The organism is Halobacillus seohaensis (assembly GCF_042663045.1).
Lineage (GTDB): Bacteria > Bacillota > Bacilli > Bacillales > Halobacillaceae > Halobacillus_A > Halobacillus_A seohaensis.
In genome coordinates, this window is the sequence record NZ_JBHSZV010000020.1 from 1 (window position 1) to 57671 (window position 57671).

Here is a 57671-nt window from a genome sequence, read left to right on the forward strand (position 1 = left end):
GTGAAGGGCTCCCGCTTACTCGACTGGGATACGCGGGTTAGATGAGACCCCGGAAGGCGCCAGCGAGGCCACTGAAAAAGTCCTTTTCTATTAATAATGAACTTTTTGGAAAAACACTATCCCAAAATCACGTTGTTTTTCCTGTCAAAGTGGAGTATTAAGTCCGATTTATCCCTAATTTATAAGCTGAAAGTGGGGATGGAATTTTTAGGGATTTGCTTTTATTAAAAATTACCGGACTTTTTCAGTGGCCTCGCGCCAGCCTGAGGAGGCTCAGCGCACGCCCACGGAAAGCGACTCCTTCCCCACCGCCCCTTTCTCCACCCCATCATCTCGGAATCGAATAACCATTGATATATAAGGAGGAAAATAAGAGACCAAATCATATGCGATTTGGTCTGCTAATTCGTATGCTATTTCATATGTTTCTCCACCGAAACAGAACTATTTAGGTCAAAATGTGTATGCTTTTTTACTTATTCCTTTAGTATGAATAAACACAGAGTTAAAAAAGAATGGCACCGTTAGTAAAGACAGAGGAATGGTCTCAGGGGAAACGATTTGCTTTCCGGGTGTTAAGAGGTGAGCCTCCTTCAGAAAAGCGATCGCGAGCGACCTGTGGCGTAGAGAGGAGGCTCCGACGGTGTTCGCGCCCCCGGAAAGCGAGCTACCCCCCACCTTATCCTTTGTTACTCATTCTGGAGCTTTAGAATTATACAGTTGTTTGATTTGCATTTCACAATGTAATTGAATCTCTTTTTTAATAATTTCTCACCATAATGGAGCTTTTCACCTTATAAATACATTAATCAGTGAGAAATTGATAAATTTCATCATATTTATCCGCACACTGAAGATCTAATTCAGTTAATCCTTTAGCATTCCAAGACGTCAGCTTCATCGTCACGATTTTATAATCAATACTTATAAAAGGATGATGCTGAATTTCTTCAGAATAAGCAGCCACCTCATCTACGAATTTAATTCCTTTTAGAAAATCACGAAAACGATATCTTTTTACAATGAATTTTTCGTCTTCCAGTTTCCAGCCATCCAGTGAATTAACTCTTTCTTGTTTTAACTCTACAGGAATTCTTTCCTCCATGACTCTCATCCCTTCTTTCTTAATTTTGCACTCAGTTCCAAAAATTCTTCTACATCGGCCACACATAGTTTTAAAGCATCTTCCCAAAAATCCGCTTCCTCTAAGTTTACTTCTAAATGTTTTTTGGCCAAGTCTTCTACATTCATAACCCCTGTATCTTGTAATAAAGCTATATATTTCTCCTCAAATTCAGGTCCTTCTTCTACTGCTTTTGCATATATTCCAAGACTGAATAAATAGCCAAAAGTATAAGGGAAGTTATAAAAAGGGACATCTGTGATATGAAAATGAAGTTTTGAAGCCCAAAATGTAGGATCATATTCGTCCAATGCATCTTGGTACGCTTCTTCCTGTGCTTCAATCATTAACTCATTCAAACGTTCTGTAGATACAGTACCCGATTTCCTTTCATTATAAAATCGTATCTCAAATAAATAGCGAGAATGAATATTCATGAAAAAAGCTACACTTCTTTGAATTTTATCTTCTAAGAGTGCCAGCTTTTCATGTGGATCTTTAGCATTCTTTACTGCGGCATCAGCAACAATCATCTCGGCAAATGTAGATGCTGTTTCAGCAACATTCATAGCATACCCTTGATTCAATATAGGAAGATCATTCATTACATGCTGATGATACGCATGCCCTAACTCATGAGCCAGAGTGGCTACGTTTGAAAGGGTCCCAGAATACGTCATGAATATACGTGTCTCCTTACTATGAGGAAAACTCGTACAAAACCCTCCCGGACGCTTGCCTGGACGGTCTTCTGCCTCAATCCAACGATTTTCAAATGCTTTTTTAGTAAACTGTGCCATAAGGGGACTAAATTTTTCAAAATGCTTTATAATAAAATGAGCACCTTCACTAAAATTCATTTTTTGTTCACTATTCCCTAAAGGTGCGTTTACATCGTATATACTTAGCTTTTCTAAACCGAGCCATCCAGCCTTTTCATTTAAAAAACTTTTATAGTACTTTTTATACTTTGTAATAGTATCCCACATCATATTCAGAGTTTTTTCGCTCATTCTATTATAAGCGAGCGGTTCTTTTAGAGAATTATCCCACCCTCTATGGTTATACGTTTGCAGCCGGAATCCTGATAAATGATTTAATGTTTCTGTAAATAAATCAGCATCCTTTTCCCATGCTTTTTGCCACTTTTCAAAAACACCTTTTCTTACCTTGCGATTTGAGTCACTTAATTTGTTAGAAGCTTGACCCACTGACAATTCCTGACCTTCAAAAGGAATTTTGATTTTGCCTACGATTGTATCGTACATTTGTCCCCAGGCATGATATCCGTCAACAGCTAAATTATTAATAATCGCCTCTTGATCCAACACTAATTTGTCTTTAGCCTTTTCACGGCGTTCATCTAGATTGAAGGCTACCTTTGATAGTTCAGCTTCCTTAAGTAATGGCTTCCAAATATTCACGTCAATTTTTATAAGTTTTTGTTCAAACTCTATTTGGATATTGGAATATTTTGCAGCTATTTCAGTTCTTTTCGCAACCCATTTTTGAGCCTGTTTATCCTCAACGTCTTGAGCAGAAAGACAACTTATAAAAGCTCCAAACTCATGCATTCTTTTCACCACATCTTGCATGTGTATAACCAGTTCTGACAATTCTTCTGTTTGCTCCGGATTCTTTGGATGAGTAAATCGTTGAACTAACCAATGTAAATTTGCCATCTTCTCTTCTAGATCATCTACATAATTATGAAGTTCCTTCGACTGACTTCCCCCATCAAAAATACGATCCAAATCCCATTTTTGCTCATAAGTTTCCATTGATTCTCTCTCCTTATCTTCATGATATATTTTTGATATACTATGTAAGCTCTGTTCTTCTATAACGCACACTATTATTAAACTAACTGATTGAATTTTTATTAGTTAAAATTATAACAAAAAGTAGCAGTCACCATGTTCAAACAATCAGCTCTTCATCTGACTATTATAGCATCTAATTTTTCCGGGTTCTTCTGAATTAACAAACACCACAACCTTTTACTGGACTCGACTTTCCTTTATTATGGAAATAGGAAAACTAAAATAACGTTGTTTTTATTTTGGAAAGGATGATAAGCTTATGCGATATAATCGGCAAGAGAGCCTTCGATACACCTTTCAAGATCCTCCATCTACATTGTTTAAAATTATTCAAATCGATGAGCAACCTGTAAAGACTTCGAATGGGAGTGGCTTTATTCTCAATTTGAGTCCGAGTGGAATGTTACTATCTACCGGTTTGAAACTCCCCTTCCAAAAGAATATTCAGTTATTATTAAATACAACCTTGTCTAATAAACCTGTTGAATGGAAAGCGGAAGTTGTATGGGGGAAGGAAATAGGGACAACGTATCAATATGGATTAACCTTACTTGATGATCACCAAGAGGAAATCATACATACCTTGAAACAATATAACGCCAATCAGGACTTTAAGTAACAGCATTTGCTGTTACTTTTTTTGTGTGGTAACAATTGTGTGGTACCAGGTACCGCTCAATTTTCAAACAATTCAAAATAAACACTTTCCTCAATATTTCAATTATGTTAAACTAAGTTTGTAACATAATTGAAATGTAAATGTCATAAAACTTAAGTTTTTGTAATATTTTGTCGTCTATTATGTAGTAGAAAATGAACAAAGGAATTCTTTAGTACTAACGTCACTTGCTTTAGTAGAATATCTTCCATAGAAAGGAGCTTTTTTAAATGAGACACAAAGCTGAGTATGATTCTACAGATTTCATCTATGGTTTAGGTGGTTCCGCTGTTCTCACTAGCATTCTTTACGTACTAATCTATATAGTCTAATATAAACAAATTCTATTGTGTAAACCCATCTCTTTTCGCAAAGATATGGGTTTTTTAGTGTAATGATTTCAATGACTTTTGTTTTACATATGCCTCCTCTATACTTAAGAGCATGAGGTGATCAAATGCTTATTAAACATGAAGGCTATCAAAAAGTCTTTCAAGAAAAAAAGTTAACTTTTGGATTAACTATTCCTTTAGAAAACCATCATAAACAGGTTCCGACTATGGAATATCAAATAGAGCGAGCTCAGTTAGCTGAGCAATTAAACTTTAAAACTTTATGGTTGCAGGATGTTCTCTTAGAAGATCCGACTTTCGAAGACCCAGCCACTGGACAAATTTTCGATAGTTTTATATACGCAACCTATTTAGCATCACATACGTCGTCAATAACAATCGGAACGGCCGCAACTGTACTCCCCTTGCGTCATCCCCTTCGTACAGCTAAAGAAGTGGCGAGTATTGATCGACTTTTTCCAGGACGATTCTTACTAGGTGTGTCTTCTGGGGACCGCCGAAAAGATTTTGAAGGTTTAGGCATTCCTATTATGGAACGTAGTGAATGGTTCAGAGATGCCTTTGATCATTTTACACGTGCTCTTTATAATGAATTTCCAACACACCAATCTCGCTATGGAAAAATGCACAAATCCAATTTGGTCCCTAAACCTAATCAACAAATTCCTGTATTGATGACAGGATACTGTCAACAAACATTAGATTGGGTGGCCGAACACGGCGATGGATGGATGTACTATCCACAGCGCCCTGAGCAACAACATGAGATTATTCAGCAATATCGTGAGAAAGTTCGTACTTTTCACGGGCAATCCTTTCGACCTTTTATTATGCCTCTACCTCTGGATTTAATGAAAGATCCCTATCATCCAGTCGAAAAGATTCCAGCTGGATACAGAACAGGTCGATTAGGGTTAATTAAAATTCTTGAAAAGTATCGTCTTGTCGGAGTGAATCATATTATGCTTGGATTATCGCAAAGCACAAGGGGAGTGGATGAAGTAATTGAAGAACTTGGAAAGGAAGTACTTCCTCATTTCCAATAGAAAGGAGTCATGAACCATGAGTAATGAAGAACCTGAAATTCTCCTAATGGGCACGATGCATTTTGCTATGGATGCGGATATTGTCGATCATCAAAAGGATCAAATTCAAAAAGTGGTAGATAACTTAAAAGAATTTGAGCCAACTAAGATTGCTGTAGAAAAGTCCTTTTTAATTGAAGAAGAGCTTGATCGCAAGTACAAGGAATATAAAAATCACCAACTTATTCCAAGTTATGATGAAGTGGAACAATTAGCTTTTCCTCTCGCTCATCATTTCGAACACTCCCAAGTATACCCGGTAGATGAAGTAGTCGATATGTCTAACCCTACCCTAAATCAAACTTTTGAATGGGCAAAAGAGTATCAACCTACGCTTTTTAAAGAGATTATGGAAGTTCAAGCAAATTTAAAAAAATTCGAAAATAACTCGACATTTATCGAACGTTTAAAGACTATCAACCATCCTGACTACATTGCAGAACTTCAGAGAGTTTATATGAAGCTAACGCGTGTAGGTGATCGCCAACATCAAGTAGGAGTTAAATGGTTAAAACAGTGGCATGAGCGTGACTTAGCGATCGCTGCTAATATAGGAAGAATAACGACTCCCGAAGACCGAGTTCTCGTTCTCATTGGTGGGGATCACCTTCATTTACTTCGCCAATTTTTATTAGATAGTGGAGACTTTCGAGTGTCGTCTTTCTTAGATTATCAATCAAAGTAAAAAACGGGAGCCCTTAAAATAAATAGTTCGGTTTTGGAGTACCAAAACATATGTAGATGGAAAAATAGCAACAGAATTATCGAACCAATTGGTAAAGAAAAACGCTTGGACATTTTAATATCCAAGCGTTTTTCTTTATATTTTCTTCTTCAAATTGTAGGCTATTCATAGAAGACAGTTTGCAACTGCACACTTGTTCCATATGGTGTAGCGAACACAGAAGATGACTTTTGGCAGTAGGGCCGTTCATTAAAAGCAAAGGATGGGTGGCTAGGAAACGGGGAGATTCCCAAGCCCCCATTCAATGAACCTCTCTATATCAAGGATTTTAATAGCACCGCCCGCTATCAAGATTTGCATGCAAACTTAGGAATGGCTGCCTTTTCCTGAAGTGGTATCGAGAAAATCATATGGTAAAGGGACGGAGGGAAACGGTGAGACTCCGATGGGATCTGCGGGACAGCTGAGACCCCACAGGACGAAGTCCGAGGAGGCACAGCGCCCGCCCCATGGAAAGCGAGCCGTTTCCCGCAGCCCCTACATTCACACAAACATCTCGAATTCAAGCACAATCTCTGATTTTGTATGCTAATTTATATGTTAAATACCGATAATCGTTGATAGAACAAACAAGGAATAATAAGAGACCAAATCATATGCGATTTGGTCTCTTCATTCGTATGTTATTTCATGTTTTGTACTCGAAAACTGAACCCGTTACCCTTAAAAAAGAGGGTTTTCCGTTTTCACCGTAATCGCCTAGAAAATTAATCATCTTCATCTTTACGGTCCTCTAAGACTTCTAAAGCTGAACGTCGCTTCTTCTTATCTTTACGTTTCCAGCGTTTAATATGGATCGTCGGAGCTTCGTAATCATCTGAAGCTCGAATATCTGTATTCGATGCCTTCATAAAGGACCATGCTAACAGAAACATAATGAAGATAAGCGGAAACCCGCCAACAATACTTGCCGTTTGTAAAGCCCCGAGGCCTCCTAAGAACATTAGGGTTAACGGCATAATAGATAGAGCAAAGGCCCAGAATAGTCGGTTCCAACGAAGAGGTTCTCCTTCCACTTCCTTCTGAACCACAGCTGCCAAAATATAAGAAGAAGAATCAAAGGTTGTCGCCAAGAAAATAATTGCTAATATCGTAAAGATTAATACAATAAATTTAGCTAATGGCAACTGATTGATAATTTCTATAATGGTCGCAGGTGCTCCATATTCGTTTAGGAATCCCACCGCATCGAACTGCCCAGTAAGTTGCATATACAAGCCAAAGTTTCCCATGATACCGAAAAATAAAATACATCCTATCGTTCCGTAAATCATAGTACCAAGAATCATTTGACGTATGGTACGCCCCCGCGAAATACGTGCTACAAACAAACCAACAAACGGTGCATACACTAACCACCAAGCCCAGTAAAACACTGTCCATGATTCAGGAAAAAGTGTCTCTTCAAATCCACTTAAGTTTCCAAATGGCTCCACCCAAGTAGCCATCTTAAAGAAATTATCCAGTATAATACCTATTGAATTAAATGTTGTTTCACTTATAAAACGAGTTGGACCAACGAAAAAGACATATCCTAAAATAAAGATGGCCAGCCACAAGTTAATATCACTTAACACTTTAATTCCTCTTCTTAAGCCAGAATAAGCACTAAAAGCGAAGATTGTCGTACATAATAGCATAATAGCAGCTTGCATCCCCAAAGTAACTTCCATACCAGTTAAACTACTAATCCCTTCCGCAATCATCGGAGTACCAAGCCCTAATGTAGTTCCTGCACCACCTAATAAACCAAATATGAATAAAACATCTATGATCGTTCCTATAGGACCATCCACGGTTTTACCTAGGACAGGCCGAACGGCTTCACTAACTTTAAGTACTGGTTTCTTTCGTACATAATAGAAATAAGCAATCGGTAACGCTGGTAATGTATAAATAGCCCATGCTATCGGTCCCCAATGGAATATTCCATAAGCGGTGGACCATTGAATCGCTTCGATACTACTTCCTTCTACACCAAAAGGCGGCCCTTCATAGTAATAAGCCCATTCGATTACAGACCAATATAAAATACTCGATCCAATACCAGCAGCAAACAACATGGCAGCCCATGATATAGTGTTGAACTCGGGTTCTTCTCCTTCATCTCCTAATTTAATCTGGCCATTTTTACTAAAAGCTACATAAATAAGGAATGCGAAAATTAATAAACCCATGATCATATACATTACGCCGAAGTTTCCAGTCATAAATGTATTTGCTTGATTGACAACTTCTTTACCTGCTTCAGGAAAGAAAATCAGAGGTATAGTAACCCCAAATAGTAGAATAAGAGCACCTATAAACGTACTCCAATCGATTAATTTTATATTCAAAAAAATCGTCCCTTTCTCTGTTTATTTTTTGGCTATGCTAAACGTTAGTGTTGATACTTGCACGAGTTGAAATTTATTCAATCATCGAACAGTATTTTGAATAAAGAGTTGTAAAAAAGAATGGTTCCGTTAGTAAAGACAAAGGAATCAAATTCTTTATACCAAAGTCAACAACATGATTTAATACAGCCCTTTTTAAAAAGTTACAAAGAATAACAAAAGGTTATCTCAAAGATACGTATAACCCTTTCTAGACACAAAGTAATGTTTAATCGACACCGCGAAAGTAATTTGACATATTCAACTAATTAACTGACGATGATAGTTAATTGCTTTTGAGAAAGAGGGATCTTCTTGCATCTTAATCATGATAAAATAAGAGCATTTCTCTATACATGTTTTGTATCAGTGTACATATTTTCTTTATTTTCCAATCATTCGACTATAGAAAAGGTGCTAGGAATTCTTGCGATTATCGCTATCTTTGTTTCATTTAAAGGAGCCACACGTACCTTTCAGATCATTTCAATTGTCTTTTTAATTGCAGGGTTCATCCTATTTTTCACAAACCCTTATCCCTTATATAGTTTGCCAAATTATTTTACTTCGACAGCACTTTTATTAAGTCTTTTATATTTTTTACCTTATATTAATAACATGATCCAAATTGGCCGCTATGATACAGACTTAAAAAATTTATTAAAACTACGTGCAAACCATCTAGGAAAAATATATTATCGAAGTTCTTTGATTGCCTACGTACTTTGTTTATTTGTGTTTTTTTCATCCATTACGATTGTACATGGAGTCGTCAAAGATGTTACAAAGCAAGCAAACCAGCAAATCATCGATAAGTTATCTAGCCAGTCCATCCTTCGTTCTTTTGCTTTAGCAAATGTCTGGAGTCCTATCGAAATTTTTATTGCACTAACTGTCACTATTACAGGAGTCAGCTATTTTGAACTTTTTCCTTGGGCTTTACTTTTCTCCATACTGTTATTACTGATAGATTGGGTTTATGGATGGTTTAAATACTGAAATGTGTCTATAACAATAGATTTACAGGATCAAGTTCCTAAACAAATGCTTTTTCGAAAAATCGGACTGCTTTTTTCAATGTTATTCATATTAATTTTAATTGCCTTTTTCGTTGAAAAATGGCTCGCTCTCTCGTATTTTAATGCGGTAATTATAACGATTCCTTTCTTCACGCTCATTTGGTCGGTTGCTATTAAACAATTTAAATCATTTATTAGCTATAATGCGAAAGTTTGGGTTACACAAGTCAACGGGTTGCAGAACTTAATGTTATTATTCTTATCTCTCGGCTTCTTTAGTATGATGTTCGAAAATACATCGATTATACAGACATTACAAGAACCGCTTCTCCTCTTAACGTCTGTACCCTTAGTCATTTTTATTGCGATCCAAGTGATATCCTTAACCTTCTCACTTATAGGGATTCACCCATTAGTCACCATTAGTCTAATGGGAACACTGATTCAACCCTTACTGACGGAACTGAATCCTCTGAGTTTAGCTATCGTTTTATTAACGTCGACCCTTGCAAGTGATGCAGCAGGTACCTTTAACACAACGATTTCTATCATGAGCCAAATAACAAAGCGTAACCCTTATAGAGTTACGCTTTGGAACTTACTATTTGCAATTTGGTTTGGTTTGGCTGGAAGCTTATTAGGATGGCTTTTACTATAAAATAAACTGTTAAATCATGTTGATAATTTTTGTTACAGGAAATATTGATAGTTGAATAAAATAAGTTGCTTATTTTATTCAACTATCAACATGAACATTTAACATATCCATAAAAGGAGCAAATTCACATGTTCAAAAAAATTCAAGATATTTGGGCTAACGTCAATCCCTTATATATTCCGCTGTTCACAGCTATTCCTGTTGGCACCTGGTTACTTATTGGAAATACATATTGGGGAAGTACGTACTTAACCCTATATATATTAATCATATTATTCCTCGCGTTTGCAGGTGCGGTAGAAATAAGTAGCGAAGAAGCAAAATATCAAGTATTTGGGTACATCTATATGACTTTTAGTCTCTTCCTAGGCATTGCAGGGCTAATACGCTGGCTGACTTAAATAAAAAAGAGGAAGGGTAAAATCATCGGAATCATAAGAATAATTGTGAAAATAAGCCAAGCATTTTGATTCTCGCTTGTTATTTGCTTCCTGTAAGACATAGCCCATGCCATTAGTAGAATGATTGTCATAATAATACTTCGTAAATGCAAATCACCATCTTTATTATTTGTAAAAATATAAACTCCTCCTTCTACGAGAAGCAGAAGTCCTACTGCCGTGTTAAACACATGCGTAAAAAATTTATTCATGTAATCACCTCATCTAAGAAGTATAGCAGACCACATGAATAATAGGGAATGAAAAAATCACTTGGGACATTTTAATCTGTATTCCATTAAATGCGATCAATGAATTGTTTGAGGGAGTCGGTTAATTCAAAGGTTGGAGTATTTCTTTTTAATATTTCCCAATGATCAGGATAGAATAACACTTCTAACAATGTACGATCATCAGCCGTCAAAGTTAGTCCACCGTTGACTTCACCTGCCCCAAACTCAGTTTCTGATGCTGACGGACTCTCTTTCAAATCTTCTAAAAGTCCTCTGATTTCTTGTTCCTGTTTAATTGTTTCAGTTTCCTCTCCCTGTTCAAATGAATAGATCGTTAGTTCTAGAGGTCGTTTATAATCGTTCCAATTATGTGGTGTTACAAAGTCTTGATCAAACGATACTGGATTAAAAAAATATTGGTTGTTTATATAATAAACTCCTGAAGTAAGAATAACGATCAGTGATATAATTATTGCGATTTTCTTTCTCATAAACTCACCTCTATCACGTTGTTATGTATTTATATTACCTATGTATTATACGAATATCTCCTAGAAATTGTTTCACTTTATTTCCAATTTTTTAGATAAATTTCTAATATTCCGTTAATATAGCTAAATAAATAAGCCCCAAGGTCTAGCACAAGTGCCTAGACCTTGGGGCTTTACTTATATATCTTTATAAAATCCAGTTGCTTTCCCTTCAAAACCCAATTTCTCGTAAACTGAATGGGCTCCTTTCCTTTCTTTTCGATTACCACTATTTAAGATAAGACGATTAGCTTTTTTCATTCTAGCCCAATCTTCCGCCTTCTCCATCAATAAACGACCGATACCCTTACCTTGAGAAGATTCTTCTACAACAAATGAGATCACCCTTACATGTGTACCTGTTGTATGATAGGCAAGGCTATATGACATACCAATCATTCCTAGTAAACGCTTCTCTTCTTGATACACATAAGTTTGATAAGAGTCATCAGCCAGAATCGTCTGAAGACGAACCTTCATATCTCTTCGATTAGTAGGGTAACCTAATTCCCCCATAAGAAAAGATAACGGTTCCGCATCGTGAACATCCACCTCACGAATCATAAATTCTTCACACTAATCTTTGTTCCTGTTTCCTAAGATCTACTCTACGAATTTTTCCAGATGTAGTCTTTGGAAGTTCCTGAACAAATTCGATTTTTCTCGGATATTTATAAGGTGCGGTTAAACTCTTAACATGGTCCTGTAGATTTTTAGTTAGTCCTTCTTCTTCATTATATCCATTTTGTAATACGATAAAAGCTTTAACCACATTTCCACGAACATCATCTGGACTGGCTACAACTGCACATTCCTTGACAGCTGAATGCTTAATCAAAGCATCCTCTACTTCAAAAGGTCCAATTGTATATCCTGAACTAATGATAATATCATCACTACGACCTTCGAACCAATAATATCCATCTTTGTCTTTAGTCGCCTGATCTCCGGTAATATAATAATGTCCTCTTTGAGTCATTTTTGTTCGTTCAGGATCTTTATAGTATTCTTTAAATAATGCTGGAGTATCGATATGAACCGCAATATCACCAACCTCACCAGGATAGACTGGATCTCCTAGCTCATCAATAATCTCCACAGAATTTCCAGGAGTAGGACGTCCCATTGAGCCAGGACGTACTTCCATGTCTTTCATTATTCCAACTAGTAATGTATTTTCCGTTTGTCCGTATCCGTCCCTGACAGTCAAATTGAAATGATTTTTGAATGTAGAGATCACTTCCCGATTAAGAGGCTCACCTGCAGAAACTGCACTATGCAGGGAACTAAGCTGATAATCATCTAGATTATCTACTTTTGCCATCAGACGATATTCTGTTGGTGTACAACAAAGAACATTAACTTCATATTCGTCCAATAAACCCAAGTATGTTTTCGGATCAAATTTACCTTGATAAATAAGACCAGTAGCACCTTTACCTAGTACAGATAAAAACGGACTCCATACCCATTTCTGCCACCCAGGACCAGCCGTAGCCCATACCGTATCTCCATCTTCAATTGCCAACCAATTATCTGCTGCGGTTTTTAGGTGGGCAAACCCCCATCCATGGGTATGAACCACTCCTTTTGGATTACCTGTTGTCCCAGAAGTATAAGAAAGGAAAGCCATATCATCTCGTTGAGTGGAAGCTACTTCTAATTGATCAGACTCTTCCTCCTTTAAATCATCTAAACTGAGCCAGTCATCCTTAGGACCGCCCACGGAAAACGAGATAAGATTTTCCATCTCGTTCACTCCATTAAATTGCTCAGTGAATGCTTCATGACAAACCACAGCTTTAGCCTCACCATGAGATAAACGGTAGGATAGATCCTTTGCACGCAGCATTTCTGAACTTGGGATCACAACTAGCCCCGCTTTTAAAGCTGCAATATAGACTTTATAAGCAGAAATAAGCCTGGGGATCATCACAAGAATTTTATCACCTTCTTTTAATCCCGATTTCAGAAAAGCATTCCCCATTTTGTTAGCATTTTTCATTAATGTTTCGTATGTAATATCCTCTTTATTGCCATCTTGATCCAGCCATTGAAGCGCTTTTCTTTCAGGTTTGTTTATATACTTTTCAATTTCCTCTACCACATTATATTGCTCTGGTGCGATTAACTCTTCACGATTCATATGATTTCCCCCTCACAAAGTATCCATCGATCGAACTCATTATATCAAATTTTCCGAATTATTAATATTATCAACTAGCAGATAGTAATATGGTATTTAAAAAAGCCATTAGAATAATTTTCTAATGGCTTTCTCTTATGCTATACGTTTAAAATTCTCACCTAAAATCTCATTCATTGAATGAACGGTAATAAATGCTTTCTCATCAACTGCTATTATATATTTTTTTAGTTTTGAGTAGTCTTTACGTGTCATAATTGTTGTAATCACTTCTTTGTCTTCCTGGTTAAAAGCACCTTTAGCATAATGAATTGTAGCTCCTCGTCCAAGATTATTCACTATAAATTCGCGTACTTCATCACTTTTACGACTAATAATTACAACTTCTTTATTATTGTCGAATTGCTGCAAAGCATAATCAATAACAAGTCCATTTAATAAAACACCAAAAAAGGCATACATACCAACAGTAGGACCAAAAATGAAAATGGAAGAAAAAGCGATTGCTATATCTGAAACCAATACACCTTTACCTACCTCAAAGGAAAAATATTTATTTAAAATCATTGCAATAATGTCAGTTCCACCTGTAGAGGCTCCCTGATGAAAAACTAAAGCCATCCCAGTAGCTGCAATGATTTGACCAATAATTAATTGAATAAGCAGATCATCACTTAAAGATTGTTGCATTGGGAAAAATGTTTCCAATCCCCACACCATGAATGAAAGGGCAAAACTAGCATAAATCGTCTTAGCACCAAATTGAAACCCTAAAAATATAAAACCAATAATAAATAATATAATATTTAGCAAGATCATAATAGTTCCAAGAGTTAAACTAGGCATAACATGATTTAAAACAATAGAGAGACCACTAACTCCTCCAGTCGCCAAATCATTTGGTGAAAGGAAGAAATGCACATTAACAGCTACGGCAAATGCACCTATATTCATAATGAAAAATGATAGCAATTTTTTAGTCATCAGTAAGCCTCCTTCTAAAAGTAGTCTGTTATATATATATCGATTTGTCGAACAGTACATACGGGATTATAGAAGGCTTTCAGAGACTTGTAAACAGTTATGATGAAAATAATTAAAATAACTCTATGTAAGCGATTATAGAATAATTATTGTGATAATTTCACTCTAAGATATTATAATTATCAAACAAATATCACACAGGAAATCTAACAAACTACACATGCTTAAATCTTGTTGTTGATTTTTTACCAATAATGTTGATTGAGTTATTAAGTAAGTGGCAAAGCACCCAGATGGTGAGAGTATGGAAATCTCCCACCATGGTTCTGTTCCTCACTGCCCCCTCCTCCACATAAACAACTCGGACAACTATCAACATCAACGTTTAACATAGCAAAATAAAAAACCAGCAGTCCCTACTACTGGTTAAGCTCAAGTTCTATATGGAAGTCGTACTGTAACAGAGGTTCCCTCATTCTTACGACTTTGATAATTGATTTTCCCATCCAAATCATCAATCATTTTCTTAGTCACCATAATCCCCAAGCCTGTTCCCTTTTCTTTCGTAGTATAAAAAGGTTCACCTAGTTTTAAGAGCTCTTGTTCTGTTAAACCATGTCCATTATCTGTCACCGAGATTACTAATTCTTCCTTCTCGAGAATAGCTTCTATTTGAACCTCTCCTTCTTCATCTAATGCATCAATAGCATTACCAACTAAATTAATTAAAATTTGTTTTAATCGTTTAGGTTCACAATAAAAACCATTGAGTTTTGGATCACAAGTATAATGGACAATCAATTCATTACTTTCAGTATCCGGATCTAACAAACGACTCACATATGAAATAATGACTTCTAAATTAACATACTCAAGCTGAACAGAAGACTTAGGCTTAGAAAGCATCATGAAATCTTGTACAATAGACTCTATACGGTTTACTTCGTCTAAAATAATATCTTGATAGCTATCCCTAAGGTCTGGATTCGCTGCTCCTATTTGTAGAAATCCTTTAATAGCCGTCAATGGATTTTTAATCTCATGGGCAACACCCGCTGCCATTTGGGTGATGGTTGAAAGCTGTCTTGATTTTTCTTCTAATAAAGTCATCTCTTTCATTTTTGTAATTTCTTCATCTATTCCAATAACAAACTGTTTTCCTTGATTTTCCACAGGAAAACCCTTCATTTTTATCCATTTACTTTCTCCCGCAGGGGTAGTAATTTTAAATTCCACTTGGTGCTCTTTTTGCGTCATAATTAAAGCCGCTTCTTTTACTACATCAAGATATTGGTCGTCTATCAAATCAAAATATAAAGAAGGGTTTTTAATTATGTCATGTCTATCCATACCATAAAGCTCGTCAAAAGCCGGACTAAGATAGAAAAGTTCTCCCCACTCCGGTGCACAAATCCAACAGGCTTCGTTTATATTATTAGATAAAAGAGAGAAACGTTCTTCCGACTTCTTCATATCATCTAAATGCTTTTTATAATTTGTTATGTCTTTAGCTATTATTGTAATACCCTGTTCACTAGGAACAACAGTTACATCCATGCAAACTTTATTTTTTTGCACTTCGCCTTGGAATTCTAAAGTTTCTTGTGTTTCCATAGCTCTTAAGAAATTTTGGAAAAATATACTGTGGTTATCAACTGGAAACAAGTCCCATAGCTTTTTACGATAATATCGAGATAAAGTTAGTTCAACCATATCTTCCATTTTAGGGTTGGCAAAAATAACTTCCCAATTGCTATTAAGCATAGCTATTCCATATGGGAAAGAATCCGCCGCGTGAACTAGTCGATCTTTAACCTGGGAAGTTTTTGTAGTTTTAGCCCGCGCTGTAAACGCCTCCCTAAGGTTTAACACAGTAGATGAAGGCAGGGGTTCTCGTATTATGTTATGGTAAGTTTGTTGAGAATACTCACTGGATAAAGTCGGTTGTTTTTGTGGCGAAAATATCGCTATAATATTCCCGTTAGAAAGATGAAGCATTTTGCAAGAAACATTCTTTCTCTGCTTAGCTAATTTAATAGACACACTTAGCTCAGTCTCATTCCATTGTTCGGATTGATGTATGACTCGGTAAATTTCACCGCGGTCATGTATTTGAAATAAAGACAACCAGTTCGAAAGATGAAGCTCTGTTTCATTTATGTTAAATTCTGTCGATAACCTCCGATTAAGTGTAACAGTCTGGTGATGAACATCTAGAAGGCATGCTGGAGTATCACTTATCTCCAGAATGGCAAGCATTTCTCCGCTATACAGATGATCGGAATACCTTTCTTTTATCACCAAGATTATGACCTCATTTCATTACTGATTCAATATTTTCCAATGGGTTTAAGTATAACCTAAAAAAGGTAACTTTTGAATATTTTATTATTAAAAATATTCAAAAAAGCAAAAAAGCTTTTTTTATAGAACATATTTCCACGATTTAAATGCTATTAAGTTGGGCATCCTTCTAAACTTCGTGACAAATTTTAGAAAGGTACGAAATAGCATTCTAATTAGACTCGATTCCCATGAGAGAAGGGGGAACATGCTGAATACGAATGCATCCCAAATTATAAGATCAAACTAGTATAGGAAATCCCTCAAAATTGGAGAACAAATACACGATTAGATAATCAATCCTTCTTCATTATAAGGTTTTTCCATTGGACTAAGAAATTCGGCAACCTGATCGATTCAACTTAATGGTTATAGAGTGGCTACCTCCGCATGAACGATAACACTAGATGGGGTGACAGTTCACTTTTCAATAATTGCCAAGAGGGGAAGGAAACGATGAGCATCTCTCTGTTTCTAACGATGGAACCTGATATTTATTACAGATAACTGCTTCAATTGTAGAATAAACTTGTTCCCTCAACTCAAGAATTATCAACAGTAACGTTTAAACCTTACAATAAAAAGAGACCTGACTATTGGTACAATAGCCTGATCTCTTTTATCTTAAACCTTTTAAAGTCCAACTAGTGGAAAAGGCAAAAGTTTTTTCACCATTAAATCATTCAAGCTTCCAAATTGGTAGCCTCTTTTTCTTAATTCAACAATAAGGTTTTCAAGGGCATCTGCATTATCTTCAGATACGGTGTGCAATAATATTACTGCTCCAGGGTGTATTTGCCCCATAATATGATCAAAAGCATATTCCCACCCTTTTTGATGATTGGTTTCCCAGTCTACAAAAGCTATTGACCAAAATGCGTGAATATATCCCAGTTCTCTGGCCAACCGTAGTGTAGAATTATTAAAAGTCCCTCTAGGAGGACGAAGATAAGGCATTGTATGTTGACCTGTTAAATTTTGCACAGCGTAGTTTACTTGATCAAGTTCCTTTTTCATTTCACTTTTAGAAATTTTTGTGAAATCAGGGTGTGACCAAGAATGGTTTCCTATCAAATGTCCTTCAGCGTTCATCCGTTTAACTAATTCTGGTGCGCTATTGATATAATGACCAGTAACAAAAAAAGTAGCCGGAACTTCTTGCTCTTTTAGAATGTCTAGGACTTGATTTGTATATCCTCCCTCGTAGCCATTATCAAATGTAAAATAAACGACTTTATCTCCCGTATGATCAGCATAGAAACCATCATGTTTTTCAAGCATTGAACTATAACTTCCTACATCAGGTACTTTTCCTTCCTTATTCTTTTTAAACCCCCATCCTTCAGCGCCTACTGCGGTTGGAGAAAAGATCATAAATAAACAGATCAAAACAAGAAGTTTCTTCATAGAACCCACCTACTTTTTTCTTAGTATGCGTGGACGAAGGGAAAATATTATAACATTACGATCTTAGTCGAATTCTAAAAAAAAAGCATTCGTTTTGTAGTGTTTTTTCAAAAATTGTAACTTCATATTCCGATCCATTCACAGATAAAAGCAGTGATATAGAGTTTTCGTATGGACTGGACTGAGCTGTCGGAGATAAAGGAAACACGAAGAACCGTGATTCGATGTTGACTTATCGTACAGAAGCGAGGGAAGTCTCACTAGCCGCTAGGCGCTGGAGCTGGATAACGCCCGATAGGATTGATGAACTAGATGTAGCCTTCGTCCTTATAAGGCGTAAGAGCTGGGATGAACATGATCGGTGAGATCCCGCAAGGCGTAGCCTGAGGAAGCTCACTACATGCCCACGGAAAGCGAGTGATTTCCCGGACCTTCAAACGCCATCCTTTGTAACGGAAACCACCGGATTGTCTCGAAGCTGTCTTCCACATAAGGGTAGAAGTGGATTATTTCAAGGGCAATATTCACACAGCACCCCGATTTTTATAAAAAGGGTTCCGTTCAACTCCCTCATGCTCCGATAAAAAGCAACGGAACCGCCACTCTTTTATTAAACAATCTGGGGCTGTTAGTTTAATGAGAAAACACAAAACAGAACGCTTGGATAAGTTTAATATCCAAGCGTTTGTCTTTACTAATTGTAATGTTATCTAGTGTGTTAATCGGTTCAATAATTCTGTGCTATTTTACCTTCTAAATACGTGGTACCCCAAAACCAAACTACTTAGTTATACACTCGTCTTCATCAAAGGATTATGGATGCTACCCAACCAAAAATAAATAATGGAATGTTAAAGTGAATAAACGTCGGTACACATGTATCCCAAATGTGATGATGCCTTCCATCAGCATTCAAACCTGAGGTTGGACCGAGTGTACTGTCAGAAGCTGGAGACCCAGCATCACCTAAAGCACCTGCTGTACCAATTAATGCAGCAGTAGCCATAGGAGAGAAACCCGCTCCTATACAAATCGGAACGAATAATGCAGCCAAAATAGGAACCGTAGCAAAAGACGAACCTATACCTATCGTTACAACGAGCCCCACTAACAATAAAATAAAGGCAATAAAGACTTGGTTATCCCCCATATATTCTGAACTTACTTCAACTAAAGCAGAAACAGATTCCGTTTCGGTTAAGACATTAGCGTAACCACCTGCAATCAGCATGATGAAAGCAATCGTCCCCATCATAGCAATCCCATCTGTAATAACGCTATCTCCTGACTTAAAGGGAATAATTTTAAATATAAAAATGAGTACAAGCCCTGCTAAAGCAGCTAATACTAAATTCCCGAAGTAAGCTTGGATAAATAAAGTCACCGCAATAGCTACAAGTGTAAGCCCATGTAAAAGGTTAAAACGAACAGATTTAAGTTCTTCCAAGTAATCACTAAAGTTTACTTCATGCGCTGCATCACTTTCATTGGGTTCCCTTTTTTTACGATACGTAACAAAAATTGCAATAAACAATCCGACAATCATTCCTGATCCAGGAATAATTAAAGATTGAGCAATTTCTCCAATACTTAAAGAAACACCATTGGAACCCATAGACTCTTGAATTGTTTCGTGGAATATTAGTCCAAAGCCGATCGGAAGCATTACATATGGAGCCTTTAATCCAAATGTTAATGCCGTTGCTACAGCTCGGCGGTCAATCTTCATACGATCAAATAATTGCAATAACGGCGGTATTAAAATAGGAATAAAAGCAATATGCACCGGAATGACGTTTTGAGAAAGACTGGCAACTGCTGCTATGACAAGGGCTGTGAATGTCCTTTTATCTTTAAGAACACGTAACAAATACCCTACAAGAATACTTGTAATGCCCGAATGATTAATAGCAACTGCAAAAGCACCTAATAAAATATAACTTAAAGCTACACTAGCCTGGTTTCCCATACCGTTCACTAGAATTTCTAGGGAATCGATAAGAGATTCTCCATTCATCACACCAGCCGTGAGTCCAGCTGCTAAAATAGAAATAATAACATTCACTCGTAATAAACTTAACAGTGTCAGTACGAGAACTGACACAATGACAGCTAGTGCCATACAAGATCCCCTTTCATAATAAGCATCACCTTTTATACATTAGCGATTTACCATGATAAAGGATGCGAACAAAAAAATCAACCCTCATTGTTCAATGAGAGTTATTGGTATAACTAGATCTTATTTTCCAATTCTTCTAGCATTCGAATCAGTTCATCAATATCTTCAATAGACGTTTCTTCTGGTTCCATATCATCCAAACGTTCCATAAATGCTGAAAGTTTTAGCTTTAAATCGGTTAGTTTTTCTTTTTGGACCACACAATTGTCCTCCTTTTTGTTTGTTCTTTTTAAATCCACCTTGCCTATCTTAGTATAAAAGGAACTTAAGTGTCTATAACTGAGATATGCTTTATAATAGCTCATACGGTTTATTCAATGAGAAACACAATGAGAACATGTATAATACGTCTGGTTAGGGGGTATGCACCTTGGATATTATTAAAGACATGAATTTTATATCAATTGAAGTTGTTATAAGAATTATACTTATAGCTATCACGATCATTGTGCTTGCTGTTGTTTCAAGAAAATTACTTCGAACTTTTTTTGCAAGAGCTTCGTTTATAGAGGCTCGTAAAGTCCATACATTAGAGGCTATGTTAAATTCGTTCATAAGTTATGCTGCAGTAACAAGTTTCATCTTCCTAGTCTTATCAGAGTGGATTGAGATAGTACGGATACTCGCAGGTGCAGGAATCATTGGTATTATAATTGGTTTTGGAGCCCAAAGTTTAATTAAGGATCTCTTCTCTGGACTGTTTTTTCTTTATGAAGAACAGCTACACAAAGGTGATTTCATTACGATAAACGACAATTACCACGGTACCGTTGAAGATATTGGACTTCGTTTTTTAAAGATTCGCGAATGGAGTGGCAAACTGCTTACTATTGGAAATGGCGAGATCCATTCCATAAAAAACTATAATTTCGAACACATGCGAGTAATCGAACATATAACTACAAACTTTAGTGAGGACCCTAGAAAAATCCAGCGAATTTTAGAGGAGACCTGCATCAGTTTGAATGAAGAGCTTGGTCACTTTTTAAAGAAAGATTTAAAAAATGATCCTATTGAACCTTTTCAAGTATATGGCATGTCTTCCCTAAACAATGACCACCGAGGATATAAATATACTGTCATAGGTGTAGTTAACGATCTTGCTTACTGGACTGCATTAAAAGAAACGCGCTACATTCTAGCTAAAGCAATGTATGATCACAATATCGCTATGGCTGAGCAACGCGTTCGAGTGGAGTCTTATTCTTCTGAAGAGGAATAAGACTTATTTTAATTCAAAGGAAAAACTAACATGATCTTGTATTGGAATCCAGGCTCCTATTCCTTGTCTCGTTACATTTTTTATATCTATACTCATTTTCGAACCTTTTAATTGAATATATACGTCGCCAAATGCAACTTCACCTTTTTCATTTATAGCTGGAGCATACGCTCTCAGTAGACCTATTTTATTTACAGGTACGGAATAGCTATTGGTTTGTTTGGTACCTTGACCAATCGTACTTTGAAAGGACAACGGCAGCTTTGTTTTATTTTGTGCTTCGAGGAGAATAAGCTTCATCATTTGATCACTGTGAGTGGCTTTAGTTGTTAAACCACCTGTAATACGTTTTTCTTCTTTCTGTTCATAACTCATTTCCCCTACACTTTGACCACCCTGATTATTTAATTCATTCAGGTTAACCTCTTGATATTCCCAATTCGTATTTCTTTCTTTTGACTCATAGGATAAAGGCCACCTTCCTAGAAAAATTTCACCACGATAACCTATTGCGAATGGAGAAGGCTTAATGGACGTTTCATTCAACATTTCAATAAGCTCGGGATTTGAAATGCGTACGTCGGTTTCATTAATTAACTCATCTGTTAATTCCTCTGCTTCTAGTATCTCCTGATCATCAGTAGAATTTGGATATGTGTTATCTTTCGAAATATTTAATACATGACTAGGGATTTCAGACTCTGCTTTATTTTCTTTTTCTTTAGTAAACGCTTCTGGCGGATACACAAGAGAAAGTAAACCAATGAGTACAATAAATCCTAAACATTTAAATTTCATGGTTGGGCCACCTTTCTTTTTCTTTATCTTGTGAAAAATGTCCCCACCCTATTCGTTATGAAGCAAGCAAACGATTCATTACTTTTTCCGCTTTAGGGTTTAAAAATTGAATAAACGGTCCGATACACACTAGAATAATTATTGTTCCTATTCCAATAGGTCCACCTAGAAAAAGTGCTAACACTAATGCAAATGCTTCAGTTAGAGTCTTCGCAAATGTTAAGCTAAAGCCAAAACGCTTCTGTAATGCCACCATAAAGTTATCTATTGGATTAATTGAAAATTTAGGCTGTAAATACAAAGCTACTCCGATTGCAATTATGAAAATCCCTGCCACTAAAGCTAATACTTGGTTAAACATAACAGAAAATTCCATGTTTTCAAAAGCTGTAATCAACCAAAAATCGATCATTTTTCCAATTATTACTATAGTGATTATCGCTAGTAAATCTGGACGTTCTCGTGCAATCAGTGCATTCGTTATTATTAAAATTCCTCCAATAATGATAACCCAATTACCTACTGTTAAACCAAATGTCTCCATCAATCCTACATTCATTGCATCCCATGCGCCCGCTCCTAGATCTGCGTTAATGGTTAGGGAAATCCCCAATGAAATAACAATTAACCCGAATAAATAAAAGGATCCTTTAATAATAAGAGTCTTCACCGATACACCCCATCTTGATCAAATTTAAGCTATGTAAATTTCAATTATAAAAAAGGAGCTTATCCAAATTTCGGATAAGACCCCTTTCATTTTACTTGCTAAGCTCTAAACACTCAAGCGTTTCTTCCACTTTTATACTGTCTTTTACAGATTGTACCATTGAGCAATTTTTACTGGAAATTTCCAGGTTTTTCAGAAGTTTATCCTGATTAAGACGGTATCCTTTAACAACAAAATGTAAATGAATGCTTTCAATACGATTAGCTTCCTCATAGTTACGTTTCACATCTGCCGTAACTATAATGTCTTCATAACTAATCTTTTGTTTATTAAGAATTTTTCGATAGACACCAATACTACAACCAGCTATGGATGCAACCATTAATTGATAGGGCCGAAACCCAATCGATTCGTCTCCTGAAATATCCAATTGTCCATATTCAAATGAAGTACGAACACCATCTTCTTTAATATAGAAATCCATTACTTAACCCCTCCTTTAGTAGTCTTAATACTATCCCCTTATTTCTACAGTAACCGTTTTCCCCTATGAACTAACCTATAATCACCATAAAGTGTTGCCCACAAGCAACGTTTTCGTTTAGGATAAAATAGATGTGAAACAATTCATACGGAGGTTACATTTATGGTAGCAAAAAAAACACGGTTCTGGATACTGATTAGTCTCGTTACAATATCCGGTTTTTCACAAGGGATGCTTCTTCCTTTGTTAGCCGTCATTCTTGAACAGAACGGCGTATCGTCTTCCATAAATGGTATTCATGCTACAGCTTTATACATAGGAATTCTGATATCCTCACCATTTATGGAAAAACCGCTTCAAAAGTTCGGCTATAAACCTGTTATTATGGTTGGTGGAGCTCTTGTCTTCATTTCTTTAGCCTTCTTTCCAGTTTGGCAAGCGCTTTGGTTTTGGTTTATTCTCCGCATGATGATCGGAATCGGAGACCAAATCCTCCACTTTGGGACTCAAACATGGATTACAGCTACGGCTGAAGAGAAATCCAGAGGGAAAAGCATTGCTTATTACGGTTTATTTTTCAGTGTTGGTTTCACATTAGGGCCTTTAATGACAAATCTTTTGTCTATAAATATGGTCTTGCCATTTGTGCTCTCCTCCTTATTAAGTCTTCTAGTATGGACTTCGATGTGGTTTGTTAGAAATGAAATGCCACCTAGCGAACATACTACGGCCTACGGTAGTAGTTCCTTCAAACGATTTGGATTAGCAATCAAGTTAGGATGGGTTGCATTTTTGCCCCCACTCACTTATGGATTTTTAGAAGCAACCTTACACGGAATATTTCCTGTATACGGGATGAGGATTGGCCATGACGTAAATATGTTATCTTTCATCATCCCTTCTTTTGCTGCTGCCAGTTTATTTTCCCAAATTCCTCTAGGTGCTTTGAGTGATCGTCTAGGTCGTAAGAAAGTTATTCTATTTGTCATCACAGGGGGAACAATAGCCTTTACGATGGCTGCTATTTATGAAAACTCAACAATCGGACTTTTTGCCACCTTTGCTATTGGCGGATTATTTGTAGGATCATTGTTTTCATTAGGAATCTCCTTTATGACAGACTTATTGCCAAAAGAATTGCTGCCAGCTGGAAATATCTTATGTGGAATGTCGTTTAGTCTTGGCAGCATCGGTGGTCCTTTTATATCTGGAGTATTTATTGATATTTTCCCTAGTGTATCTTTTTTCTATACAATTGTTGGAGTACTTGTTATCGTATTTATCGCTACCGCTTTGAAACCAAGCCCTCGTCTTAGTCAGGCGTAATCAATTGCACAGTATTTGTAGTAGGATTTTAATTTTAATTGCTTATTAAACTAAAGCCCGAGATTGTGGACTCAACTTCGAGGCATTCCGGTGGTTTCCGTTACAAAGGGTGGCGTTTGAAGGTCCAGGAAATCACTCGCTTTCCGTGGGGAAGACGGCAAGCCTACTCGAGCTAAAGCTGAGGCCACTGAAAAAGTCCTTTTCTATTAATAATGAACTTTTGAAAAACACGATCCCAAAATCTAACGGGTTCAGTTTTCGAGTACAAAACATGAAATAACATACGAATGAAGAGACCAAATTGCATATGATTTGGTCTCTCATTATTCCTTGTTATATCAACGATTATCGGTATTTAACATATAAATTAGCATACAAAATCAGAGATTGTGCTTGAATTCGAGATGTTTGTGTGAATTTATGGGCTGCGGGAAACTGCTCGCTTTCCATGGGGCGGGCGCTGAGCCTCCTCGGACTTCGTCCTGTGGGGTCTCATCTGTCCCGCACATCCCATAGGAGTCTCACCGTTTCCCTCCGCCCCTTTACCATATAAGTGTCTCGATACCACTTCAAGAAAAGGTAGCCATTCCTAAGTTTGCATGCAAACTTCGATAGCGGGCGGTCCTATTAAAACCCTTGATATAGAGAGGTTCATTGCAATAGAACACGGATAGTGGAAGATAGTCCTTCTGGGAAAGGGGTTCGTTTCTCACACATCGAATGGGGGGCTTGGAAATCTCCCCGTTACCTAGCCAGCCATCCAGCCATCCTTTGCTTTTAATGAACGGTCCTACTGCCATGAGTCGTCTTCTGTGTTCGCTACACCATATGGAACAAGTGTGCAGTTGCAAACTCCCATCTATGAATAGCCTATAACTTGAAGAACCAATTGTAATGTTATTTAGTATGTTAATTGGTTCGATAATTCTGTTGCTATTTTTCCCTCTAAGTATGTTTTTGTACTCCAAAACCGAACTATTCACCCAAAACCACATTATTTTCCTGTCAAAGTGGAGGATTAAGTCTAATTTACCCCTAATTTATAAACTGAAAATGGGGATAGAATTATTAGGGTTTTGCTTTTCTTAAAATTTACCGGACTTTTTCAGTGGCCTCGCGTCAGCCTGAGGAGGCTCAGCGCACGCCCACGGAAAGCGACTCCTTCCCCACCGCCCCTTTCTCCACACCAACGTAGACATACACTGGCTTTTTTTTCATCTAACAAATAAAGGTACAAATCCTACAATTTTTTAACGTATATTATAAATAAAATACTGTTACAACAACAAAAAACGACCAACAAATTAGCATACAATTTGTTGGTCGTTTTATATTACATTTTTAATGTTCACGATAGGTACGTTACAATCAGGAGCGTAGCTTTTTTGTTTATTCAGTTTAAAGCTTTATTCAAAACTTCTAAATTACGTTCCATTAAACTAAAGTAATCTTCCTCTGCTTCCAAATCATCTTCAGTTAACACAGACAAATTGTGTATCCGCAAAGGTTGTGCCCCAATTTCCTTTTGAACAACTTCAGAAATCTTAGGGGTGATATTTTGCTCGAAGAATACATATTTCAAGTTATGCTTCTCCGCTATTTCAATAATTTCTTCTAATTGCTTTTGAGATGGCTCATTCGAAGGACTAAGACCAGAAACCGCAACTTGTTCAATGTTATATGCTTGTTCCCAATAACCATAAGCAGCATGGGAAACGATAATTTTATTTTTGTCTTGATCTTCTACTTGTTCATGGAAATCATGATCAAGAGTCTCTAAATCAGCTTTTAATTTTTTGAAATTTTCATTAAATTGGTCCTCTGAGTCTGGTTGTAGCTCTACCAACATATCCTTAATGTTTTCTGCTAGTTGAATGGAACGAACAGGATCCAACCAAAGATGAGGATCATTTTCTCCGTGATTATGACCATCGTCACTCTCATCTTCGGCATGTTCACTTTCATCATGCTCTTCTTCCCCATTTTCAGTATGTTCGCTCTCATCATGCTCTTCTTCCTCATGATCGTGATTACTCTTATCTAAATTCATTCCATGAGCTGCTTCAAGGATTTTGACATCTTCTGAATCAATAGAATCTGATATCTTCTCTGCATATGTTTCTAATCCGGCGCCATTATATATAAAAGCATCTGCGTCAGCTAATTTAATCATTTCTTTAGTCGTGGGTTCATAAGTATGGGCGTCAGATCCTGGTGGTAAAATTGAGTTTACTTCTGCAGCATCACCAGCTATTCTTTTGGTGAAAAATTGTAATGGATAAACCGTTGTATTGATCTTTAATTTTTCATCCTCACCTTCACTGGAAGATTCTTCTATAGAATTGTCTCCACAGCCTGCCAATAAAAGAGTAATAGTAAGTATTAGTAAGCCAAACAATTTATTATTCATTTTTCTCCTCCTTGCTTTTCGTTTTAAATTATATCGTAATGATTACTTTTAGTAAATAGTAATCATTACTTTTTATATTTTTTAAAAATATGGAAGGTCCCCGACCCCTGTCAAAGACCTTCCTTTTAGATTTAATGACAAACAGGACATTTACCATAAATTTCAAACTTATGATTTTCTATATCATACCCTTGCAAATTTTCATTTATGCTCCCCATAGGGCAGAAATCAATTGGCTTCGTACTTCCACAATCTGTGCAAATAAAATGGTGATGGTGACCGTCAGTATCACAACCCAATCGAAAGTGCTTTTCCCCGCCTAGTTCTGTAGATTCAAGGATCTCTTCATCTGTCAACAAATACAAATTCCGATAAATCGTGTCATAACTAACATTCGGAAAATCCTCCTGGATGTCTTTTAGTATAGACTTCGCTGCAATGTATTGATCTTGTTCCACAAAAATCTCAAGAATACGTTCCCGCTGACGAGTTCGTTTATATCCTTTTTCTTTCAATCTCTGTAAGGCTATTTCTAGGTTCATACGATCTCACCCTTTACATTAAGCTCACTGCTTACTTTTTTATAAATGATAGTCATGATTAAAACGAGTATTGCAATCACGACAATCGTCCCCCCTGGAGGCACACTTAAATGATAGGAGGATATTAAGCCAAATATTACTGAAAATTCACCAAAGGCTATTGATAAACCAATCGTTTGTTTAAAGCTAGAAGCAAGTCTGAGCGCCGCAGCTACAGGCAGTGTCATTAGTGCCGATACAAGTAATATCCCTACCACTTGCATGGATGAAGCGATGACTAACGCTACCATAACGATAAATAATAAATGAATCCATCGCCCATTCACCCCTGAAACAGAAGCATGTTCTTCATCAAATGATAGCACAAACAATTCTTTATAAAACAATATGACAATGAGAAGAACAACTAAAGTGATTAGTAATACAGTCCACATGCTCGATCGACTAACGGCTGTTACACTCCCAAATAAATAGCTAAACAAATCCGTATTAAACCCATCTGCTAGCGAAATCAAAATGACTCCAACGCCTATACCACCTGATAGTATAATTGGGATCGCTAGTTCTTCATAATGCTTATAAAGCTTACGTAGCTTTTCGATTAAGATAGCTCCCCCGACAGAGAACACCATGCCCATATAAACGGGGTTAAGATCATTGATACTTGATACTCTTTTTTCAATTAATAGGCTGGCTGCTATCCCTGTCAAAGTTATATGGGAGAGGGCATCAGCAATTAATGAAAGCCGTCTCACCACAATAAAAACACCTAACAACGGAGCAACTAACCCTATTAAAATTCCTGTGATTACTGCATTTTGTAAAAATTGATACTCTAAAAAACTTTCGATCATGAGTTACTCACCTCATGGTCGTGGTTGTGAGATAGTTGATGAACGGAATGTCCATAAAGACGATTGAGATCTTGATCATCAAAATTTTTATATTCCTCTGAAGCACCGTGAAAATGTACGGTTTTGTTCATGCAAACGACGTGTGTCGCATGTTCTGTAATCGTACCGATGTCATGAGTAACCATAAGTAATGAAATTTCCTTTTCCTTATTTAATCTTCCTAATAAATCGTAGAAATCAGTTACGTGCTGTGCATCCACACCCACAGTTGGTTCATCTAAGATGAGCAAAGAAGGATCACTTACTAACGCTCGAGCAATAAACACACGTTGCTGTTGACCTCCTGATAGTTCACCAATGTTATAGTTTGCATATTCTTCCATCTCAACGGTTCGTAAAGACTCTAGAGCTTTTTCCTTATGCTTTCGGTTGAAAAACCGAAAAGCACCAATTCTCGAAACAAGCCCTGTTTTCACCACTTCTAGAACAGTAGCTGGAAAACCAGAGTTAAAACTATTGGCTTTTTGGGATACAAATCCTATTTCCTGCCACTTATTAAACTGCTTTAAAGATTGATCAAATAGGTTAATAGAACCCTTATCAGGTTTAACGAGGCCAAGCATGAGTTTGATCAACGTAGATTTACCCGATCCATTCGGTCCAACTAAGCCAAGAAACTGCCCGCGTTCGATTACTAAATCTACGTTCTTAACGACCCATTCTTTTTCATATTTAAAGGATACTTGATCCATTTCCAAAATTTTATTTGATTTCATAAAAAATCCCTCTCGAAATAAGAATGATTACGAATTAAATTATAATACGTTCATATATTGAAGTAAATGAAAGTTTTTGTGTATTTGATAAAACTATTTCCTACATAATAATAGATTAAGATTCATATAGTAAACAGTAATAATTACGAATTAATCTTTTGTATATCTATCATAAAGGAGGAAAACTATTGTTTCAAGAGAAAGAAACTAATAATAAATGGGGATACATACTACTGGCTTTGTTTTTCATACTCTTTATTTATGGGGACTTAGTTCCAACTACATTAATTACAAATCTTTCGCCATCGTTATTAGATATGAATACTATTTTTCTAAGTATTGTATTAGAAGCCATTCCCTTTGTACTTTTAGGTGTTTTCGTATCAGCTATCATTCAAACTTTCGTTAAAGAGGAATCATTAAAACGTTTTATTCCTTCTAATCCTATTCTAGCCCTCTTTCCCGCCGTAACCATTGGTGCTATCTTTCCTGTTTGTGAGTGTGCCATAGTCCCTATCGTAAGACGTCTTATTCAAAAAGGCATGCCCCTTCATGTTGGGATTGTGATCTTAGTATCAGCACCTATACTTAACCCTATCGTTTTCTTATCGACATTCTATGCATTTCAGACTGATTTAACTATAGCTTGGGCAAGAATGGGCCTTGCCTTAATTGTATCAATCATAATTGGTGGAGCTATTTACTCTCGCTTTGGGAACAGTTGGCAGCTAATCGAACCCAAATCTTCAATCCAGCACGAACACCATCACGGAAATCGCCTGTTTGAAACGCTCCATCATGCAAGTGACGAATTCTTCAACATGGGGAAGTTCTTACTTATAGGAGCAATGTTAGCCAGTATTATTCAAACCTTTATGGCACGAGAAACGTTACTCGATATTGGTAGTGGGTTTTTAGCGGGACCAGCCGTTATGATGGGACTAGCTTACTTTTTATCCTTATGTTCAGAAGCTGATGCATTTGTCGCTTCGTCGTTTAGCGGTTTATTTTCTAGCAGTTCAATATTGGCCTTTCTCGTATATGGTCCAATGACAGATTTGAAAAATACCATTTTAATGGCTGCCTATTTCCGTAAACGTTTTGTTTTGATGTTCATCATCACCGTTACTGTTGTCGTTTATACGATTACACTTCTCTTTGACCTCATTTATTTGTAAGGAGGAATTTACATGACCAAAGACTCCCATTCTTTTATTCGCAGTGTCATTTTACTTGGATTTGGATTGTTTATCATTAAACTTCTTATATCGGGTGACATTCAGAAATTTATCGCTCCACGAATGATGCCTTATATGTACTTTGCTCTTTGTGTCATTGCTATTTTAGCAATGATACAATTTTTTAAAAGCGACCCTTCAGACGGCGAGCACTCATGTGATTGTGGGCACAACAGCGAATACTCTTCTTCAAAGGGACGCTCACTATTGATCTACTTACTATTTATTGTGCCTATATTTTCTGGAATGTTATTTTCAGATCATGTTCTTGGCAGTTCTCAAGCAGCAAAAAAAGGTTTCAAATACGAACTTCGCTCAACATCAACAGATGACGAATTTAACAAAGCTAATGCAGAAGATACTGATGAATTACTTAATGATCCCGCCATCATAACAACAAAAGAAAGGTACCCTCAGCTTCACAGTACATTAAAGAAATCGAACACCCTATTATTGAATGAAGACAACTATATAGGCGCTATATCTCTTATGGAAGACCAAATCAATGATTATGTAGGAAAAGAAATTAAAGTGAAAGGATTTGTATTTCGCGAAGGGAGCTTTCCAGAAGACAGAATCGTTGTAGGACGTTTCGGAATAAGTTGTTGCGTGGCAGATGGTGGAATTTATGGTCTTCTCATTCAAGCAAACGGGCAGGATTTTACTAATTACAAAGATGATACTTGGGTTGAGGTGACCGGTGAGGTTAAAAAAATCCAGCATAATAACTGGGAACTTCCCATGATCGAACCTACGAAAATTAAAAAGATAGACGTTCCCGATGAGCCTTATGTATATGAAGAATTCGAGTTTGCAGGCTAATTACATTAAAAAGAATTGGCTCCTTTCTGCACCACTTGTTTCAATATTTACTTAATACAAAAAAACGCTCCCTATTAGCGGGGTCGTTTTTGAAGTACAAGAAGTCAATTGGTATCAAAAATCACAATAAATAGTATTAAAATGCTCAGAGCTTTAATACTCTGAGCATTTTTATATTGGCTTGTTAAATCAAAAAATCAGAAGTCCAATTTATATGCTCATTGGACTTCTGAAAAGATTGTTATTTAATGTTTTATACTCTAAAACCAAACCCGTTGCTAGCCTAGGAGCAATATTTCATTACAAATATCTATTATATCTTCGCTCTAAATATTCTTGAAGAGCTGAAAAGATCATCGTCAACGGCCAATATATTAAAGCAGCTGTAATATACATCGTCATCGAATCACTCGTACGACCAGCTACAATTTGCGCTTTATTCAATATTTCCGGAACAGATATCATCGCCGCAAGTGAAGTCGCTTTTAATAAATCAAGAAACACATTCGAAAGCGGCGGAATAGCTATTCTAGTTGCTTGAGGAACAATAATACGTCGCATTCCTTGCCAGTATGTGAATCCAAGGGCACGAGCAGATTCCCACTGTCCATAAGCTACACTAGCTAGTGAAGCTCGATTAATCTCAGCAATATAAGCTGCACTGTTCGTACCAAAACCAATAATTGCAGCCATTGGTCCTGAGAGCGTTATCCCTAATACAGGTAAACCAAAATACAAAACAAACAAGTATACGAGAATGGGGGTACCCCGCATAAATGAAATATAAGCACGGGCTGGCCACCTTAATAAAGGATAACTAGATCGTCGAGCAAGTGCTAGAAAGAATCCAATAATAAGACCAAGCACCATCCCAATCATCGCAACTAGTATAGTGTAAGGAATCCCTTCCAGAATAAAAGGAAGGTTCTCCCAAGCACGTTCAGGTACAAATAGCTTTTCTAAATTTATATCCCTAACGTCAATTGAAAACATGAATGTCCATCCTTATAGATCAAGTCCTTCAATCTCTTCTACCTCTTTTTCAGGTTCCTTAGACGCGTCCTGACCACCAAAGAACTCTTTAGATAACTCTGTCAGTGTACCATCTTCTCTCATCTCATTAAGCACTTCATCTACCTTTTCTTTTAATTCATCTGCATCTCCAGGCATGACAATCCCTGAATTAGTAGGATGGAATTGTAAATCTGGATGAAGTTGAACTTCAATTTCAGGTAAAGCCTTCAGAGCAAGAGACTGTAGATAGTAGTCATTAATAACTAAATCAGTACGTCCATTTGCCACATCACGAAGGTAAATATCATTGGCTACATTTCCATAAGATTTAATTTCAGCACCGAAGTGCTCAGCAATTTGAGCAAATACAGTTGTAGCTCCACCACCATGTTTCTTCCCTTCAATATCCTCTAATGACTCAATTCCGGACAGATCGTCTTCCCGCACGATCATCGTAGAATAAGAATATTTATAAGGTTCACTAAATGTGTAATTTTCTTGACGGCTATTTGTTATTTCCATATCGTTGATTACCATATCTACTCGTCCACTCTCAATAGAAGAAAACAAACCATCTACTCCATATTCTTCAAAAGATAATTCTAAATCTAACCGTTTAGCTACTTCTCTCATGATCTCCACATCATAGCCTGTTAACTCATCTGAACCTTCAGGGTAATAGGAAGTTGGGAACAAGGTTCCTGAAGTACCTACTACAAGTTCTCCTTCTTCTTGGAGTTCACCCCACTTAGAATCACCTTCCGACCCACATGCTATTAGTACAACCGATAGAAAAAGAATAAGTATCGTTAAGAGTCCTTTGCGCATTGTTCATATTCCACCTTTCCATTAAATTTCATACCTAAACAATATAGCAACAGATTACATATAATATCAACCTCAAAGCCTATAGTCTTCAAAATATTTTTTAAATGATCCTGAAAATTTAATTGACGAACTTCCAAATTGTGATATTATAATAATAAATACCAAATTATAATTATTACAAAAAAATAATTAATTTAATTTAGGAGTTGAAAATTGTGACTACAGATTCCTCTTCGATTCATTCAAGCAAACCTTACCTTTCAAATGAAAGTGCAAACTTATACCTAAGATTTCGGGAGCACATTGAGTTATTCGCTGCTTTATTCAGTGGTGTCATTCTCCTATTCACCTGGATTTTCTCGAATTCTATTACTTCATACCTATTTATTATTTTACACATCATTGCTTTCATAATTGGAGGTTATGCCAAGGCTAAAGAAGGAATAACCGAAACCATCCAAGCAAAAGAATTGAACGTTGAATTGCTTATGATATTCGCTGCTATCGGAAGTGCATCCATTGGTTATTGGACCGAAGGCGCTATATTAATTTTCATTTTTGCATTAAGCGGTGCTCTTGAAACTTACACTATGAACAAAAGTGATAAAGAAATCTCTTCTCTTATCAATTTACAGCCAAATAAAGCCTGGAAATTAACAAATAGTGGATACGTGAGTGTTGATACAAATTCTTTGACTATTGGTGATCAAATACTGGTAAAGCCAGGAGAACACGTCCCCTCTGACGGGCTGATTACTAAGGGAACGACCTCTATTAATGAAAGTGCAATAACAGGAGAATCCCTTCCCGTTACTAAGGAAGAAGGAAAAGATGTATTTGCAGGTACAGTTAACATAAACGGAAGCATTACAGTGAAGCTTACGAAATTAACAGAAGATACATTGTTCCAAAAAATTATTCATATGGTAAAACAAGCTCAAAGTGAAAAATCACCTTCTCAATTATTTATTGAGCGTTTTGAGAGTTCATATGTAAAAGTCGTCCTGTTAGTTGTGGCAATTATGCTCTTTTTACCCCACTTTCTGTTCGGTTGGTCATGGATGGACACCATTTATCGAGCAATGATCTTACTCGTCGTTGCTTCACCTTGTGCACTAGTTGCTTCCATTATGCCAGCTACACTTTCAGCAATTTCAAACAGCGCAAGATCCGGTGTACTCTTTAAAGGTGGCATGCACTTGGAAAATCTTTCCCATATCCAAGCAATCGCGTTTGACAAAACAGGTACATTAACAACCGGAAAACCAGAAGTGACCGATGCAATATTTAATCATCAAGTTGATTACCATCGAGTTCTTTCAATTGCGAGTTCGATTGAAGAAGAATCAAACCATCCACTAGCCAATGCCATTGTTCAATATTCTAATGATAAAGACCGATCGCTAATCACTATTGAAAAAATGGAAGACATCAGTGGAAAAGGTGTTAAAGCCATAATTGAAGGGGAAACTTGGAGGATTGGAAATGCTGATTTCGTCGGAAAAGAGCAAGCCTACTCTTTTGAAAATGAAGTTGCCGAAAAGCTAGCTTCTCAAGGGAAAACGGTAGTATTTGTTGCCAACCATGAACAAGTGGTAGCCTTATTTGCATTAAAGGATACAGTCAGACCTGAATCAAAAAAAGCCATACATTCTTTAAAAAAGAAAGGCATCTATACGATTATGTTGACAGGAGATAATCCCACTACAGCACAAGCAATTGCAGAAGAAGCAGGAATCGATCATTATGTCGCTGAATGCATGCCTGAAGATAAAGTCAAAGAGTTAAAATTACTGAAACAGTACTTCAGCCATATAGCAATGGTCGGTGATGGAGTCAACGATGCTCCCGCTTTAGCTACAGCCAACTTGGGTATTGCAATGGGAGAAGGAACGGATGTTGCCCTTGAAACCGCAGATCTCGTATTAATGAAAAACGATTTATCCAAGCTTTCTAAAGCCATCAACCTTTCAAGACGCATGAACAAAGTAGTGAAGCAAAATATCGTCTTCTCCATCACTGTAATTATGCTGTTAATTATCAGTAACTTCCTTCAACTACTTGATCTTCCGTTAGGGGTTATTGGGCATGAAGGGAGTACCATACTTGTCATTCTAAATGGGTTACGCCTATTAAAATAAGAGAAAGTCTACACCGCAAATTAGTTCAGTTTTGCGCAAACATTAAGAATATATATGTAAATGGAGCATTTTATTGCAAAGCAATTTGATGCTCCATTTTTATTGTCATAATTAAGGTTTCTTGGTTCTCTGTCAAATGTGGTAGTGGAGAATTGATCTCCATCACCCTATAGAGCCGGTTTAAAGTTTTTTACATAGGACCTTTCGATTGCAAATCCATACAAAAAGTAGTTCAGTGAAGGAGTATAAATTGCGTTTTTCTACTCCTTCACTGAACTACTGTGACCGCTTGAAAGAGTTGACACAGTTTTTTCTTATTAAAATACAACACTTTTTTCCAGTTAAGGACTGCCCTTATATTTGTAAGAGTGTGTATGATCGTCTTAACAATCATACAACCATTGTTACTCTTATCAATATCGATGCTCACGAAAAGTGTATACATACTACTAGTTATGCACATTGACGAAGTTGTGCTTGTTGCGCTGACTTAGCAGGATTGTTGAAGACTCGATTCCGAGATGATTGTGTGGAGAAAGGGGCGGTGGGGAAGGAGTCGCTTGCCGTATGTTGCTATCGAAATCGTGCCGTTCTACCGTCCCTGTTAAAGCATGAGATATCTGATATAACGCCAAATCCGAAGCTTTAAGCGATATGCAAGAAGGCAGCTTCCAGCACAATTCTCACACGTAAGGAATGCTTTTCACTTGAAGCACCACATCTGATGCTTCCGTTCTCCTCACGAAAGCAAGAAGGTCCGGGAAATTGCGAGACTCCAGTGAGATGAACATGATTGGTGAGATCCCGCAAGGCGTAGCCTGAGGAAGCTCACCTCATGCCCACGGAAAGCGAGTGATTTCCCGGACCTTCTTACGCCATCCTTTGTAACGGAAACCACCGTATAAATCAGGACAATGATTAACAAATGTTTTGTTATTAGAGGCTGCAACTACTTACTACAACTTGGCTGTCCCTTATTTTTTATGTGAATAGATTCTATTATCATTCTTCTTATGGATTAGAGCATTAATTTCCCCACCAATCAAAATAACTACACCTGATAAGTAAAACCAAATCATTAAGACAATTACACCACCAAGACTACCATATGTTGCTGAATAATTACCTACATTCTCAACGTAAAAAGAAAACAGCCAGGAAACCAGTTGCCAACCTAGCGTCCCAAATAAAGCACCCCAAATTACTTCTTTAACTTTCAACCGTTGAGATGGTGCCATTAAGTACAAAAAGGATAGAACAAGAAAGAAAATAATAGAGGAAATTATCCATCTTAAAGTTTCCCAAATCTCCAGGAAGCCTTCTGATAAACCAAAAATAGAGAAGACATACTGACCAATGGCACTTCCTAGGACAGGAAGTAAAAAAGCCACACCAATTACTAGAATCATGGAAACCGTTAATAATATTGATATCATCCTTGAAACAAGAAAAGAACGTCTTTCCCTTTCATGGTGCGCACGATTAAAAGCTTTCATAAGCGTGTTCACCCCATTGGATGCCGCCCATAGTGTGCCAAGGATACTCACAGAAAGAAGACCACTATTTCTATCACCCAATATAGCTGTAAGGTTTTCTGAGATCATTTCATACGTACTAGATGGAGCATACGTACTTATAAACTGCAAAACCCTTCCCTCATCAATGTTCATATACCCTAATAATGTAATTAAGAAAATCATAAACGGAAAAAGAGACAGCAGAAAAAAATATGCCAGTTGAGCTGCCGATCCTGGTACATCGTTAGTACTAATTTGTTTGAACAACTTTTTACCAAATCGTATCAACTATGCCGTCCCCCTCCGTATGTTCGTTATGAGGCTTCTTTAGAATTGTCTACCGATTCTAATTTATTATTCACCTTCTCGTCCACTTCTCCTATCTTATTTAATGCATCCTCTGTCTTTTTTAGAATCACTAATATTTCATCAATCCCTTTATTTAACCATTGAGAGAATATTTCATAGTTGACTCTAAATGCATGGATTGCTTCAGATGGTTGATTAACAAAATCCCTACAAGTAGTGCGCACGCTCTTAGAATTGGTTACTACATACTGACGAGTACTCTTATCAAAAAGCATAATCATACCACCTATAACAGCCCCGGTTATAACACCTTTTAATAATTTTTTTTCAGCCATCACAATTCCTCCTTGAAATGTTTTTGTTTAATTTGCTCTAACAAATTTGTGGATCCAGTATCGATTAACTTATAAACATAATCAAAGTTCCCTGTGAAGTATGGATCAGGGACCCCCTTAAGATCCGCTTCTTCTACATAATTCATAAATAGATCGACCTCTACACCATTCTTTTCACGGATCGCCTGTAAGTCACTCATATTTTGTTCGTCCATCGCAATAATATAATCAAAATGATCCCAATCAGCCGGTTCAACTTGACGAGCTTTCATGTCTTTATAAGAAATTTTATTTTGATCCAATAGAGTCCTCGTTCCCTTATGAGGTTCTTTTCCTATGTGCCAATGTCCAATACCAGCAGAATCAACTGTCATTTTATCAGACAGCCCTTCCCTTTCAATACGCTTTCTAAAAATAGCCTCCGCCATAGGAGATCTGCATATATTCCCCAAACAAACAAATAAAACTCTAATCATCCCTATTCTCCCCCATCATAAACAAATCATTTAATAAATTATAACACGAAAAGTGGAGATGCCTCGATAGACACGACAAGCTTAAGCAAGACGTCGAAGTGAAGAGCCTCTTTTCACGTAGACGGATTGCTTATGACTCGAGTGTCTAGGCGTCGGAACTAGACATCACGAAAAGTGGAGATGCCTCGATAGACACGACAAGCTCAAGCAAGACGTCGAAGTGAAGAGCCTCTTTTCACGTAGGCGGATTGCTTATGACTCGAGTGTCTAGGCGTCGGAACTAGACATCACGAAAAGTGGAGACGCCTCGATAGACATGACAAGCTTAAGCAATCCGCCGAAGTGAAGCGCTCTTTGATAATGTCTTTTTATCCTAAACTTCGCCATATTAAACCAATTTTTGTAATCTTTTTTTTAATATAACTTGACATTTCGTAATAATTTTCGGAATATTTAATATATAAAAATGATTTCATTAAAAATTTAGGGGGATGTGGATGTGGGAGAATTAGGAGCTATTCACAGTTTTTTAGAATCAGCAAGTGGAATTGTATGGGGACCCGTACTACTTATCCTATTAGTAGGTACAGGTATTTACTTAACATTACGTCTTGGATTTTTACAATTTAAAACCCTACCTTACGCATTAAAGCTCGCGTTTAAGCCAGGAAAAAAACAAGAGAAAGAGAAAGGTGATATTTCTCACTACCAAGCGTTAACCACAGCTTTAGCAGCCACGATTGGTACAGGTAACATTGCTGGGGTTGCGACCGCAGTAGTATTAGGTGGTCCTGGAGCTGTGTTTTGGATGTGGATTACAGCCGTTTTTGGTATGGCGACGAAATACGCAGAAGCTATTCTTGCTGTAAAGTATCGTGTAGAGGGAAAAGACGGAAAAATGTCGGGCGGCCCGATGTATTACTTAGAACGTGGACTTAAACAAAAATGGTTAGGTGTCTTATTCGCCATTTTTGGTGCTCTTGCAGCATTTGGAATAGGAAATATGGTGCAATCAAACACTGTATCAGACGTTATGGATTCAACATTTAATGTTAACCCGTGGATTACTGGTATCTTATTAACGATATTTTCCGCTTTAGTTATAGTTGGTGGAATTAAAAGTATCGGGAGAGTGACAGCTTTCTTCGTTCCTATTATGGCAATATTTTATGTTCTCGGTGCACTCATTATTATTTTCTTGAACGCCGATTTAGTCCCAGCTGCTTTTGGCCTTATTTTTTCTGATGCTTTCTCTGCAAATGCAGTGGGTGGAGGTATTCTTGGTACCGTAATTCGATATGGTGTAGCCCGAGGCGTTTTCTCAAACGAAGCTGGTTTAGGTTCTGCGCCAATTGCCGCTGCCGCAGCTCGTACGGATTATCCTGGACGTCAGGCTTTAGTATCAATGACTCAAGTATTTATCGATACAATTCTAGTTTGTACAATGACAGGCTTAACAATTGTCATGGCTTACGGACAAGAATATGCCGGTCTAGATGGAGCTGATCTCACTACTAATGCTTTCCAAGTTTTCTTGGGTGATACTGGAATGTACATCGTAACTTTAGGTGTTATATTCTTTGCATTCTCCACCATTGTTGGTTGGTCTTATTATGGTGAGAAATGTTTTGGTTACTTAACTGGAAATCGCGCCATGACTGCTTACAGAGTTATATTCGTTGCCTTCGTACTTATAGGAGCTATCGCCCAGCTTGATACCGTTTGGTTATTTGCTGATGTAATGAATGGACTCATGGCCTTTCCGAACTTAATAGGGCTCCTGCTCCTCTCTGGAGTAGTAGCTGCTGAAACGAAGAAATTCTTGAAAGTCGCCAAAGAAGAAAAAGAAGAAGAAAAACGCGCACGATACAACAACAGTTAATTACTTTAAAAACTCCATCGTTCTGAGAACGATGGAGTTTTTATTATGGTCGATATTCCATCTTTTTTGTCATCAGTTTTTCAATATTTTCAGGTGGTAAAGGTTTGCTGAAATAGAACCCTTGATACGATTGGCAATGTAGTTCTTTTAAAAAGTTTAGTACCTTCTCACATTCTACGCCTTCCGCTACCACACCAAGTTTAAAAGCATCTGCTAATTGAATTATCGCTTTAACAATTTCAGCATCACTCGGATCCGTACGTACATTTCTTATAAAAGTCTGATCAATCTTTAAATAATGAATAGGAAACTGCCTCAAGTAACTTAAGGATGAATAACCTGTTCCAAAGTCATCGATAGAAAGTGTGACCCCCATGGACTTCAAATTTTGCATAGTGCGAATACACTCTTCCGTATTTTTCATGACGCTATTTTCGGTCACTTCTATTTCTAAGTATTTTGCAGGTAATCCCGTTTTTATTAGAACAGCTTTTACTTTCTCAGCAAAATTATCGTGTTGAATTTCATTAGCCGATACGTTAACAGCAACCCTTTCCGGCGCATATCCACGATCAATCCATTCTTTATTCTGTCGACAAGCTTCATAGAGCACCCATTCATCAATTTGCGAAATAACTCCTGCCTCTTCTGCTAAAGGAATAAACTCCCCAGGGGAAATCCAGCCTTTTTCTGAATCCTTCCAACGCACAAGGGCTTCCATTCCGCTTAAATAACCTGTTTCCACATCAACCTTAGGCTGATAGTAGAGAGTGAGTTCTTGGTTGAGGATAGCTTTGCGAAGTGAGCTTTCTAAAGTGAGGTGTTGATTGTAGGATCTATTCATATCGGCCGTATAATAAAGAACACTGTCTCTCCCACGGACTTTACAATAATGTTTAGCTATATCTGCATGGGCGATTAACTTTTGTGAAGTCTCTCCTGCTGAAGAACAAGCCACACCAATACTTGCTGTGACAATAATCTCTTGTCCTTTTAAAAGAATCGGCTGTTTTACACAATCGAGAACTTTTCTTCCCATTTGAAGTACCTTTTGTTTAGTAGCACTTCCCTTCATAACAACCATAAATTCATCACCCGTTAAACGATACAAATACATATCTCTTTCTAAACAGGAATTAATACGTGTTCCCACGACCTGAATAACTTGATCGCCAGACACATGTCCAAGTGCATCATTCACATACTTAAATCGATCTAAATCACAAAATAACACTGTGACCGCTGGATTAAGAATAGATTTGTCGAGCAAACGATTTAAGTCCGCATATAATTTACGACGATTCGGCAAGTCGGTTAATGGATCATGATAAGTCATATGCCTGATTTTTGATTCAGCTTCTTCATACATCGTTACTTCTACCGTACTTCCAATAATTTCAGAAATGGTCCCCTCTTCTTCAATCGGCGATAAAGTAGTATGAAAATGACGATGATTATAGCTGTGCTTGTAGGAAAAGGAATGGCCTCTAAAGGCTTTTTCGTATTGTTGTTTGTAAAAGAGGGATTGATCGGGGCCGAATAATTCAAGAAGAGTCTTTCCCGTAACATAGTTAGTTGTTAAGCCTATATCACGTGCTAATTTTCCTTCAAACATCACATAGTAAAATTCATCATCATCTTTATCAAACCAAACTTTAAAAACGAGATTGACAAGTGCATCGACCGTTCTCAAATAATCGGCTTTAACTTTGTTCAATTTATTTAATTCTTCATGCTTATATGCAGTAATATCTATTGCATAACAAATCACTGAATCTGCTTTTTCCTTTAAAGGTATCACGATCATTTTTAACCAAAATTGATCAGTTGTCTCGAAACAAATTTCTCCTATCCACATTCCATGTTCACCTAGATTATTTAATCCATCCTTAAACAACGTACGGTGGGTTTTATCCTTCATCCAATCGCTTATGAATTCCCCTAAGATTGAATCCTTGCTCAACTTGCTTAATGCGCAAAATTTTTCATCAACTTCTAAAATTCGACCATCTTTATCATAAATTAGAGTAGCCGACCCATCCTTCAGCCCTTCTTTTAATTGATGATGAAGCAGGAGTTGATTTTGTACGTTATTATGATATTCACCTAATGCTTCTTGATAAGACGGATCTGTTGAATATTGAAATAAATCTTCGTACAAGCTTATGAATTTTGCTTGATCTAGTACAGGATTAAACTCCAGTATATCCACACCCTTCGCTATGTTTCGATTTTGTTTAATTATACATGATAAAAAAACAGACCGCTACACAGAGTAGCAGTCTAATAGTTAGATGGAGAATGAGTTTTGTTCTTTGATTTTTTGGTTGTTATTAGATAAATTCCGCTTCCAATTAGTACAATAGAGACGATTGTGATTTGGAAATAACGCTGATAGTAATTCCATAGATCCACATTAAAAACCCTCCGCATTTCGTCAGCAAACAGTGGAAACAAAACAGAGTCAATTACATAGTACAATCCTAGTAAAATGAGTACACTTCCAATTAACCTTTTCTGTTCAGGTAAATTCTTAATAATAGGGCGATCCTCTGCTACTCCCTCCTCCTGAAATTTACTCGATTCTTGTAGTGCATCAAAGAAACTAAAAAACCAAATCACTGGAATAAGGAATAGGAACACAGAAAGCCTTAAAACATCCAAGACGTAGATTGCAGTTAAAAATCCAAGCATGAGTTGCAGTCCTCTTTTCTGAAGCCCTAAATATAAGTGTCCAGCTCCAGGGAATACTGCTAGAACCGTCGTTAACACACGATTCTTTTCACCTTTTAACCTAAGTTCTCTTAGATCATCCATAAGTGGACGGTCTTCCACATGTTCCCCTGCTTGCTTTTTATTAAGCAAATGAATGGCGTCAAATAAAGCGTAAATCCAAATTACTAGCAAAGCTGGAAGAAAGACAAGAAATCCTGATTGATTAGTTAAAACAGCAACGAAAAAAATCATTGTACCTGCCCCTAAGTAAACCGTTAGAAAAGTGAGACCTCTCTGCTTCAAACCCATCTGAAAATGTCCAACCCCAGGGATAAACGATACAAGAATAGTAAAAAACCTTTCATTTTGTTCCTCACTTCTTGACTGAACAGCTGCTGTCAATGAAGCAGAATTTTGTTCACTGCCTGATTGCTTACTTCTTAAACTTAAAGTAATCATAATGTCGATCATGTTCACAATCCATATAAAGGCAGCACCTGCCAGAAATATAATAACTAATCCATTGCCAGTTACGTGAAATAACACCAATAAGAAGCAAAGGCCTAATAACCCGAAAAAACTAAGGGGGTAAAGTACACCGCGAACCGCTCGACCTAAATACATATGTCCAAAACCAGGGATAAAAGCTAAAAAGAAGGCTAATATCGGGGATTTATTCATTAATTACTCACCTCTCTCTTTCTCGTTCAGCCAAAAATTCCTTTTATCTAATACTTGTTCTGTAATCGAAGGCTGGTCTTGAAACTTTTCATCATCAAAAGCAGAAAATACATACTGGAATACTCCGCTTCCCATTAGCAAAATGGTTAACCCTGCAGCCAATGCATAATGAACAAGGGTTTGCTTAGATTGAGACTTATATTTTTTTGAAGCAGCTGGAGATTTTTCTTGTAAAACATCAAGCGTGTTATCTGTAAAAGAGGGGGAAAGTTCAGATTCAGTATTCCATCGTGTAACAGATTCTATATAACTTAAGAAACATATTTCACATTCATCTAAATGATCCTCTATTTGGCTTCGATTAGAGTCATTTAACTCGTTCCTCATATAGGCAACAAAATCTTCATTCGTTATATGCTTCACGAAAAATCCTCCTCCTTCCAATGATTTTTCATCCATTTCCTTGCCCGATATAATTTCATTTCGATCGTCTTTTCAGCAAGTTGAAATTCCTTAGCCATTTCGCGGTAACTTTTCTCCTCTATGTAATAGGCTCGCACAACATCTTTATAATTCTCGGGCAATTGCTCCATCCCCTGGCGAACACGTTGAATTTTTTCTCGATATAAGAGTCTGTCCTCCACTCGATCATCCTCGAGGAATGTACGTTCAAAACCGTTATCGAGTGGATTTTCCAATCTTCTTTTCTGTTTCCTTTGTTCATCAATTGCTTTTCGAAAAGCAATTCTTCCGAGCCATGTTTTAAAACCAGGTCCTTTATAGGAAGGAAGGGCATCTAACATTTTTATAAACGTTTCTTGAGCAACATCTTCAGCATGGTTCTCGTCTCTTAGTACACTTAAAGCTACTTTAAATACATGATTTTTGTAACGCTCAATTAACATTCTAGTAGCTTGTTGATTCCCAGCTAATACTTTCTTAATCAGACGTTCATCTTGAATAGTTCGCCCCTCCCTTCCTACACCTGCTATACTACTGACGTATGGCCTTGACACTTCCCCTACATTTTTTCAAAAAAATTGAACGAAGCCCACCCGCTTCATTCAAGAAAGAGATTGTACACATTCTAGTCCTTCGTTTTTAGCAGAATTAACATAAGTGCTGACCTGATAAGCTTTGAGTCCCTCCATTTCCACTTGATTTATAAATTCGTGTGCGCCTTGAGAATCCCAAGTCACCGGTTCAATCCATTGATCCTGCTGGCTTTCAGGCAAAATAACCGGCATACGATTATGAATATCTCCCATAAACTCATTCGCTTCTTTCGTTAATATAGTACAAGTGAACCGCTCTTCCCCCTCGGTTTTCCATTGATCCCAAAGACCAGCAAAGGCGAAAAGCTGTCTATTTTCTGGTTGAATTCGGTACGGCTGCTTATAGTCCTTTTCTTTTTTCCATTCATAAAAGCTATCAGCAATAATTAAACAACGTTTCTTAGCCATTAACTTCTTAAAACTCGGTTTTTCATGAGCAGACTCGCTACGGGCGTTGATCATTTTATATCCTATTTTTGGATCCTTGGCCCATGAAGGGACGAGTCCCCAGTACATATATCCTGCTCGCTTTTTGGAACCATCATGAATAATAGCTAATACTTTTTGTCCTGGCGCTATATTATATCTAGGTTCAAAGTCAGGTATAGACGACCTTATTCCATACTCTCGTCTTATATCCTCTTCCTCTGCAGTAAGAGTAAATCGACCACACATAAGGAAAGCCCCCTCCTTTTAAAAATCAATCTCTTCATTACCAGCCAAACTTACTGTTGATTTTTCCACCATATTGCTGAAAAGCTTCGGAACTTTTCAACTTACGCTTTTCCATTAACATATTGAACCGCAACTTCTTTTCTGTTAATTGAGTGTTCCACTTATGGCCTTGATCACTTTCATAATTTTGGGCTAGCAATTCTTCCAGTTGCACTATTTCCTTTTTGAGTTGCATTTCTTCAGGAAGCATATTGGCATTTTTCAGGATGCGATAACTGTTTCTCATTTCGTCAGGGACATAGGATAATTCATCTTTTGGGAGTGGCTTCCCTTTCCCTGGTAAATTTTCAAAGTCCCCTTGCTTGATTGATTGCTTAATTTTCTCTTCAATCAAACCACCGAAATCCATAGCTAACTCTCCCTTCTAGGATAAACGTTTTATTAAGGAAGCACGATCTTCTTCAGGAAAAGCTTCAACCTCAATGATTCTTCTGATTTTCTCTTGATTATGAGGGTCATGGTATTTCACATCATTTACATCAGCAACCTTTACTCCATGAGGATTACTTGCTTTTAGAAGCAATTCGTCACCTGCTTGAACATACCCTTCCTTTAGAACACGAAGGTAGAATCCTGTATACCCCGTGGTTTGTACACGTTTAGGGAAATCGTCAATTCCATGAGTACGGGCAATGATATAACAAGGTTTGCGGGGCTTTGTCACTTGAAGCTCTGCCTCCCCCATCATAAAGATATCTCCAATGTTTACTGTCCGTTCATCTATGCCATCCACAGTAATATTCTCTCCAAATGAAGGAAAAGGAAACAACTGATTATATTCTTTTTCAAAATGTTTATAGTGTTGAGCAGGATAGAGACACACCGCTTGATCGATCCCTCCGTGGTTCTTCTTATCCGCTTGTTCATCACCTACAAAATTCAAAAAACTTAAAAACGTCGGTTCCTTTACAGGTGTTTTACGGTAAGCACTCTCTAATTCCCCTTTATCAGTTTGGTAACACTCTGGTCCCCCTACATTTAAAGAAACTAATTTATACTTCATTCCAGTTCCCCTCTCTCCACTTTTCAATCCAGGCAGGTAAATAGTCATAGCTCCATACATCACTTGGATAATCAATAAACAAATCCTCACCATTTTCGTACAAGGCTTGAACAATCTCATTGATGGCTCCAAAGTAAAAGTCGTATAAGAATTCATAGCTGAATGGTTCTTTTGGAAGATGATTCTCAGCACAAACTTGAGGATCAGAATAATTTAAATATGTTCGACACGGAATCGGTCGTACTTCGTAAGCCATACACGCTTGTGTTTCAGGGTTAAGCATAGGACACGGTAGATTAAGCTTTTTATATTCTAATTTTGTGGAGTCAGCTGTGTGATCCATCGCAAATGCTTGTTCTAGTTTGTCTTTGTGGTTTTCGTAATATTGTTCCCAGTGCTTGTATATTTCCTGTTTACGCTCTTCCGAAAAATTTTCAATCGATCGAATCATCATTTTGGCTTCCATCTTACTTATAATGATTGGAAAGTAACAACAAAAGGCACAACCTTTAAAGCAGCTCGCAGTCATGTCCGCAAATTGCTCTATACGTCCTATTTCATGGTCTACTTCTGATAATAATCGATTAAAACCATTTAATATAACATCCTCTGTTTCCAACTCGCTATTTAATAAATCATCTACTACATCATCAAAAAATTGAGTATCTAGTTCATAGGATTGATTAATTTTAGTTGATCTGTCGATGATTTCCTGATGTTTCAAATACCTTTCCATCCGGTAAAACCCCTTTAATTCTCTTTCTATCTATTATACACAGGATAAGGCCTTATCGACTACCTATAGTAGGTCCCATTAACTTCCTATTGATATAACCCCCATAAAATAAGTAAGATAGGAGAAGGACTATTATAGAAATCTGTCATCCTTGGAGGTACGCTACATGTTGTCAACTGCAGAAATAGGAATTGATTTAGGTACAGCTAATATTTTAATATATTCAAAGTCTAAAGGTATTTTATTAAATGAACCGTCCGTTGTGGCTTATAATACAGAAACACAAAGTGTCGTTGCTGTAGGTAAAGAAGCGAAAGAAATGGTTGGTAAAACTCCACGCAACATTATTCCAGTCCGTCCACTTCGTGATGGAGTAATTGCTGATTACGATATGACCACACAAATGCTAAAAGAGTTTATGAAAAAGGTTAGCCGTAAGTCAGGCGTATCTATGCGTAAACCAACTGTAGTTATTTGCACACCTTCAGGTTCCACTTCGGTAGAACGTCGAGCCATCCATAATGCTGTGAAAAGTTACGGAGCTAAACAAGTTCACTTAATTGAAGAACCTATTGCGGCAGCCATCGGATCTGATCTTCCTGTCGATGAACCTGTCGCAAACGTTATCGTTGATATTGGTGGCGGAACAAGCGAAGTAGCTATTATCTCATTTGGTGGTGTAGTATCCTGTCGTTCCATTCGCACCGGCGGAGATGTCATGGACGAAGAAATCATCCAATACGTTCGTAAAGCTTATAACATCCTTATCGGAGAGCGTACAGCCGAAAACATTAAAATGGAAATTGGCTACTCTCTAATTGATCATCAAGAAGAAAAAATGGACGTTCGTGGTAGGGATATGGTTACTGGATTACCTAAAACTATTGAAATTTCTTCCCCAGAAATTCAATCAGCAATAAAAGAGTCGCTAGAACAGCTTCTTGAGACCATTCGCGCAACGTTAGAAGATTGCCCACCTGAACTTAGCGGGGACATCGTGGACTTTGGTGTTACGCTAACAGGTGGGGGGTCTCTATTAAAGGGCATGCAAGAATGGCTCGCTAATGAAATTTCCGTCCCTGTCCATATGGCATCCAATCCATTAGAGTCTGTTGCTATCGGTACAGGTCGCTCTCTTAAAATGATACAAAAAATACAAAAGGCCGCCAAATAAGCCTTAAGAGTAGACATCCCCCCACAACTTTAATACATTTAAAATAGGCTAACCATTACAGGTTAGCCTATTTTATTTAAACTGATGAAATAAGAGGAATTCACGAAAACATCGGCGAATAGAACTATCAAGGGTAAACTTATTAGCAAAGGAGTTTTGAAAATAAATGAATCGAACTACAATTTTAAAATGGGTCACTGGAATTAGTGAAGGATTGCTCGCAATTCCCTTTGCAGGCGGCACATTCATACTTAGCATGTCTTGGACTCCCCTATTATTTATGTTTGCTCTCCATACCATCACATTAATCTTTTCCATTAAAGATAAACAGTTCAGTTCAGGAAGTATTCTTGGTATGATCACAAGCTTCATTGGAGCCATTCCGATTGTCGGCTGGATTATGCATACAATTACCGCCCTCGTTTTACTGATTGATGCATCCGTTGAGACAAAAAATTAACATCTACACAAAATGAGGTGATGATCATATTTATCTCGCTATTTATTTTCCGATTACACCAAAATAATGCCCAGCAGTTCGTGAACCTTGCTGAAAAGTTCAAACCTATCGTAACTTCATACAATGGAGAACCCTATTTATATGAAGAGGATGCTCTAACTGGTAAACACGGAGCTATGGGGCTCCTTAATCTATTCGAATTAAATGATGAGGAAGTCCTTTATTTAGGGCAGGTTGAGTTTCAATCCAAAGACGAGTACGAGCAAGCTATTCATAGTATGTACAATGATGAGATCATCAAAGAACTTTACGAACAAATTTGTGAAGTTGTAGATGTCACTTCAATGATCACTTCGACGTTTCAAGATATCAAGTCAGAAGTGTAGTACAACTGTATAAAGGGAAAGTCTCTAATCATAAGGAGTGAGGTTCAATTTATACAGTGATCTGCTTTTTTAGAGTTAACAAGCAAAAAATACAACCATTTATCAAAATGGCAAATAAAACTGGTGATCTCCTAATCTCACATGGTGCCTTGAAACATAACATTTACTATGCAAACGAATTGACTGGTTATCAAGGAACGATGGGATTGCTGAACTTATTTGAAGTAGAAGAAGACGAAGAAGTTATGTTAGGTCAATCCATCTTTAAAGATCAAGATCATTATCATCTAGTCATGAAAAATACAGGTTCAAACGATATGGTCCACTACCTAAATCATCACATTAAAGATATTATTGAAATAGATAAAATCATTAGTTCTAAATTTAAAATGGTTTAATTAACTAATAGGGGTGATTTGTAATGAAAATCGTAGTATTAGGGGCAGGAGCCCTCGGAGCTTATTACGGAGCACGATGGCAAGAAGCAGGCCATGATGTCATTTATTTAGTGCGTGAACGACGAGCCGAGCAATTGCGTAAAAACGGATTACATTTACATAGTGAAAAGGGTAATTATAAAGTACCTAACGTTCAAATTGTAGAAAGCCCTGAACAAATTGAAAATGCTGACCTAGTCTTCCTTTCCGTGAAAGGGTATCACCTGCATGGAACAATCAGCTGGTTAAAGCCTCTTGTTCAAAGAGGTGCAAAGGTCTTACCTGTATTAAATGGGATGGAACACCTGCCTATTTTACAAGAAGAACTTGGGGAAGAAGCAGTGATTGGTGGCTTAGCCTATATTATTGCTACTCTAGATGAAAACGGCCATGTCGTACATACAAGCCCTTTTCACGATCTTGTCTTTGGCCCTCTTCACACTTCTCAGCAACCAATATGTGAAGAACTTGGAATTGCATGTAATCAAGCCAATATGGGTGGGAAACAGAGCCCAAATATTCTCGAGGATATATGGAATAAATATATGTTTATCACCGCTTTTTCAGGTATTACAACCGCCACAAATTTGCCTATAGGAGACATTAGAAAGTCACCCCAAACGTTTATCATTACTAAACGCATCCTTGAGGAAATGCGAAAATTAGCAAACGTCCACAACATTCAAATAACAGAAGAACATGTTGAGGTTGCTTTCGAGAGATTAAAGGGTCTTGATGATGAAATGACATCATCCATGCATCAAGACCGTAGAAAAGGCCTCCCCCTTGAAGTAGAACATTTACACGGAGGAGCTCTCCGACTTGGAGATGAACACAACTTAGACATGCCTTATACTCAAACGATTCATGCAATGATTAAACCTTATGAAGCTTTTCAAAAGTAAATAAATCCCACTAGTTTTTATAGCTAGTGGGATTTTATTCGTTATCTAAAGATCCAGCGCGGGGTCGCTTTCCATTTTGCAATTCACGTGTGCTTAGTCCAAAGTCCATCTGTAAATGAGGATAATCTTCAAATGATTCCCAATCACCTCCCCATTCAAACCCTAAACCCTTAGCAATTTCCACTACTTCCATCCAATCTGCTTCTCCATTACCGTTCAAATCACGTTCAGTATCCCATATCACATTTCCCTCAGCAGTTGCCAATGCAAAGTCAATCGCTAAACCATAATTATGGTAGGACTCTCCACCTTCTGCGTAGCTAACAATCTCTCCCTCTTTTGATCGACCACGTTCATAAATTTCTTCTTGCTCTTCAATCGATCGAACTCCGTCAGTGATCACCACGTTAATTCCTATACCTTTCGCTTTCTCGATAAGCTCATCCTTTTTCTTATCTACTGTAGGATGGAGTTCAGTGGGAAGTTCCCCTTCTTCTACATAATATACTTGGCGTTCTTGAATATCTATCAATGAATAAACAATCGTACCACCTGCAGAAACAATGAATAGAAACCAAACCGTTCGAATAAAAATTGCTCTCAATACGTAAGTCCCTTCCTTCTAATCTTTTATGCCAATTTTATCATACGCACAATTCCCGCTTCATGATTCGACATTTGGCTATAAATGATATAATAGTCTTATATTTTAGCAGGAGGTAGAGACATGGCTCTAAAAAAAGCAACGAAGACAGTTTATGAGCTCCTAATGATCGCCTTAGCCACTTTAGCTGTCGCTACCATATGGAAAGAAACTCAATATGATAGTTATATCGTTTGGATTACATGGAGTATTTTCTTTATTGACTTCCTTTATCGATTATTCAATAGTTCAAATAAATGGACATTTATTAAAAGAAATCCCTTTATTGTTATTGCCGCCGTTCCTCTAGACGCTGTTTTTCAATTTGCTAGATTTGCTCGAATTCTTCATTTATTAAGACTTAAATCCATCACAAAATATTATACGAAACCATTCATTCACTTTTTGCAAAAACAACAATTATCTTACGTGGCAGGAGTAACAATGGTTCTCATTTTTATACTCATTATTCCGTTAAAAAATGTCGAGGCTAACTTAGAAAATTATTATCAAGCATTCTTAAGTTTGCTGACAACTCTGATCTTTTTCGGAAAGACAGCTTTTGAACCTGAAACAGGAATTGGGCAAATAATTGTCGTTGTGTTTACCATTACAGGAGTGATTTTACACGGTCTTATTATAAGTACAGTTTTGGATTATTTAATCAAAACAACGTTTATACAAAAAATCATCAACAAATGGAAAAGACAAAAAAACGGAGAAAATAAAGAATGGCAAAAAAAAGAATCTCAATAAGCCGTTGCCCTAATTGCATAAAGGGTTCACTTGTGAGATGAAAAATGCTAAATCACAGAGGAAATTACAGAACTATTCACAAGACTGTCGCAATACAATCCACATTCTAAAATCACAGTGAAAAAGGCTTAGAGAAGTTTTATCTCTAAGCCTTTTTCACTGTGATTTTTTGTTGAACTAACCCCCATATTATGAAGGACTCTCCGACAGCTCAGTCCAGTCCATACGACGCTGACCAAGGCGCATCCGTTTTCCCGGACCTTCTTGCTTTCGTGAGGAGAACGGAAACATCGGATAAGCTACTTCACGTGAACAGAATGCCTCATGCGTGAGAATCGTGTTGGGTGAGGCTTTATTCTATAGCATAGGTAAGACGCATTCTCCTATGCTGGGGTTCGTTCATTTCCATGTCGAATGGGGTGGCTTTGAAATGACGAGACTCCCGCGGGAGAAGGAGTTAGGCAAGACCCCACAGGGAGTGACAACGACCGAGGAGGCTTGCCAGTCCCCCGCAGGAAAGCGAGTTGTTTCAAAGCCACCCCTATCCCTTATACGGTAACGAACCCCCATCATCTCGGAATCGAGTCTTCAACAATCCTGTTCTGCTAGTTTAAGTACATCATTTCACAAACCTAGTAAATCAACATAAACCGCAGCAAAATCACAGGGTGTAAATATTTACTTCCACCCTTGTGAATTGCTTGTTTACACCCCTGAAGTGAACCCGTTACCAATGGCAACAGCCTTTCTTTTTCACACCTAATAACAAGTAGTTTTTCTAATACCTGTTTAAACATTACCGGAAAAAGGAATAGATATAACAACTACGGAGGTGAAGCTATGACTAATAACGATAAAAACAAATCTAGTTATAGTTCGAAGGAAATAGAAGAAAAGCTAAAAGAAGAAAAAAAACGCCCAGAAGATCCTGTGCCAGATCAAGATATGAAAAAAGAGGAACGCGAGATAGAACAAGGTCATCAATCAAAAAACGATTCCTCAACCGAAGAGAAATACAGCGAAGACTTTAAAAATAAAAATTCTAAGAAGTAAACCGAGGTGACAACAATGAAACCATTTCATGCTTATCAAATCAGGAAAACAGATGAAGGAGAAATAAACGCACAAATCGAACAGTTAACACAAGATAAGTTACCAGATAGCGATGTACTTATTAAAGTACATTATTCAAGTGTTAATTATAAGGATGGCATAGTTTCTACACCGAATAATGGTTTAGTCAAAAACTATCCAATCATCCCAGGAATTGACTTATCAGGTAAAGTAGTTGAATCAAACGATCCCCGTTTTCAAAAAGGGGACGCTGTCATAGCAACAAGTTATGAAATCGGAGTAAACCATCATGGAGGTTACAGTGAATACGCAAACGTACCTGCCGACTGGATAGTCCCTCTTCCTGATGGAATATCTCTAGAGGAATCTATGATATACGGTACAGCCGGTTTTACTGCTGCCCTATCAATACACCGCATAGAAAAGAGCGGCATTACGCCTGAAGATGGACCTGTTTTAGTCACTGGTGCTACAGGGGGAGTCGGCAGTATGGCTGTGGCTATGTTAGCAAAACGAGGTTTTAACGTCGAAGCTAGCACCGGAAGTTTAGAGCATACTGATTATTTAAAAGACCTGGGAGCCAGTAAAGTCTTATCACGTGAGGATGTCTATGACGGCAATCTCAAACCCATAACTAGCGAGCGCTGGGCTGGAGCCATTGACCCTGTAGGCGGTGAACAATTAGCCTCAATTTTAGGCAAGCTTAAATACAATGGGGCTGCAGCCGTTAGTGGACTAACAGGCGGAACTAATATTCCCGCACAAGTTTATCCATTCATTTTAAGAGGGATTAGTTTAATTGGAATCGATTCTGTTAATTGCCCAATGGATACTAGAAAAAAAGTTTGGCATCGGTTAGCCAATGATTTAAAAACAACTAATTCTTTTGAACAGATCAAATTTGAAATCACCCTTGAAGATGTACCAGCTACATTAAAGGATATATTAAATGGACAAACACGAGGTCGAGCAATAGTGAAACTTTAAATCTTGAATTTTATGGTAGTTTTATTAAAACAAAGCAGAATAAACAAAAAAACATTGACAATAACTCCAAACTATATTATATTGTTATATTAGTGCCTTCGCTATAAAGGTAAATCGGAAAAATGAGAGAGTGATGTGTATGAAACTGGCATTCTGCTATGTTTTATCACTACTTAATCACACTGGATCAGCTTCGGAGCTGTAAGGATGCAATAGAGGTAGGGATTGTGTCGTTTAAGTTGATAAAAACTACCATGTAGAAGGACCGCGGCATTATGGGTTCATAACGTATTTGCGCTAACACGTAAGTAATCAACTAAAAGAATTTACAATTTCATTATTCCGAATATAATAAGCGAGTCAGACGACGGTCTGACTCGCTTTTCTAATTTACAGCATGGTACGATTAGAAGAAACAAAGATGTTAAAGGAGGATCCCCATTGTCTTGCTATTTAAAGCAATTAGAACCTGAGGACGTACGCTTTTTACTCGATTTCTCTGAACTAAAAAAAATAGTTAAAGATATGCTTGGCGATTTTTCAAATGACCTTCGTGTAGATATTGATTTTGAAATAGCACAGGATCCTTATTACACTTCAACCGTGCGACCTATGATTGATCTTCAAAAAGAAAATGTTCTTTCCCATGATCAACAAATGAGATTAACTGAGATTGGTTTCTCCTTAGCAGATGAACCTTTTCAAAATGCAGACCATGTTATGTTCACTATCTTCGGCAGCACCTGCACAATCATCGCTGCTACTAGAGACGAAGATGGAGATTTCTTCACCATCGAAATGCCTTATCATGACTACGCAGGCCTAATAAATGACTAAAAGCACTAATCCTAGAAAGATAACGGGTTCGGTTTTGAATTACAAATTTTTTAAATTAAAATAAAGTCGTATTATGATTATAAACATAATTAACAGGATAAGTAACACCATTATTGCTACATAAAAAAGTGAAAAGCTCGGACATTTTCATGGTTTTCTTATCCTCGATTGTTGCTGTGACCGTCATTTAAAATGAAACAGTTTCTGCTAAAATAACTGACACACTTCACTGGAAATTATCATCCCCACTGTGATGGCCATATCCTCTGCTTCAATTGGCGTTATATCAGACATCTCATGCTTTAACAGGGACGGTAGAACGGCACGATTTCGATAGAAACATACGGCAAGGGGCGGTGGGGAAAGCGACTCCTTCCACACCGCCCCTTTCTCCACACAATTATCTCGGAATCGAGTCTTCAACAATTCTGCTAAGTTAGCGCAACAAGCACAACTTCGTCAATGTGCATAACTATTCGTACGTGCCCTTTCTCTGTTTCAAACGTCGGAATATTCTACTTTTCTTCTATTTTATAAACCTTACTACATCAACCAAAAAAGCAGTCCAATTCACATAAGTTGGACTGCTAGAAACTTGATAATTTAATATTTTTCACTCTTTAACCGAACCCTTACTAAAAAGATACGCCTTTTTTTATTGATGAATTTGCTTAACTCTACCTACTTGACCATCCTCTAGCCGTACCTTAATACCATGGGGATGATTAGGTGATTTAGTTAATAAATCTTTGACAACTCCACGTGTCAACTTGCCACTTCTTTGATCCTGCTTTAGAACAATATCTACTTCTATCCCTTGTTTAATATCATTTCGTTTTTGTCCGTTCATAATAACCCTCCATATTAAATTACTTCAGTAATCATACCATGGGAAAAGAATTTTATACACAAAACCTTTATCACCAAAGAAAAGACAAAAACGTTTGATTGAAAAATTCTGTTAAACGAATAAAATAGTCATTACAATAAAAAAGACACCAAATATGAGGGTGTCTTACGTAGTTTCATATTTCGCTTATCTCCAAGTCTTACTTGCTTATTTATCATATGACGTATGATTTTGGATACTTCCATCTTTTTTATGAATAATCATTTTCGTGCCTTTGTTTTTCGCAATTTCTTCAGCTCGTTGAACAGCTTCTTCTTTATTTTCAAATACATTCGATGCGCGCATAGCATCCTCCGATTTAACAGCCCACCCCTTTTCATGGGCAACAACATGCTCACCCTTTTCCATAAGTTCCGGACCACTTGATTCAGCTTTATTATCGCTGCTACGTAAACTGTTATCAGACATGTTCCTTATTTGGTCAATTTCACTTTTACTAGCTTTTTCATGCCACTCTTTAGCTTGCTCCGTAGCAATAGGAATAGCACGTCCTTCATCATACCCTTCATCAATCATTGCATTGGCAATCTCTATGGCTTTTTTTCGAACAGTTGTATCAAGGTTCTTCAATGAACTAGGATAATCATCCATATCCCACGGCATATTCTCACACTCCTTTTCTTCACAGTTTATTAATGTTTACCTTTCCTAGACATTTATTAAACAATTTTCGTTCGTCAAAATCAGACAAAATCAACCAATATGAAGTTTTCTAAAAAAAATCATGAAAATATTAAATTTTTATTAGAAATGAACTACGTATTGTGTTAGAATTCCTAACATAGGATAATTCAGAGATTTCACACTATTCATTTAGCACACAAATCTCAAAAATTAAAGTAAAGGTGAGGGAAAAGAAATATGACTTATACGAAGGAATCGATTAAGCAGATTGTGAATGAAGAAAATGTAGAATTTGTTCGTTTAGAATTCACTGACATGCTAGGAGATACTAAAAACGTAGAACTTCCAATTGAAGAAATTGACACAGCATTGAATAACGAAGCCATGTTCGATAGTTCTTCTATTTCCGGTTTCTCTGACATTCAAGAAAGCGATATGTATCTTTATCCAGATTTAGATACATTTTTAATCTTACCACAAGCTGTAGACAATGACCGTATCGCTCGTTTTATTTGCGACATTTATACTCCAGAAGGTGAACCTTTTGAAGGAGATCCAAGGTATATTCTAAAAAGGGCTATGCAACAAGCTTCTGATTCAGGCTACACTGTCAACGTTGGTCCGGAGCCAGAATTTTTCCTTTTCAAACTAAATGATGAAGGTTACCCTATTCGTAAAATGAATGACCGTGCTGGCTACTTCGATGCTTCACCGAAGGATAAAGGCGATAATGTACGTCGAGACATTGTTCGTACACTTAAGAAAATTGGTTTCGAAATGGAAGCTTCTCACCATGAAGTAGCTGAAGGTCAGCACGAGATTAACTTCCGTTATGATCAAATGTTAAAAACAGCGGATAATATCCAAACCTTTAAAAATATTGTAAAAGAAGTAGCCACAAATCACCAATATCACGCAACCTTCATGCCAAAACCTGTTACTGGTGGTAATGGATCAGGTATGCACTGTAACCTTTCTTTATTTAAAGGTGGAAATAGTGCCTTTTACGACAACGGGTCCTCTGATGAATTATCAGAAACGATGAAGCACTTTATGGCTGGAATTCTTCACCGTGCAAGTGGTATCGCTGCGATTACCAATCCAAATGTAAACTCTTATAAACGTTTGGTTCCAGGGTATGAAGCCCCTGTAAGTGTCGCATGGTCTCACTCTAACCGCAGCTGTATGATTCGCGTACCAACAACACGTGGAATGGGAACACGCTTTGAAGTACGTAATCCAGATCCTACAGCTAACCCATACTTGACGTTAGCCGTACTCACTCAAGCTGGTCTTGAAGGTATTCGTCACAAAATGGATCCAGGTGAAGCAGAATCTCGTAACCTATACGAAGTAACAGATGATAGTGTTCCAACTTTACCAACCAACTTAAAAGAGGCTCTACAGTCTCTAAAACAAGACGAAGTACTAATGGACGCTCTAGGAGAACATACTTCCAGAGTATATATCGAAGAAAAAGAAGAAGAATGGACAAACTATTCTCTACAAGTAAGTCAATGGGAACTTGACCATTATATGAGTAAATAAAACAAACTAGTATATTCTAAATCCCTCGTGATTCCAACTATCTCCAAATTGAATCACGGGGGATTTTTAAAATTCTATATAATTACTCATCATCATTTGAAATTTTAAGATCACCTTTACTTCGATCTTCTTCTTCTAAATCATTCATTCCATTTGTAAGTTCATCTAATTTATTTTCTAAAGCACTCATGAAATTCATCTTTGAGTCTAAACTTTCTTCATACTCAAAGGATTGACCTATCAAACCTTTCAATTGC

58 protein-coding genes (1 of these 58 running past the window's edge) are annotated in these 57671 nt (G+C 37.2%); 22 read left to right on the forward strand and 36 right to left on the reverse strand.

What is annotated here, in order from left to right:
• Positions 1 to 805 precede the first annotated feature (805 nt).
• Positions 806 to 1114, reverse strand: a complete 309-nt coding sequence (locus ACFQIC_RS08395; protein WP_204709959.1) for a 4a-hydroxytetrahydrobiopterin dehydratase — start codon at positions 1112 to 1114, stop codon at positions 806 to 808.
• Positions 1111 to 2904, reverse strand: coding sequence for a M3 family oligoendopeptidase (locus ACFQIC_RS08400; RefSeq protein ID WP_204709957.1), 1794 nt, complete (start codon positions 2902 to 2904; stop codon positions 1111 to 1113). Before ACFQIC_RS08400 ends, ACFQIC_RS08395 begins: the two co-directional genes overlap by 4 nt.
• 301 nt (positions 2905 to 3205) lie before the next feature.
• Here ACFQIC_RS08400 and ACFQIC_RS08405 point away from each other — a divergent pair, with 301 nt between their 5' ends.
• From ACFQIC_RS08405 to ACFQIC_RS08415, 3 genes are all read left to right on the forward strand, one after another.
• Positions 3206 to 3565: a PilZ domain-containing protein gene (locus ACFQIC_RS08405; protein ID WP_204709955.1), complete on the forward strand. Its 360-nt coding sequence runs from the start codon at positions 3206 to 3208 to the stop codon at positions 3563 to 3565.
• Between the two features lie 496 nt (positions 3566 to 4061).
• Complete coding sequence (locus ACFQIC_RS08410; protein ID WP_204709953.1) at positions 4062 to 5003, forward strand: TIGR03571 family LLM class oxidoreductase; 942 nt, start codon at positions 4062 to 4064, stop codon at positions 5001 to 5003.
• Between the two features lie 16 nt (positions 5004 to 5019).
• Positions 5020 to 5727, forward strand: coding sequence for a DUF5694 domain-containing protein (locus ACFQIC_RS08415; RefSeq protein WP_204709951.1), 708 nt, complete (start codon positions 5020 to 5022; stop codon positions 5725 to 5727).
• A gap of 767 nt (positions 5728 to 6494) precedes the next feature.
• On the opposite strand, the gene ACFQIC_RS08420 is transcribed toward ACFQIC_RS08415, so the two are convergent.
• On the reverse strand, positions 6495 to 8123 hold the full coding sequence (locus ACFQIC_RS08420) for a BCCT family transporter (RefSeq protein ID WP_204709949.1): 1629 nt from the start codon (positions 8121 to 8123) through the stop codon (positions 6495 to 6497).
• Positions 8124 to 8531: 408 nt separating this feature from the next.
• Here ACFQIC_RS08420 and ACFQIC_RS08425 point away from each other — a divergent pair, with 408 nt between their 5' ends.
• From ACFQIC_RS08425 to ACFQIC_RS08435, 3 genes are all read left to right on the forward strand, one after another.
• Complete coding sequence (locus tag ACFQIC_RS08425) at positions 8532 to 9161, forward strand: hypothetical protein (RefSeq protein ID WP_390217033.1); 630 nt, start codon at positions 8532 to 8534, stop codon at positions 9159 to 9161.
• Positions 9162 to 9164: 3 nt separating this feature from the next.
• Entirely contained in the window at positions 9165 to 9839 is a 675-nt protein-coding gene (locus ACFQIC_RS08430; RefSeq protein ID WP_204709947.1) for a hypothetical protein, read from the forward strand.
• Positions 9840 to 9967: 128 nt separating this feature from the next.
• On the forward strand, positions 9968 to 10240 hold the full coding sequence (locus ACFQIC_RS08435; RefSeq protein ID WP_204709946.1) for a hypothetical protein: 273 nt from the start codon (positions 9968 to 9970) through the stop codon (positions 10238 to 10240).
• Here the strand turns inward: ACFQIC_RS08435 and ACFQIC_RS08440 are convergent.
• The 9 genes from ACFQIC_RS08440 to ACFQIC_RS08480 all read right to left on the reverse strand — a co-directional run bounded on the left by ACFQIC_RS08440 (position 10237) and on the right by ACFQIC_RS08480 (position 20304).
• A complete protein-coding gene (locus ACFQIC_RS08440) occupies positions 10237 to 10491 on the reverse strand; it encodes a hypothetical protein (protein WP_204709945.1) in 255 nt (84 codons plus the stop codon). The two genes, ACFQIC_RS08435 and ACFQIC_RS08440, sit on opposite strands and share 4 nt — an antisense overlap.
• 86 nt (positions 10492 to 10577) lie before the next feature.
• The gene (locus ACFQIC_RS08445; RefSeq protein WP_204709944.1) at positions 10578 to 11003 is read right to left on the reverse strand and encodes a hypothetical protein; all 426 of its coding nucleotides are present in this window, start codon (positions 11001 to 11003) and stop codon (positions 10578 to 10580) included.
• A 177-nt stretch (positions 11004 to 11180) separates the two neighbouring features.
• Entirely contained in the window at positions 11181 to 11606 is a 426-nt protein-coding gene (locus tag ACFQIC_RS08450; RefSeq protein WP_204709943.1) for a GNAT family N-acetyltransferase, read from the reverse strand.
• Positions 11607 to 11613: 7 nt separating this feature from the next.
• Positions 11614 to 13188, reverse strand: a complete 1575-nt coding sequence (mbcS, locus tag ACFQIC_RS08455; protein ID WP_204709942.1) for an acyl-CoA synthetase MbcS — start codon at positions 13186 to 13188, stop codon at positions 11614 to 11616.
• 135 nt (positions 13189 to 13323) lie between these two features.
• Positions 13324 to 14172, reverse strand: coding sequence for a YitT family protein (locus ACFQIC_RS08460; RefSeq protein WP_204709941.1), 849 nt, complete (start codon positions 14170 to 14172; stop codon positions 13324 to 13326).
• Between the two features lie 432 nt (positions 14173 to 14604).
• Positions 14605 to 16473: an ATP-binding protein gene (locus tag ACFQIC_RS08465; RefSeq protein WP_390217043.1), complete on the reverse strand. Its 1869-nt coding sequence runs from the start codon at positions 16471 to 16473 to the stop codon at positions 14605 to 14607.
• A 675-nt stretch (positions 16474 to 17148) separates the two neighbouring features.
• Positions 17149 to 17922: a delta-lactam-biosynthetic de-N-acetylase gene (gene pdaA, locus ACFQIC_RS08470; RefSeq protein WP_204709940.1), complete on the reverse strand. Its 774-nt coding sequence runs from the start codon at positions 17920 to 17922 to the stop codon at positions 17149 to 17151.
• An 805-nt stretch (positions 17923 to 18727) separates the two neighbouring features.
• Positions 18728 to 20044 carry a Na+/H+ antiporter family protein gene (locus tag ACFQIC_RS08475; RefSeq protein WP_204709936.1) on the reverse strand — a complete coding sequence of 439 codons (1317 nt, stop codon included), beginning with the start codon at positions 20042 to 20044 and terminating at the stop codon, positions 18728 to 18730.
• A gap of 113 nt (positions 20045 to 20157) precedes the next feature.
• On the reverse strand, positions 20158 to 20304 hold the full coding sequence (locus tag ACFQIC_RS08480; protein ID WP_204709935.1) for an SE1561 family protein: 147 nt from the start codon (positions 20302 to 20304) through the stop codon (positions 20158 to 20160).
• 170 nt (positions 20305 to 20474) lie between these two features.
• Between ACFQIC_RS08480 and ACFQIC_RS08485 the strand changes: the two genes are divergently transcribed.
• Complete coding sequence (locus ACFQIC_RS08485) at positions 20475 to 21326, forward strand: mechanosensitive ion channel family protein (RefSeq protein WP_390217034.1); 852 nt, start codon at positions 20475 to 20477, stop codon at positions 21324 to 21326.
• 3 nt (positions 21327 to 21329) lie between these two features.
• On the opposite strand, the gene ACFQIC_RS08490 is transcribed toward ACFQIC_RS08485, so the two are convergent.
• The 3 genes from ACFQIC_RS08490 to ACFQIC_RS08500 form a co-directional block, all read right to left on the reverse strand.
• Positions 21330 to 22124, reverse strand: coding sequence for a YfkD family protein (locus ACFQIC_RS08490; RefSeq protein ID WP_204709933.1), 795 nt, complete (start codon positions 22122 to 22124; stop codon positions 21330 to 21332).
• Positions 22125 to 22179: 55 nt separating this feature from the next.
• Positions 22180 to 22794 (reverse strand): YczE/YyaS/YitT family protein, encoded by a 615-nt coding sequence (locus ACFQIC_RS08495; protein WP_204709931.1) that lies wholly within the window; start codon positions 22792 to 22794, stop codon positions 22180 to 22182.
• A gap of 91 nt (positions 22795 to 22885) precedes the next feature.
• Positions 22886 to 23278: an OsmC family protein gene (locus ACFQIC_RS08500; protein WP_204709929.1), complete on the reverse strand. Its 393-nt coding sequence runs from the start codon at positions 23276 to 23278 to the stop codon at positions 22886 to 22888.
• A 162-nt stretch (positions 23279 to 23440) separates the two neighbouring features.
• Here ACFQIC_RS08500 and ACFQIC_RS08505 point away from each other — a divergent pair, with 162 nt between their 5' ends.
• Positions 23441 to 24604: an MFS transporter gene (locus ACFQIC_RS08505; protein ID WP_204709927.1), complete on the forward strand. Its 1164-nt coding sequence runs from the start codon at positions 23441 to 23443 to the stop codon at positions 24602 to 24604.
• Between the two features lie 1393 nt (positions 24605 to 25997).
• Here the strand turns inward: ACFQIC_RS08505 and ACFQIC_RS08510 are convergent.
• From ACFQIC_RS08510 to ACFQIC_RS08525, 4 genes are all read right to left on the reverse strand, one after another.
• Positions 25998 to 27014: a metal ABC transporter solute-binding protein, Zn/Mn family gene (locus tag ACFQIC_RS08510; RefSeq protein WP_204709925.1), complete on the reverse strand. Its 1017-nt coding sequence runs from the start codon at positions 27012 to 27014 to the stop codon at positions 25998 to 26000.
• A gap of 131 nt (positions 27015 to 27145) precedes the next feature.
• On the reverse strand, positions 27146 to 27556 hold the full coding sequence (locus ACFQIC_RS08515) for a Fur family transcriptional regulator (protein WP_204709918.1): 411 nt from the start codon (positions 27554 to 27556) through the stop codon (positions 27146 to 27148).
• On the reverse strand, positions 27553 to 28410 hold the full coding sequence (locus tag ACFQIC_RS08520; protein WP_204709917.1) for a metal ABC transporter permease: 858 nt from the start codon (positions 28408 to 28410) through the stop codon (positions 27553 to 27555). Before ACFQIC_RS08520 ends, ACFQIC_RS08515 begins: the two co-directional genes overlap by 4 nt.
• Positions 28407 to 29186, reverse strand: coding sequence for a metal ABC transporter ATP-binding protein (locus ACFQIC_RS08525; protein ID WP_204709916.1), 780 nt, complete (start codon positions 29184 to 29186; stop codon positions 28407 to 28409). Before ACFQIC_RS08525 ends, ACFQIC_RS08520 begins: the two co-directional genes overlap by 4 nt.
• A gap of 188 nt (positions 29187 to 29374) precedes the next feature.
• Between ACFQIC_RS08525 and ACFQIC_RS08530 the strand changes: the two genes are divergently transcribed.
• Both ACFQIC_RS08530 and ACFQIC_RS08535 read left to right on the forward strand, forming a co-directional pair.
• The gene (locus ACFQIC_RS08530; RefSeq protein WP_204709915.1) at positions 29375 to 30364 is read left to right on the forward strand and encodes a permease; all 990 of its coding nucleotides are present in this window, start codon (positions 29375 to 29377) and stop codon (positions 30362 to 30364) included.
• Between the two features lie 12 nt (positions 30365 to 30376).
• The gene (locus tag ACFQIC_RS08535) at positions 30377 to 31246 is read left to right on the forward strand and encodes a TIGR03943 family putative permease subunit (protein WP_204709914.1); all 870 of its coding nucleotides are present in this window, start codon (positions 30377 to 30379) and stop codon (positions 31244 to 31246) included.
• 300 nt (positions 31247 to 31546) lie between these two features.
• Here ACFQIC_RS08535 and ACFQIC_RS08540 read toward each other — a convergent pair whose 3' ends face one another.
• Both ACFQIC_RS08540 and ACFQIC_RS08545 read right to left on the reverse strand, forming a co-directional pair.
• On the reverse strand, positions 31547 to 32239 hold the full coding sequence (locus ACFQIC_RS08540; protein WP_204709912.1) for an amino acid ABC transporter permease: 693 nt from the start codon (positions 32237 to 32239) through the stop codon (positions 31547 to 31549).
• Between the two features lie 12 nt (positions 32240 to 32251).
• A complete protein-coding gene (locus tag ACFQIC_RS08545; protein WP_204709910.1) occupies positions 32252 to 33088 on the reverse strand; it encodes a transporter substrate-binding domain-containing protein in 837 nt (278 codons plus the stop codon).
• A gap of 215 nt (positions 33089 to 33303) precedes the next feature.
• Between ACFQIC_RS08545 and ACFQIC_RS08550 the strand changes: the two genes are divergently transcribed.
• Positions 33304 to 35229, forward strand: coding sequence for a heavy metal translocating P-type ATPase (locus tag ACFQIC_RS08550; RefSeq protein WP_204709908.1), 1926 nt, complete (start codon positions 33304 to 33306; stop codon positions 35227 to 35229).
• A 974-nt stretch (positions 35230 to 36203) separates the two neighbouring features.
• On the opposite strand, the gene ACFQIC_RS08555 is transcribed toward ACFQIC_RS08550, so the two are convergent.
• The 3 genes from ACFQIC_RS08555 to ACFQIC_RS08565 are packed head-to-tail and all read right to left on the reverse strand — an operon-like array spanning position 36204 to position 37866.
• Entirely contained in the window at positions 36204 to 37034 is an 831-nt protein-coding gene (locus ACFQIC_RS08555; RefSeq protein WP_204709906.1) for a YihY/virulence factor BrkB family protein, read from the reverse strand.
• 26 nt (positions 37035 to 37060) lie between these two features.
• Positions 37061 to 37390, reverse strand: coding sequence for a YtxH domain-containing protein (locus tag ACFQIC_RS08560; protein WP_204709905.1), 330 nt, complete (start codon positions 37388 to 37390; stop codon positions 37061 to 37063).
• Positions 37390 to 37866 carry a low molecular weight protein-tyrosine-phosphatase gene (locus tag ACFQIC_RS08565; RefSeq protein WP_204709904.1) on the reverse strand — a complete coding sequence of 159 codons (477 nt, stop codon included), beginning with the start codon at positions 37864 to 37866 and terminating at the stop codon, positions 37390 to 37392. Before ACFQIC_RS08565 ends, ACFQIC_RS08560 begins: the two co-directional genes overlap by 1 nt.
• 517 nt (positions 37867 to 38383) lie before the next feature.
• On the opposite strand from ACFQIC_RS08565, the gene ACFQIC_RS08570 reads away from it, so the two are divergent.
• The gene (locus ACFQIC_RS08570; protein ID WP_204709975.1) at positions 38384 to 39748 is read left to right on the forward strand and encodes an alanine/glycine:cation symporter family protein; all 1365 of its coding nucleotides are present in this window, start codon (positions 38384 to 38386) and stop codon (positions 39746 to 39748) included.
• Between the two features lie 43 nt (positions 39749 to 39791).
• Here ACFQIC_RS08570 and ACFQIC_RS08575 read toward each other — a convergent pair whose 3' ends face one another.
• The 8 genes from ACFQIC_RS08575 to ACFQIC_RS08610 all read right to left on the reverse strand — a co-directional run bounded on the left by ACFQIC_RS08575 (position 39792) and on the right by ACFQIC_RS08610 (position 46673).
• The gene (locus ACFQIC_RS08575; protein ID WP_204709903.1) at positions 39792 to 41960 is read right to left on the reverse strand and encodes a sensor domain-containing protein; all 2169 of its coding nucleotides are present in this window, start codon (positions 41958 to 41960) and stop codon (positions 39792 to 39794) included.
• A gap of 71 nt (positions 41961 to 42031) precedes the next feature.
• On the reverse strand, positions 42032 to 43144 hold the full coding sequence (locus ACFQIC_RS08580; protein ID WP_204709891.1) for a hypothetical protein: 1113 nt from the start codon (positions 43142 to 43144) through the stop codon (positions 42032 to 42034).
• 3 nt (positions 43145 to 43147) lie between these two features.
• The gene (locus ACFQIC_RS08585; RefSeq protein WP_204709890.1) at positions 43148 to 43567 is read right to left on the reverse strand and encodes a zf-HC2 domain-containing protein; all 420 of its coding nucleotides are present in this window, start codon (positions 43565 to 43567) and stop codon (positions 43148 to 43150) included.
• A complete protein-coding gene (locus ACFQIC_RS08590) occupies positions 43564 to 44160 on the reverse strand; it encodes an RNA polymerase sigma factor (RefSeq protein ID WP_390217036.1) in 597 nt (198 codons plus the stop codon). The genes ACFQIC_RS08585 and ACFQIC_RS08590 overlap by 4 nt, the downstream gene beginning before the upstream one ends.
• 48 nt (positions 44161 to 44208) lie before the next feature.
• On the reverse strand, positions 44209 to 44874 hold the full coding sequence (locus ACFQIC_RS08595) for an SOS response-associated peptidase (RefSeq protein ID WP_204709889.1): 666 nt from the start codon (positions 44872 to 44874) through the stop codon (positions 44209 to 44211).
• A gap of 37 nt (positions 44875 to 44911) precedes the next feature.
• A complete protein-coding gene (locus ACFQIC_RS08600; protein WP_204709888.1) occupies positions 44912 to 45283 on the reverse strand; it encodes a DnaJ family domain-containing protein in 372 nt (123 codons plus the stop codon).
• A 15-nt stretch (positions 45284 to 45298) separates the two neighbouring features.
• Positions 45299 to 45937 carry an MOSC domain-containing protein gene (locus ACFQIC_RS08605; RefSeq protein WP_204709887.1) on the reverse strand — a complete coding sequence of 213 codons (639 nt, stop codon included), beginning with the start codon at positions 45935 to 45937 and terminating at the stop codon, positions 45299 to 45301.
• Complete coding sequence (locus ACFQIC_RS08610; RefSeq protein ID WP_204709886.1) at positions 45927 to 46673, reverse strand: YkgJ family cysteine cluster protein; 747 nt, start codon at positions 46671 to 46673, stop codon at positions 45927 to 45929. The genes ACFQIC_RS08605 and ACFQIC_RS08610 overlap by 11 nt, the downstream gene beginning before the upstream one ends.
• 166 nt (positions 46674 to 46839) lie before the next feature.
• On the opposite strand from ACFQIC_RS08610, the gene mreBH reads away from it, so the two are divergent.
• The 5 genes from mreBH to ACFQIC_RS08635 all read left to right on the forward strand — a co-directional run bounded on the left by mreBH (position 46840) and on the right by ACFQIC_RS08635 (position 50035).
• Positions 46840 to 47847 carry a rod-share determining protein MreBH gene (gene mreBH / locus ACFQIC_RS08615; RefSeq protein ID WP_204709885.1) on the forward strand — a complete coding sequence of 336 codons (1008 nt, stop codon included), beginning with the start codon at positions 46840 to 46842 and terminating at the stop codon, positions 47845 to 47847.
• A gap of 166 nt (positions 47848 to 48013) precedes the next feature.
• Positions 48014 to 48307, forward strand: coding sequence for a hypothetical protein (locus ACFQIC_RS08620; RefSeq protein ID WP_204709884.1), 294 nt, complete (start codon positions 48014 to 48016; stop codon positions 48305 to 48307).
• 20 nt (positions 48308 to 48327) lie between these two features.
• A complete protein-coding gene (locus tag ACFQIC_RS08625) occupies positions 48328 to 48693 on the forward strand; it encodes a DUF1428 family protein (RefSeq protein ID WP_204709882.1) in 366 nt (121 codons plus the stop codon).
• A gap of 56 nt (positions 48694 to 48749) precedes the next feature.
• On the forward strand, positions 48750 to 49091 hold the full coding sequence (locus ACFQIC_RS08630; RefSeq protein ID WP_390217037.1) for a DUF1428 domain-containing protein: 342 nt from the start codon (positions 48750 to 48752) through the stop codon (positions 49089 to 49091).
• 23 nt (positions 49092 to 49114) lie between these two features.
• Complete coding sequence (locus tag ACFQIC_RS08635; RefSeq protein ID WP_204709880.1) at positions 49115 to 50035, forward strand: ketopantoate reductase family protein; 921 nt, start codon at positions 49115 to 49117, stop codon at positions 50033 to 50035.
• A gap of 34 nt (positions 50036 to 50069) precedes the next feature.
• On the opposite strand, the gene ACFQIC_RS08640 is transcribed toward ACFQIC_RS08635, so the two are convergent.
• The gene (locus tag ACFQIC_RS08640) at positions 50070 to 50639 is read right to left on the reverse strand and encodes a M15 family metallopeptidase (protein ID WP_204709878.1); all 570 of its coding nucleotides are present in this window, start codon (positions 50637 to 50639) and stop codon (positions 50070 to 50072) included.
• A gap of 123 nt (positions 50640 to 50762) precedes the next feature.
• Between ACFQIC_RS08640 and ACFQIC_RS08645 the strand changes: the two genes are divergently transcribed.
• The 4 genes from ACFQIC_RS08645 (at position 50763) to ACFQIC_RS08660 (ending at position 54332) form a co-directional block, all read left to right on the forward strand.
• The gene (locus ACFQIC_RS08645; protein ID WP_204709876.1) at positions 50763 to 51434 is read left to right on the forward strand and encodes a hypothetical protein; all 672 of its coding nucleotides are present in this window, start codon (positions 50763 to 50765) and stop codon (positions 51432 to 51434) included.
• Between the two features lie 840 nt (positions 51435 to 52274).
• Positions 52275 to 52487 (forward strand): hypothetical protein, encoded by a 213-nt coding sequence (locus ACFQIC_RS08650; RefSeq protein WP_204709874.1) that lies wholly within the window; start codon positions 52275 to 52277, stop codon positions 52485 to 52487.
• A 15-nt stretch (positions 52488 to 52502) separates the two neighbouring features.
• Entirely contained in the window at positions 52503 to 53495 is a 993-nt protein-coding gene (locus ACFQIC_RS08655) for an acrylyl-CoA reductase family protein (RefSeq protein WP_204709872.1), read from the forward strand.
• A gap of 441 nt (positions 53496 to 53936) precedes the next feature.
• Positions 53937 to 54332: a hypothetical protein gene (locus ACFQIC_RS08660; protein WP_204709864.1), complete on the forward strand. Its 396-nt coding sequence runs from the start codon at positions 53937 to 53939 to the stop codon at positions 54330 to 54332.
• A gap of 655 nt (positions 54333 to 54987) precedes the next feature.
• Here the strand turns inward: ACFQIC_RS08660 and ACFQIC_RS08665 are convergent.
• Positions 54988 to 55182 (reverse strand): YwbE family protein, encoded by a 195-nt coding sequence (locus tag ACFQIC_RS08665; protein ID WP_204709862.1) that lies wholly within the window; start codon positions 55180 to 55182, stop codon positions 54988 to 54990.
• Positions 55183 to 55389: 207 nt separating this feature from the next.
• Positions 55390 to 55845, reverse strand: a complete 456-nt coding sequence (locus tag ACFQIC_RS08670; protein ID WP_204709860.1) for a DUF2188 domain-containing protein — start codon at positions 55843 to 55845, stop codon at positions 55390 to 55392.
• A gap of 258 nt (positions 55846 to 56103) precedes the next feature.
• Here ACFQIC_RS08670 and glnA point away from each other — a divergent pair, with 258 nt between their 5' ends.
• Positions 56104 to 57414, forward strand: coding sequence for a type I glutamate--ammonia ligase (gene glnA / locus ACFQIC_RS08675; RefSeq protein ID WP_204709858.1), 1311 nt, complete (start codon positions 56104 to 56106; stop codon positions 57412 to 57414).
• An 82-nt stretch (positions 57415 to 57496) separates the two neighbouring features.
• Here glnA and ACFQIC_RS08680 read toward each other — a convergent pair whose 3' ends face one another.
• On the reverse strand, positions 57497 to 57671 hold the 3' end of the coding sequence (locus ACFQIC_RS08680) for a coiled-coil domain-containing protein (RefSeq protein ID WP_204709849.1). The gene runs 2150 nt beyond the window's last position; only the last 175 of its 2325 coding nucleotides appear in the window; the start codon falls outside the window, past its right edge; the stop codon is at positions 57497 to 57499.

What these genes read in the sequence shown, in the direction of transcription:
- ACFQIC_RS08395 (WP_204709959.1), bottom strand. Translation starts at nt 1,114, where the DNA reads ATGAGAGTCATGGAGGAAAGAATTCCTGTAGAGTTAAAACAAGAAAGA.
- ACFQIC_RS08400 (WP_204709957.1), bottom strand. Translation starts at nt 2,904, where the DNA reads ATGGAAACTTATGAGCAAAAATGGGATTTGGATCGTATTTTTGATGGG.
- ACFQIC_RS08405 (WP_204709955.1), top strand. Translation starts at nt 3,206, where the DNA reads ATGCGATATAATCGGCAAGAGAGCCTTCGATACACCTTTCAAGATCCT.
- ACFQIC_RS08410 (WP_204709953.1), top strand. Translation starts at nt 4,062, where the DNA reads ATGCTTATTAAACATGAAGGCTATCAAAAAGTCTTTCAAGAAAAAAAG.
- ACFQIC_RS08415 (WP_204709951.1), top strand. Translation starts at nt 5,020, where the DNA reads ATGAGTAATGAAGAACCTGAAATTCTCCTAATGGGCACGATGCATTTT.
- ACFQIC_RS08435 (WP_204709946.1), top strand. Translation starts at nt 9,968, where the DNA reads ATGTTCAAAAAAATTCAAGATATTTGGGCTAACGTCAATCCCTTATAT.
- ACFQIC_RS08440 (WP_204709945.1), bottom strand. Translation starts at nt 10,491, where the DNA reads ATGAATAAATTTTTTACGCATGTGTTTAACACGGCAGTAGGACTTCTG.
- ACFQIC_RS08445 (WP_204709944.1), bottom strand. Translation starts at nt 11,003, where the DNA reads ATGAGAAAGAAAATCGCAATAATTATATCACTGATCGTTATTCTTACT.
- ACFQIC_RS08450 (WP_204709943.1), bottom strand. Translation starts at nt 11,606, where the DNA reads ATGATTCGTGAGGTGGATGTTCACGATGCGGAACCGTTATCTTTTCTT.
- mbcS (WP_204709942.1), bottom strand. Translation starts at nt 13,188, where the DNA reads ATGAATCGTGAAGAGTTAATCGCACCAGAGCAATATAATGTGGTAGAG.
- ACFQIC_RS08460 (WP_204709941.1), bottom strand. Translation starts at nt 14,172, where the DNA reads ATGACTAAAAAATTGCTATCATTTTTCATTATGAATATAGGTGCATTT.
- pdaA (WP_204709940.1), bottom strand. Translation starts at nt 17,922, where the DNA reads ATGAAGAAACTTCTTGTTTTGATCTGTTTATTTATGATCTTTTCTCCA.
- ACFQIC_RS08475 (WP_204709936.1), bottom strand. Translation starts at nt 20,044, where the DNA reads ATGGCACTAGCTGTCATTGTGTCAGTTCTCGTACTGACACTGTTAAGT.
- ACFQIC_RS08490 (WP_204709933.1), bottom strand. Translation starts at nt 22,124, where the DNA reads ATGAAATTTAAATGTTTAGGATTTATTGTACTCATTGGTTTACTTTCT.
- ACFQIC_RS08500 (WP_204709929.1), bottom strand. Translation starts at nt 23,278, where the DNA reads ATGGATTTCTATATTAAAGAAGATGGTGTTCGTACTTCATTTGAATAT.
- ACFQIC_RS08505 (WP_204709927.1), top strand. Translation starts at nt 23,441, where the DNA reads ATGGTAGCAAAAAAAACACGGTTCTGGATACTGATTAGTCTCGTTACA.
- ACFQIC_RS08510 (WP_204709925.1), bottom strand. Translation starts at nt 27,014, where the DNA reads ATGAATAATAAATTGTTTGGCTTACTAATACTTACTATTACTCTTTTA.
- ACFQIC_RS08515 (WP_204709918.1), bottom strand. Translation starts at nt 27,556, where the DNA reads ATGAACCTAGAAATAGCCTTACAGAGATTGAAAGAAAAAGGATATAAA.
- ACFQIC_RS08520 (WP_204709917.1), bottom strand. Translation starts at nt 28,410, where the DNA reads ATGATCGAAAGTTTTTTAGAGTATCAATTTTTACAAAATGCAGTAATC.
- ACFQIC_RS08525 (WP_204709916.1), bottom strand. Translation starts at nt 29,186, where the DNA reads ATGAAATCAAATAAAATTTTGGAAATGGATCAAGTATCCTTTAAATAT.
- ACFQIC_RS08535 (WP_204709914.1), top strand. Translation starts at nt 30,377, where the DNA reads ATGACCAAAGACTCCCATTCTTTTATTCGCAGTGTCATTTTACTTGGA.
- ACFQIC_RS08540 (WP_204709912.1), bottom strand. Translation starts at nt 32,239, where the DNA reads ATGTTTTCAATTGACGTTAGGGATATAAATTTAGAAAAGCTATTTGTA.
- ACFQIC_RS08545 (WP_204709910.1), bottom strand. Translation starts at nt 33,088, where the DNA reads ATGCGCAAAGGACTCTTAACGATACTTATTCTTTTTCTATCGGTTGTA.
- ACFQIC_RS08560 (WP_204709905.1), bottom strand. Translation starts at nt 37,390, where the DNA reads ATGGCTGAAAAAAAATTATTAAAAGGTGTTATAACCGGGGCTGTTATA.
- ACFQIC_RS08565 (WP_204709904.1), bottom strand. Translation starts at nt 37,866, where the DNA reads ATGATTAGAGTTTTATTTGTTTGTTTGGGGAATATATGCAGATCTCCT.
- ACFQIC_RS08580 (WP_204709891.1), bottom strand. Translation starts at nt 43,144, where the DNA reads ATGAATAAATCCCCGATATTAGCCTTCTTTTTAGCTTTTATCCCTGGT.
- ACFQIC_RS08595 (WP_204709889.1), bottom strand. Translation starts at nt 44,874, where the DNA reads ATGTGTGGTCGATTTACTCTTACTGCAGAGGAAGAGGATATAAGACGA.
- ACFQIC_RS08600 (WP_204709888.1), bottom strand. Translation starts at nt 45,283, where the DNA reads ATGGATTTCGGTGGTTTGATTGAAGAGAAAATTAAGCAATCAATCAAG.
- ACFQIC_RS08605 (WP_204709887.1), bottom strand. Translation starts at nt 45,937, where the DNA reads ATGAAGTATAAATTAGTTTCTTTAAATGTAGGGGGACCAGAGTGTTAC.
- ACFQIC_RS08610 (WP_204709886.1), bottom strand. Translation starts at nt 46,673, where the DNA reads ATGGAAAGGTATTTGAAACATCAGGAAATCATCGACAGATCAACTAAA.
- mreBH (WP_204709885.1), top strand. Translation starts at nt 46,840, where the DNA reads ATGTTGTCAACTGCAGAAATAGGAATTGATTTAGGTACAGCTAATATT.
- ACFQIC_RS08620 (WP_204709884.1), top strand. Translation starts at nt 48,014, where the DNA reads ATGAATCGAACTACAATTTTAAAATGGGTCACTGGAATTAGTGAAGGA.
- ACFQIC_RS08625 (WP_204709882.1), top strand. Translation starts at nt 48,328, where the DNA reads ATGATCATATTTATCTCGCTATTTATTTTCCGATTACACCAAAATAAT.
- ACFQIC_RS08635 (WP_204709880.1), top strand. Translation starts at nt 49,115, where the DNA reads ATGAAAATCGTAGTATTAGGGGCAGGAGCCCTCGGAGCTTATTACGGA.
- ACFQIC_RS08645 (WP_204709876.1), top strand. Translation starts at nt 50,763, where the DNA reads ATGGCTCTAAAAAAAGCAACGAAGACAGTTTATGAGCTCCTAATGATC.
- ACFQIC_RS08650 (WP_204709874.1), top strand. Translation starts at nt 52,275, where the DNA reads ATGACTAATAACGATAAAAACAAATCTAGTTATAGTTCGAAGGAAATA.
- ACFQIC_RS08655 (WP_204709872.1), top strand. Translation starts at nt 52,503, where the DNA reads ATGAAACCATTTCATGCTTATCAAATCAGGAAAACAGATGAAGGAGAA.
- ACFQIC_RS08665 (WP_204709862.1), bottom strand. Translation starts at nt 55,182, where the DNA reads ATGAACGGACAAAAACGAAATGATATTAAACAAGGGATAGAAGTAGAT.
- ACFQIC_RS08670 (WP_204709860.1), bottom strand. Translation starts at nt 55,845, where the DNA reads ATGCCGTGGGATATGGATGATTATCCTAGTTCATTGAAGAACCTTGAT.
- glnA (WP_204709858.1), top strand. Translation starts at nt 56,104, where the DNA reads ATGACTTATACGAAGGAATCGATTAAGCAGATTGTGAATGAAGAAAAT.